This window comes from Vreelandella sp. L-15, assembly GCF_056857635.1.
The window spans coordinates 1-40,623 of the sequence record NZ_JBSXNN010000066.1; the positions used below are offsets into that span (position 1 = coordinate 1).

Annotated in this window: 37 protein-coding genes and 1 rRNA gene; 30 read left to right on the forward strand and 8 right to left on the reverse strand. The window is 55.1% G+C overall.

Going from position 1 to position 40,623, the window contains the following annotated elements; translation table 11 throughout:
• From AC13CY_RS09865 to AC13CY_RS09895, 7 genes are all read left to right on the forward strand, one after another.
• Positions 1-599: DNA polymerase III subunit gamma/tau C-terminal domain-containing protein (locus AC13CY_RS09865; protein WP_483052489.1), on the forward strand; the 599-nt coding region annotated here is incomplete at its 5' end.
• Positions 600-647: 48 nt separating this feature from the next.
• Complete coding sequence (locus AC13CY_RS09870; RefSeq protein ID WP_044630130.1) at positions 648-974, forward strand: YbaB/EbfC family nucleoid-associated protein; 327 nt, start codon at positions 648-650, stop codon at positions 972-974.
• Between the two features lie 3 nt (positions 975-977).
• Complete coding sequence (gene recR, locus AC13CY_RS09875; protein WP_044630129.1) at positions 978-1,583, forward strand: recombination mediator RecR; 606 nt, start codon at positions 978-980, stop codon at positions 1,581-1,583.
• Positions 1,584-1,636: 53 nt separating this feature from the next.
• Positions 1,637-2,770, forward strand: a complete 1,134-nt coding sequence (gene rnd, locus AC13CY_RS09880) for a ribonuclease D (protein ID WP_044630134.1) — start codon at positions 1,637-1,639, stop codon at positions 2,768-2,770.
• Complete coding sequence (locus tag AC13CY_RS09885) at positions 2,767-3,060, forward strand: YcgL domain-containing protein (RefSeq protein WP_044630128.1); 294 nt, start codon at positions 2,767-2,769, stop codon at positions 3,058-3,060. Before rnd ends, AC13CY_RS09885 begins: the two co-directional genes overlap by 4 nt.
• A 31-nt stretch (positions 3,061-3,091) precedes the next feature.
• Positions 3,092-3,664: an acyl carrier protein phosphodiesterase gene (locus tag AC13CY_RS09890; protein ID WP_054641338.1), complete on the forward strand. Its 573-nt coding sequence runs from the start codon at positions 3,092-3,094 to the stop codon at positions 3,662-3,664.
• A gap of 57 nt (positions 3,665-3,721) precedes the next feature.
• Positions 3,722-4,180 (forward strand): YcgN family cysteine cluster protein, encoded by a 459-nt coding sequence (locus AC13CY_RS09895; protein ID WP_044630126.1) that lies wholly within the window; start codon positions 3,722-3,724, stop codon positions 4,178-4,180.
• A 542-nt stretch (positions 4,181-4,722) separates the two neighbouring features.
• Here the strand turns inward: AC13CY_RS09895 and AC13CY_RS09900 are convergent.
• Positions 4,723-6,795, reverse strand: a complete 2,073-nt coding sequence (locus AC13CY_RS09900; RefSeq protein ID WP_172514344.1) for a S9 family peptidase — start codon at positions 6,793-6,795, stop codon at positions 4,723-4,725.
• Positions 6,796-6,857: 62 nt separating this feature from the next.
• Between AC13CY_RS09900 and AC13CY_RS09905 the strand changes: the two genes are divergently transcribed.
• From AC13CY_RS09905 to AC13CY_RS09940, 8 genes are all read left to right on the forward strand, one after another.
• Entirely contained in the window at positions 6,858-7,280 is a 423-nt protein-coding gene (locus AC13CY_RS09905) for a hypothetical protein (protein WP_058576301.1), read from the forward strand.
• 27 nt (positions 7,281-7,307) lie between these two features.
• Positions 7,308-8,087: a class II glutamine amidotransferase gene (locus AC13CY_RS09910; protein WP_074210766.1), complete on the forward strand. Its 780-nt coding sequence runs from the start codon at positions 7,308-7,310 to the stop codon at positions 8,085-8,087.
• A gap of 165 nt (positions 8,088-8,252) precedes the next feature.
• The gene (locus tag AC13CY_RS09915; RefSeq protein WP_058576302.1) at positions 8,253-9,926 is read left to right on the forward strand and encodes an AMP-binding protein; all 1,674 of its coding nucleotides are present in this window, start codon (positions 8,253-8,255) and stop codon (positions 9,924-9,926) included.
• A gap of 203 nt (positions 9,927-10,129) precedes the next feature.
• Positions 10,130-14,041, forward strand: coding sequence for an ATP-dependent RNA helicase HrpA (gene hrpA / locus AC13CY_RS09920; RefSeq protein WP_483052493.1), 3,912 nt, complete (start codon positions 10,130-10,132; stop codon positions 14,039-14,041).
• Positions 14,042-14,154: 113 nt separating this feature from the next.
• Complete coding sequence (locus AC13CY_RS09925) at positions 14,155-15,276, forward strand: beta-ketoacyl-ACP synthase III (protein WP_089675887.1); 1,122 nt, start codon at positions 14,155-14,157, stop codon at positions 15,274-15,276.
• A 65-nt stretch (positions 15,277-15,341) separates the two neighbouring features.
• On the forward strand, positions 15,342-16,163 hold the full coding sequence (locus AC13CY_RS09930; protein WP_483052490.1) for an MlaA family lipoprotein: 822 nt from the start codon (positions 15,342-15,344) through the stop codon (positions 16,161-16,163).
• Positions 16,164-16,171: 8 nt separating this feature from the next.
• Positions 16,172-17,365, forward strand: coding sequence for a PP2C family protein-serine/threonine phosphatase (locus AC13CY_RS09935; protein ID WP_172514348.1), 1,194 nt, complete (start codon positions 16,172-16,174; stop codon positions 17,363-17,365).
• On the forward strand, positions 17,355-17,873 hold the full coding sequence (locus AC13CY_RS09940) for an STAS domain-containing protein (protein ID WP_044630117.1): 519 nt from the start codon (positions 17,355-17,357) through the stop codon (positions 17,871-17,873). The genes AC13CY_RS09935 and AC13CY_RS09940 overlap by 11 nt, the downstream gene beginning before the upstream one ends.
• Positions 17,874-17,938: 65 nt before the next feature.
• Here AC13CY_RS09940 and tal read toward each other — a convergent pair whose 3' ends face one another.
• The gene (gene tal / locus AC13CY_RS09945; RefSeq protein ID WP_483052491.1) at positions 17,939-18,877 is read right to left on the reverse strand and encodes a transaldolase; all 939 of its coding nucleotides are present in this window, start codon (positions 18,875-18,877) and stop codon (positions 17,939-17,941) included.
• 150 nt (positions 18,878-19,027) lie between these two features.
• On the opposite strand from tal, the gene AC13CY_RS09950 reads away from it, so the two are divergent.
• The 8 genes from AC13CY_RS09950 to arsJ all read left to right on the forward strand — a co-directional run bounded on the left by AC13CY_RS09950 (position 19,028) and on the right by arsJ (position 27,921).
• Positions 19,028-20,221 carry a multidrug effflux MFS transporter gene (locus tag AC13CY_RS09950; RefSeq protein WP_172514350.1) on the forward strand — a complete coding sequence of 398 codons (1,194 nt, stop codon included), beginning with the start codon at positions 19,028-19,030 and terminating at the stop codon, positions 20,219-20,221.
• A complete protein-coding gene (locus AC13CY_RS09955; protein WP_083024534.1) occupies positions 20,221-20,952 on the forward strand; it encodes a sulfite exporter TauE/SafE family protein in 732 nt (243 codons plus the stop codon). Before AC13CY_RS09950 ends, AC13CY_RS09955 begins: the two co-directional genes overlap by 1 nt.
• A 118-nt stretch (positions 20,953-21,070) precedes the next feature.
• Positions 21,071-22,084, forward strand: coding sequence for a substrate-binding domain-containing protein (locus tag AC13CY_RS09960; RefSeq protein WP_044630113.1), 1,014 nt, complete (start codon positions 21,071-21,073; stop codon positions 22,082-22,084).
• 163 nt (positions 22,085-22,247) lie between these two features.
• Positions 22,248-23,498 carry a phosphate ABC transporter permease subunit PstC gene (pstC, locus tag AC13CY_RS09965; protein WP_172514351.1) on the forward strand — a complete coding sequence of 417 codons (1,251 nt, stop codon included), beginning with the start codon at positions 22,248-22,250 and terminating at the stop codon, positions 23,496-23,498.
• 18 nt (positions 23,499-23,516) lie between these two features.
• Entirely contained in the window at positions 23,517-24,683 is a 1,167-nt protein-coding gene (pstA, locus tag AC13CY_RS09970) for a phosphate ABC transporter permease PstA (protein ID WP_044630111.1), read from the forward strand.
• Positions 24,684-24,706: 23 nt separating this feature from the next.
• On the forward strand, positions 24,707-25,546 hold the full coding sequence (gene pstB / locus AC13CY_RS09975) for a phosphate ABC transporter ATP-binding protein PstB (protein WP_044630110.1): 840 nt from the start codon (positions 24,707-24,709) through the stop codon (positions 25,544-25,546).
• Positions 25,547-25,673: 127 nt separating this feature from the next.
• Complete coding sequence (locus AC13CY_RS09980; protein WP_044630109.1) at positions 25,674-26,705, forward strand: ArsJ-associated glyceraldehyde-3-phosphate dehydrogenase; 1,032 nt, start codon at positions 25,674-25,676, stop codon at positions 26,703-26,705.
• 49 nt (positions 26,706-26,754) lie between these two features.
• Complete coding sequence (gene arsJ / locus AC13CY_RS09985) at positions 26,755-27,921, forward strand: organoarsenical effux MFS transporter ArsJ (protein ID WP_266100052.1); 1,167 nt, start codon at positions 26,755-26,757, stop codon at positions 27,919-27,921.
• Between the two features lie 38 nt (positions 27,922-27,959).
• Here arsJ and AC13CY_RS09990 read toward each other — a convergent pair whose 3' ends face one another.
• From AC13CY_RS09990 to arsH, 5 genes are read right to left on the reverse strand one after another with little or no spacing between them, the layout of a single operon-like run.
• The gene (locus tag AC13CY_RS09990) at positions 27,960-28,256 is read right to left on the reverse strand and encodes a CC/Se motif family (seleno)protein (protein ID WP_062359113.1); all 297 of its coding nucleotides are present in this window, start codon (positions 28,254-28,256) and stop codon (positions 27,960-27,962) included.
• Between the two features lie 17 nt (positions 28,257-28,273).
• Entirely contained in the window at positions 28,274-28,681 is a 408-nt protein-coding gene (gene arsC / locus AC13CY_RS09995) for an arsenate reductase (glutaredoxin) (protein WP_054645178.1), read from the reverse strand.
• The gene (locus AC13CY_RS10000; RefSeq protein ID WP_062359112.1) at positions 28,672-29,334 is read right to left on the reverse strand and encodes an NADPH-dependent FMN reductase; all 663 of its coding nucleotides are present in this window, start codon (positions 29,332-29,334) and stop codon (positions 28,672-28,674) included. Before AC13CY_RS10000 ends, arsC begins: the two co-directional genes overlap by 10 nt.
• A gap of 12 nt (positions 29,335-29,346) precedes the next feature.
• Positions 29,347-30,414 carry an ACR3 family arsenite efflux transporter gene (arsB, locus tag AC13CY_RS10005; protein ID WP_062359111.1) on the reverse strand — a complete coding sequence of 356 codons (1,068 nt, stop codon included), beginning with the start codon at positions 30,412-30,414 and terminating at the stop codon, positions 29,347-29,349.
• 13 nt (positions 30,415-30,427) lie between these two features.
• On the reverse strand, positions 30,428-31,147 hold the full coding sequence (arsH, locus tag AC13CY_RS10010; RefSeq protein WP_054641343.1) for an arsenical resistance protein ArsH: 720 nt from the start codon (positions 31,145-31,147) through the stop codon (positions 30,428-30,430).
• 147 nt (positions 31,148-31,294) lie between these two features.
• Here arsH and AC13CY_RS10015 point away from each other — a divergent pair, with 147 nt between their 5' ends.
• On the forward strand, positions 31,295-31,705 hold the full coding sequence (locus AC13CY_RS10015; RefSeq protein WP_044630102.1) for an arsenate reductase ArsC: 411 nt from the start codon (positions 31,295-31,297) through the stop codon (positions 31,703-31,705).
• 26 nt (positions 31,706-31,731) lie between these two features.
• Positions 31,732-33,354, forward strand: coding sequence for a methyl-accepting chemotaxis protein (locus AC13CY_RS10020; protein WP_287148252.1), 1,623 nt, complete (start codon positions 31,732-31,734; stop codon positions 33,352-33,354).
• 118 nt (positions 33,355-33,472) lie between these two features.
• On the opposite strand, the gene AC13CY_RS10025 is transcribed toward AC13CY_RS10020, so the two are convergent.
• The gene (locus AC13CY_RS10025) at positions 33,473-34,660 is read right to left on the reverse strand and encodes an acetyl-CoA C-acyltransferase (protein ID WP_287148251.1); all 1,188 of its coding nucleotides are present in this window, start codon (positions 34,658-34,660) and stop codon (positions 33,473-33,475) included.
• Between the two features lie 127 nt (positions 34,661-34,787).
• Between AC13CY_RS10025 and AC13CY_RS10030 the strand changes: the two genes are divergently transcribed.
• The 5 genes from AC13CY_RS10030 to AC13CY_RS10050 all read left to right on the forward strand — a co-directional run.
• Positions 34,788-35,351, forward strand: coding sequence for a TetR/AcrR family transcriptional regulator (locus tag AC13CY_RS10030; RefSeq protein WP_062359109.1), 564 nt, complete (start codon positions 34,788-34,790; stop codon positions 35,349-35,351).
• A 193-nt stretch (positions 35,352-35,544) separates the two neighbouring features.
• Positions 35,545-37,215: an AMP-binding protein gene (locus AC13CY_RS10035; RefSeq protein WP_062359108.1), complete on the forward strand. Its 1,671-nt coding sequence runs from the start codon at positions 35,545-35,547 to the stop codon at positions 37,213-37,215.
• A gap of 17 nt (positions 37,216-37,232) precedes the next feature.
• Positions 37,233-38,000 carry an SDR family NAD(P)-dependent oxidoreductase gene (locus AC13CY_RS10040; RefSeq protein ID WP_054645179.1) on the forward strand — a complete coding sequence of 256 codons (768 nt, stop codon included), beginning with the start codon at positions 37,233-37,235 and terminating at the stop codon, positions 37,998-38,000.
• A gap of 227 nt (positions 38,001-38,227) precedes the next feature.
• A complete protein-coding gene (locus AC13CY_RS10045; protein WP_483052492.1) occupies positions 38,228-40,033 on the forward strand; it encodes an acyl-CoA dehydrogenase C-terminal domain-containing protein in 1,806 nt (601 codons plus the stop codon).
• 524 nt (positions 40,034-40,557) lie between these two features.
• Positions 40,558-40,623: ribosomal RNA gene (locus AC13CY_RS10050) — 16S ribosomal RNA — on the forward strand; the annotation flags it as partial.

A 40,623-nucleotide genomic window follows, 5' to 3' on the forward strand; every position in this document is an offset into this window, starting at 1 on the left:
AGCCAGAGCCAGAGCCAGAGCCAGAGCCAGAGCCAGAGCCAGAGCCAGAGCCAGAGCCAGAGCCAGAGCCAGAGCCAGAGCCAGAGCCAGAGCCAGAGCCAGAGCCAGAGCCAGAGCCAGAGCCAGAGCCAGAGCCCACTCCATCCTTTAATGTGGCGCCTTCCTCTCTTTCGGCTAAATCGCTGGCCTCGGGAGATCTCTTAAACCACGCCGCGTGGCTGGCTTGTTTTGACGCCTTAGGTTTAGGCGGGCTGACGCGTAACTTAGCGGCACATTGCCAGTTAGAAAGCGATGATGGTGGCACTGTGGTGCTGCGGCTTGACCCCAGCCAGTCCGCCATGAAGGCCGAGGTTCATAACGTGCGCATTGAGCGAGCGCTGAAAGAGATCGGCATACCAAGAAGGGTTCAGTTCAGCGTGGCTGAACTTGACTCCACGCTGGAAACACCCCAGCAACAGGAAGAGCGTTTACAGCAAGAACGCCATGCGCAGGCTGTTGATCTGTTGCATCACGACCCCAATATTCAGAAGTTGCAGCAGGCGTTTGGGGCTACGCTAATTGAGTCAACCGTAAAACCAGCGCCAGAGCCACGTTCCTAACGGCCGACGGCTACCAACTCGCTTATTAATGATTTAGGAGAAGACCGCATGTTTAAAGGCGGAATGGGCAACATCATGAAGCAAGCCCAAGAAATGCAGGAAAAAATGCAGCGCGTTCAAGAAGAAGTGGCCAAAGCTGAAGTGCACGGCGAAGCGGGTGCGGGCATGGTAAAAATTACCATGAATGGCCGCCATGATGTCAGCGATGTGACGATCGACCCCAGCGTGCTGGAAGAAGATAAAGAGCTGCTTGAAGATTTGCTGGCGGCAGCGGTTAACGATGCTGTACGCAAAGTAGAAGCGAACTCCAAAGCGAAAATGGAAGAAGCAACAGCCGGTTTAAACCTACCGCCCGGCTTTAAGATGCCGTTCTAAACCATGCGCTTTTCTCCGCTTGTTGAGCAATTGATGGACGCGTTTCGCGTGTTGCCAGGCGTTGGGCCAAAAACGGCTCAGCGCATGGCGATGCATTTACTAGAGCGTGAACGCCCAGGTGGCCAGCGATTAGCCGCAGTGATTCAGCAGGCGATAGAGGAAGTAGGCTACTGCCAGCGCTGCCGTACGCTCACCGAAGCCGATATTTGCGCGCTGTGCGAGAGCTCTCGCCGTGATGATGCACTGTTGTGCGTGGTTGAATCGCCCGCAGACCAGCTAGCGATTGAAGAGGCTGGCGGTTTTCAAGGGCGCTATTTTGTACTGCATGGTCACCTTTCACCGCTAGATGGTATTGGCCCGGAAGCTATCGGGCTGGAGTTGCTCGAAAGCCGTGTAGCTGAAGGCAATATTCGTGAAGTCGTTCTTGCTACTAACCCTACGGTAGAGGGTGAGGCGACAGCGCATTACATTGCCTCTCAGCTTGCGCATTACGGTGTATCCTTTTCTCGTCTCGCCTATGGCGTGCCGATGGGCGGTGAGTTGGAGTATGTGGATGGCGGTACATTAAGCCGCGCTTTTAATGGTCGCCAGCCCTTTGCTAGCGATTAATGCTGATAATAAACGCAAGCGCTGATGCGGTTGTGCCAACCCGGAAGATTGCTTTGTCCTCTTCAACTTCTGCTTTGTATCAATGGATTGATAGCGCCGAGGCGTTAGACGCCGCCTGTGAACAGGTTTCCGGTGCCAGCGTTATTGCCTTAGACACCGAGTTTTTCCGCGAGAATACGTTTTTCCCCATACCGGCGCTGATTCAGTTTGCCAGTCATGAAGTGGCATATTTAGTCGACCCGTTATCAACACCCTGCACCAACGCTTTTAAAGCGCTATTGCAAAATAGCGCGGTGAAGCTGCTGCATGCCTGCAGTGAAGATTTAGAAGTCTTCCAACGCTGGGCGGGCGTGTTGCCTACGCCGCTGGTGGATACCCAGGTGGCGCAAGCCTTCTTAGGCGAAAATCCTGGCATGGGTTACCAAAAACTTGTAGAGCACTGGGTAGGCGAAACGCTTCCCAAAGAGGAGACACGCTCTAATTGGCTGGAGCGTCCGTTAACGTCTTCTCAATGTGAGTACGCCGCGCTAGACGTAATTTACTTGCTTAAAGTGTGGCAGCTTCAAGCGGAAAAACTCGACGCCTTAGGGCGGCGTGAGTGGTTGGACAGCGAGTGCGCCAGCTTGATCGAACAGGCAGGACGCAGCGTTGAAAACGACGGCCAGTGGTATACCCGCCAGCGCCAGCTTTGGCGATTGACGCCTCGCCAGCTTGAGGCCTACCGGCTAATGACGATTTGGCGCGAGGGCGAAACCCGCCGTCGAGATTTACCGCGTAATTGGCTGGTGAGCGATAAGCTGCTGTTCGTTGTGGCAGAAAAAATGCCCAAAAACCGCTATGAGCTAGCCGAGGTTGAGGGCATCAAGCCGCCGCTGGTCAAAAAAGAGGGCGATGCTCTACTGGCGCTAGTGAAGCAGGCCCAGCACTGTCCAGAAAGCGACTTACCTACGCGTTGGCCAGACCCCATGCAGCCTGCATTTAAGCGCCGTTTCAAGGCGATTAAGGGAGTGGTTGCCGAAAAAGCAGCGGCTCTTAATATTGCTCCGGAAATGTTGCTGCGTCGCCGGGATATTGAGGCGCTGGTCATGCAGCGGCTTGCACACCAGCCATTACAAGAACTGAGTGGTTGGCGCGATACCTGCTTAACGCAAGCGATTCATCAGGCGCTTGAGGAGTCATCTTTATGAGCGAAAAACTGCTATGCGAGATTTTTAAAAGCTCGCGCAAAGACGAAATGTACCTCTACGTGGATAAGCGTAAAGGAATGGAGACAGTGCCTGAGGCGCTGATGGAGACCTTTGGTAAGCCGGTTCCTGTGCTAACGATGATGCTGACCGCTGATAAGCCGCTTGCCCGTGTGAAGGCTGCCGATGTGATGGCTGCGATTGAGGAACAGGGATTTTACCTACAAATGCCGCCTGCCAAAGAGCCCTACTTACTGGACATTCATCGCGCTCAGACGACAGATCGCTCGTGAGTTATCGGCGCATTAGCGTGGCGCAAAAGCGATGAACTTTCTTGCCCACGCATGGCTGGCTCAGCCGGGGGACGACGGCTTTCTTTACGGTAATTTGATTGCCGATGGCGTGAAAGGCAGCGACCTTTCTGCTTGGTCGCCAAGCGTTGCCTGTGGCATTCGCCACCATCGGCGAGTTGATGCCTGGGTAGACCAGCACCCTAGCGTTATGATGGCCAAGCAGCGCGCTCCTCAGGCTCAAAGACGCTATGCGGGCATTGCGCTGGATGTTGTGTGGGATCATTTTATTTCTCGCCAGCAGGAGGGGGCTGATCAACATCAGCTGATTGATCGCTGCTATCGATTACTCAGCGCGTGGCCCGCGCCACAACGTCTAGCGACGATGATGCCGGTGCTGGTTGAGCACGACTGGTTGCGCCGTTACGCTGATTTTGATTTTACATGTCGTGCGGTGGCGGGCATCGGGCAGCGCCTTTCCGGCCCCAACCGTCTGGCTGAATTAGTGCCCTGGCTGCGTGAAGACTACACTGCTTTAGAGGCGGATTTCAGCGTGTTATGGAGTGAGTGCCGGGAGGCGCTGACCAGTGATGGTAAGACAAGCTGAGATTAGCTGGCTGCTATAGCCTGCCTAACGTTAATGTTTAACCGGGGTGATTAGACGATGGAAACCGCGTTGCGCGAGCGCTTCTGGGAACGCTATTCGTTGGAAGAGCTAACGCCTCCAGAATGGGAAGCCCTGTGTGACGGCTGCGGTCAGTGCTGTTTGCTAAAGCTGCATGATGATGAGACGCAAGAGCTGGCCATTCTTAACGTAGCGTGCCGCCTGCTGGATACTCATAGCTGTCAGTGCAGCGATTATGAAAACCGCTTTGAGAGCGTGCCTGACTGCACCCAGCTGACCCCAGCGCTGGTAAAAGAGTTTACTTGGTTGCCGCAAACCTGTGGGTACCGACGAGTGGCGGAAGGTCGCAAGCTGGCAGGATGGCATCCATTACTAAGTAACGATGCTGAACGAGTCCATCGAAAAGGCATCAGCGTCAGAGGGTTTGCTGTGTCCCAAGATGAGGTGCCAGAAAGGCAACTCGAAGAGCATATAATTGCCGTTCTTCCTATGTCGTGATTTTCATGTTTGAGCCCCTGCCGTAGCCTTCCTTGGCGTACGCTTAGACCGCTGGCGAATGCACTGTTAGCTAGCGGTTTTCGTTTTGCTGCTATCCCAAATCGTTAAAAAAGCCTCTTTAAAAGCCGAGGGTTGCGGCTTGGCAGCGGTTTTTTTGGTTGCCTGAGTGTTAGCGGGCTTCGTTGGGGTATCCCAAATGGTGGGAAACTGTTCCTGATATTTCATCGTGTTACTCCTAATGATCAGCTATATAGACGTTGGTATATAAAACTTATGGTTAGTATGCCGTAAAAATTATTTTATGGAAAATATTTTCATAAAATAAATGGCGTAAAAAAAGCAGCGCCTTGGCGCTGCGAGTGGTTGTATTGGTGGCTGTGTTAAAGCGCGTTTTGCTGCTGTACTGCTAACCAGTGGGTCAGAGGCTCAAATGCCATGGGTTTGGCAAATAAGAAGCCCTGCCGTACATCGCAATTCAGTGCCAGGAGGTGCTGCAGTGAAAGTGCCATTATGAGCGTTTCAGCCGCTTAAAGACGAATTGATCAGCGGTTCCCTAACCCTAGCGCCCACAGAATAAACGCATCCTGGCGGGCTGTATCGCGCCACGCCTTAAACCTTCCCGATGCGCCGCCGTGGCCGCTGCTCATATCGGTATGCAGCAGGATAGGCGCAGCCTCCTGCTGTGCCTGGCTCACTCGGGCGTAGAATTTGGCGGGTTCCCAGTAGCTAACGCGGGTATCGAACCAACTACCCTCAATCCAAAGCGCTGGGTAGCGCTGTGAGCGGATGTTATCGATAGGTGAATAACCGGCGATACGTTCAGCCACGTCGGGTGCCTCAGGATTACCCCACTCGGTATACTCAGCGGTGGTGAGCGGCAGCTCTGGGTTCTGCATGGTGCGCAGCACATCCAGGAAAGGAACATCCAACACCGCCGCGCAGAAGGCCTCCGGCGCACGGTTGATGCAAGTACCCACCAGCAATCCGCCTGCACTGGCACCGTAGGCGACTATCCCCTCAGGCTGGCTGATATGGGCGGCTACAAGCGCTTCACGGGCGGCTAAAAAGTCGTGAAAGCTGTTCTCTTTATGAGCCATCTTGCCTGCTAAGTACCACGGTTCGCCGCGCTCACCGCCGCCGCGCACATGGGCCACAGCAAAGGCCACGCCGCGCTCCAGTAGCTCTAAGCGAGCAATCGAGAACCAGGGGTCCAGCGCTTCACCGTAAGCACCGTAACCGTATAACAGGGTGGGCAGTGGCTGGCCTGCCAAGTCTGCTCGCATGACCACCGATACCGGGACTTGCTCGCCATCGTGGCTGGTGGCCCATATTCGGCGGCTGACTAGCTGCTCTGGAGCGAGACTGCCATGAACGGGCACCTGTTTTAACAGCGTGCGTACACCGCTATCGAGGTCTAAGGCATACCAGCTCGGAGGGCGGGTAAACGACTCTTCGCGCAGGTGCAGCGTGCGTGCATTAAAGTGTGGCGAGTCTTCCAGCAGCTGTGAACAGGGCGTTTCGGGCAGCTCAATGTAGCTATCAAGCAGCGTTTGATGGTGACTATCCAGCTCCAAGCGCCGCAGCAGTACCTGCGCATCCTGATGGCTTCTCTCAGCCAGTATCAAGCCCCACTCAAACGCATCAACCCCTTCCAGTGTCGCGTCATCGCGATGCGCAATCAGCGGCTGCCAACTGGCGTTATCGCTTTCGGCGCGCATATCCAGCTGAAAGTGGGGGCCCGTCTGGTTGTGTAGGCGATAAAAGACCCCTGGCCGATGATCAATGCTGACTTCCACGCCCGGCTCGCGGGCATGCAGGCAAACGAGGGGTGTTTCGGGCTGGTCGGCAGGTAGGGCGAGAACTTCGGTGGTGTCTTTTGAGCCGCTCTCGATGATCAGCCACGCTTTAGAGCGCGTTTTACCCACGCCTACCCAAAATTCTGGGTCTGCCTCGCGTAACACCAGGGTCGGTGTCTGCATAGGGGCATGTTCTGCGAACGCGACCCATAGCCGCCATAGGCTGTCAGGGCGCTGGGTATCGTCGAAACGGGTAAACAGCAGCGTGGCGCCGTCTGCAGTTTGGTCCTCTGCCCAGCAAACGCTGGGTCCGATATCGCTAAGTAGTTGGCGCGGCGTGCCGTTAGGCAGCGCTTTTAACCAGAGTGTGAAGCGTTCATCGCCCTGGGTATCTTCGGTCCAGGCGAGCCACTGCTCATCCGGGGAGAGCGCCATATCACCCATGTCGTAGAACGGCTGCTCGGCAGCGCGCTCGCGAACGTCAAAAAAACAGCTTTTTTGCTCAGGTTGGCCATTTGGGTAACGCCACCAGCAGGGGTAATCATCCTCAGCGCCGGTCTCGCTCCAGAACGTAAAGTGGTCAAGCGCTGTCTCTAGACTTTTCACCGCCAATTCACGGCGCGCTAGGTGCGAGTGGTAAAGGGTGTCTGCGAGGGGGGAGAGCGGTGCAAACCAATCGGCATGCTGCTGGTTGGCCGCGGTAAGAAAATCGCTGACATCAGCGCTTTCGCGGTTTTCTAACCAGTGCCATTCAGGGTCATCGGCGCGATAATAGCGCGCTACGGGCGAGCCTTCGTGCATACCAGGCTGTGCTTTCATAAATTGATAGGTACCATAACGGGAAATCAACGTCGGGTGCTTCCACCCACATGAGGGGTATTATGCTGTTTGCAGACTCAATGTCACTGCTGTGGTTCAGTTATTACGGTCTTTCACTGCTGGTGCTGCTAGCGGTTTACTTTGGATTGGCATTTTTGCCGCGTTTGCCTCGGCTCATCGTGACATGGGGCGTGGCGGGGGCGATGTGGATGCCTGCCAGTTATCGGCTGCCACTGGTCGAAGAGGGTGAGTTCTATAGCGGTTGGGCACCGTCCGCTATGGTCGCTGCCGTGGGCGTTTTTGAGAACAGTGCCACTGCTCTGCGCAACGGCTTGCTCTGGTTAGTCTTAGGAATAGTCCTAGGCGCGGGGATTGGTGTAGCGCTGTGGTGGTGGCGTCGTCCTGCGCCTGTTGAAGACACGCCTGCCCGCCGCCAAGTGGAGGACCCACAGCCTACTCGCCGCCGCGAACCGGTTATCCGTTAATGCGACTGGCATCAAGGGGGTGGGCCAATGTGTGAGCTATTGGGTATGAGCGCTAATGTGCCTACCGATATCTGCTTTAGCTTTTCAGGCTTTTTACATCGCGGTGGTGGCACAGGCCCTCATCGCGATGGGTGGGGCATCGCCTTTTATGAAGAGGGCGGCTATCGCGAATTTAGAGACCCTCACCCTTCTGTGGATTCACCGATTGCGCGTTTAATTTGCGACTACCCCATCAAATCAAATGTTGTGATCAGCCATATTCGCCAAGCCAACGTAGGCGGCGTGCGATTGGCCAACACGCACCCCTTTGCTCGTGAAATGTGGGGGCGGCCCTGGTGCTATGCCCATAATGGGCAATTAAGTGATTGGCAGGAACTGCCTTTAGGGGTTTACACCCCGGTTGGCAATACCGATAGCGAACACGCGTTTTGCTGGTTAATGGGCGAGTTGCGCCGGGTGTTTCCAACGCCACCGGCTGCCCCAGAAACGCTTTGGGAAAAGCTCCATGACCTCTGCGAGCAGCTAAGAGGGCTGGGCGTTTTTAATCTACTCCTTTCTGACGGCGTCCATCTTTATAGCTACTGCTCTACCAAACTGGCGCACATCACTCGCCGTGCGCCTTTTGGTGAAGCGGAGTTGTCAGATGCAGAGATGACGGTCAATTTTATCGAGCACACCACGCCTAACGACATTGTCTCGGTGATTGCCACCGAGCCACTGACTCAAAATGAAGCATGGCAGCGCATGGTGCCTGGGGAGTTATTGGTGTGGAGAGAGGGAGAAATTAACGCTCGATACTGTCCATAAGATAAGTCCCGGTGATGGACTATAAGCTAAAGTTGAAACGCAAGTTTCAATCGATCGTTTTACAGTGTCATAAACGTCGTATATCGTTGGCGTTTAATCTCTTTATACAACCACACCACAATAACAAGGTCGGTCTCACATCGACACGGATAGCGGAGATAGCCCATGAGCGAACACGCCAATACTCCTATTTTAAGCGGACCAGCGCTTGAAGGATTGGATCAATATCACTCTGTTACGGATGTTTTTCACTCGGCGGTCTCTCGCTTTACCAACAAGCCTGCCTTCACCTGCATGGGGAAGACGCTGTCGTTTTCCGACCTTGACCGTCTCTCAGCCCATTTTGCCGCCTGGCTTCAGCATGAAACCGACTTAGTGCCTGGCGATAGAATTGCTATACAACTGCCCAACGTACTGCAGTTTCCGGTGGCGGTATTTGGTGCTTTGCGGGCGGGGCTTGTAGTGGTCAATACCAACCCGCTATACACCGAGCGGGAGATGGCGCATCAGTTTAAAGACTCCAATGCTAAAGCCATTGTGATTCTGGCCAATATGGCCGACAAGCTTGAGAAAGTGCTCGATAAAACGGAAATCAAGCATGTATTGGTCACGCAGCTGGGCGATTTACACGATGTGCCTAAGCGTTGGTTGATTAATGCGGTTGTGAAACACGTCAAGAAAATGGTGCCTGCATACTCATTGCCAAGTGCAGTGGGCTTTCGTGATGCCCTGAAAAAAGGAGCATCGTTAAAGCACACGCCCGTTGAGCGCAATATGGACGACTTAGCGGCGCTGCAGTATACCGGGGGCACCACCGGTATGCCGAAAGGTGCCATGCTGACCCACCGTAACCTAGTGGCCAATATGCTTCAGGCACGCTCGGCTATTGGCGAGCATCTCACGGACGGCGAAGAGCTGGTGATTGCACCGCTGCCCGTGTACCACATCTACACCTTTACCGTGAACTGCCTGTTCCTGATGGAAACCGGCAACCACTCGCTGCTGATCACTAACCCCCGCGACTTGCCGAATTTCGTTAAAGAGCTGAAGGGGCTGCCGTTCACGGGTTTTATCGGCCTCAATACGCTGTTTAACGCGCTGTGCAATCGGGACGATTTCAAGCAGCTCGACTTCTCTAAGTTGAAGCTGACCATTTCAGGCGGCATGGCGTTAACCAAAGCGGCGGCACAGCGCTGGGAAGAGACCACCGGCTGCCCGATCGCCGAAGGTTATGGTCTAACGGAAACCTCGCCGATTGTCAGCTTCAACCCTAACGATGCGATTCAACTGGGCACGATTGGTAAGCCGGTCGCGGGCACCTCGGTGAAAGTGGTCGATGCTGATGGTAACGATGTGCCGCTTGGCGAGCCGGGCGAACTTTGCGTGCAAGGCCCGCAGGTCATGAAAGGGTACTGGCAGCGTGAAGAAGAGACGCGCAACGCTATTGATGAAAACGGCTGGTTCCATACTGGCGATATCGCCGTGCTGCAGGACGATGGCTACATCAAGATCGTTGATCGTAAAAAAGACATGATCCTGGTGTCGGGCTTTAACGTCTACCCCAATGAGGTTGAAGACGTAGTAGCCGCCCACCCCGATGTGCTGGAAGCGGCGGCTGTTGGCGTTGCCGACGAGAATGCAGGGGAGGCTATCAAGCTGTTTGTGGTGTCCAAAAACAGCCAGCTTGACGCTGAAACGCTGCGCGCTTGGTGTAAGAAAGAACTAACGGCCTATAAAGTGCCCAAGTACATCGAGTTCCGCGACGAGCTGCCGAAAACCAACGTCGGTAAGGTGCTGCGTCGCCAACTGCGCGACCAGGAAACAACCCATGCGCCGTAAGGGTTGAACACTCGGTCAAGCGGGCGTTAGGCGTCTCGTTCGCGAAAGCGTTACAATGGTCGGCCCACTTACGAGTGGGCCGACGTTTATTCTGAGATGGAACCGAGCCTAACGTGACCACCGACACGCACTCATCCCGCATCGATACCCCACAAGACAACGCCCCCTCGCTTACAGCGCTCACTGAGTCGCTGAGTCACGTTATGCTGCGTGATCAGGAGCGGCTCTCGCGTCGTGTGGCGGGCCTGCGGCGTCGGCAGCGAGAAAAGAAGCCGATCGACCGCGGCTTGAACGAGGTGGAGCGGGAAGTCGACAAAGCCAAGCAACTGCTGGCGCAGCGCGAAGCCCTGCGCGTGACGCTGGATTACCCGGCAGAGCTGCCGGTGGTAGAGCGCCGTGAGGATATTCTCACCGCGATTCGCGACCACCAGGTGGTGGTTGTGGCGGGGGAAACCGGTTCGGGTAAAACCACTCAGCTGCCCAAGATGTGTCTGGAGCTTGGCCGTGGCCGGAAAGGCCTGATTGGTCATACGCAGCCACGACGGCTGGCGGCACGAAGCGTCGCGGGGCGGCTGGCGGAAGAGTTGAGCGTGCCGCTAGGCGAGCAGGTGGGCTATCAGGTGCGCTTTAACGACCAAAGCTCGCCGAGCACACTCGTTAAGCTGATGACCGATGGCATCCTGCTGGCTGAGACGCAGCACGACCCGCTGCTGCTGCGCTACGACACGCTGATTATCGACGAAGCCCACGAGCGTAGCCTTAACATCGATTTCTTACTGGGTTACCTCAAGCGTCTGCTGCCTAAGCGCCCTGATTTGAAAGTCATCATTACCTCCGCAACGATCGACGTGGAGCGCTTTGCGGCCCATTTCGGCTCGCCTAAAACGCCTGCGCCGGTGGTCGAGGTGTCTGGACGCACGTTCCCGGTAGATGTCCACTACCGCCCGCTGGTGCGCAGCGAAGAGGACGAGGATGACCGCACGCTGCAGGAGGGGATTTTGCATGCCGTGCGTGAGGTCGAAACAATCGAGCGTGAAAAAGGCTGGCTGCATGGCCCCCGCGATGTGCTGGTGTTTCTACCCGGCGAGCGGGAAATCCGCGAAACCGCCGATACGCTGCGCCGCGCGGATTTAAAGGGCACCGAGATTCTGCCGCTGTATGCACGGCTCTCTAATGAGGAGCAGAACCGGGTGTTTGCTCCCCACCGTGGGCGTCGCATCGTACTGGCAACTAACGTGGCTGAAACGTCGCTCACCGTGCCGGGAATTCGCTATGTTATCGACCCTGGCCTTGTACGCATTAGCCGCTACAGCTACCGGGCGAAAATCCAGCGGCTGCCCATTGAGCCGGTCAGTCAGGCAAGCGCCAATCAGCGTAAGGGCCGCTGTGGGCGGATTGCGGAAGGCGTGTGTATTCGTCTTTACGACGAAGAGGATTTCCTGTCACGTCCCGCGTTTACCGACCCGGAGATTCAGCGCACCAACTTAGCATCGGTCATTCTTTCAATGCTGGCGCTCAAGCTCGGCAATATTGAAGACTTCCCCTTTGTTGATCCGCCCGATGGCCGCTTTGTCAAAGATGGCTTCCGGCTGCTATTTGAACTGGGCGCAGTAAATGATAAGCAACAGCTTAGCGCCCTGGGGCGTAAGCTGGCGAAACTACCCATTGACCCGCGTTTGGCCCGTATGGTGTTGGCCGGTGCAGAGCGAGGCAGTCTGCGGGACGTGCTGGTCGTGGTCTCTGCGCTGGCGATTCAAGACCCTCGTGACCGGCCCGCTGACAAGCGCCAAGCCGCTGACCAAGCTCACCAGCGCTGGCACGACCCAGACTCCGATTTCGTTGCGCTGCTAAATTTATGGCATGGCATCGAGAATGCTCGTGAAGCGTTATCGGGCAACCAACTGCGCCGCTGGTGCCGTGACCACTACATTAACTACCTGCGCATGCGCGAGTGGCACGATACGTTCCGCCAGTTGCGCCAATTGCTGCGGGATATGGACATCGAGGTACCTGCGCCGCTGCCTCGTGATGAGAACGAGAGCGAAGAGCAGGCCAAGCAGGCAAGGCGAAAAACATCGGGCAAGCTGCATCAGGCGCTGCTGTCTGGCCTGCTCTCCAATTTGGGTACGCTGCTTGAGAACCGAGAGTACCTCGGCGCGCGTAACCGCAAGTTCATGATTCACCCTGGCTCTGGGCTGGCGAAAAAAACACCCAAATGGGTCATGGCCTTTGAGCTGATCGAAACCACCAAGCTGTTTGCGCGCACTGTTGCCAAGATCGACCCGCAGTGGATCGAGCCCCAAGCGCAGCATCTGGTGAAAAGTAGCTATAGCGAACCCCATTGGGAAATGAAGCGTGCTCAGGTCGTGGCGTTTGAACAGGTCACTCTGTTTGGCCTGCCGATTGTGGCGCGCCGTCGTGTCCATTACGGGCCTATTGCGCCCCAGGAGTCGCGGGAGCTGTTTATTCGTCGGGCGCTGGTGGAAGGCGAGTTCCAAACCAAAGGAGAATTCTTCACCCATAACCGTGCGCTGATCGAAGAGGTAGAGGCGCTAGAAGATCGTGCCCGCCGACGGGATATCTTGGTGGACGAAGAGACGCTGTTCGCCTTCTACGATGAGCGGATACCCGCCGATATCGTTAACGGCAAGGGCTTTGAACACTGGCGCAAGCAGGCCGAGCGCCAAGACCCCACGCTGCTGAAGTTTGATATCGATGCGCTAAAGGCCCGTGATGCTCACGACGTTACTCAGGCGCAGTACCCTGATCACTTAACGCTGTCTGGCGTAGCGTATCCGGTCAGCTACCACTTTGACCCAGATGCCGAGGACGATGGCGTGACCCTCACCGTCCCTGCGGCCATGTTGCCTCAGCTGCCGGTGCACGCGTTGGAGTGGCTGGTGCCGGGGCTGTTGCGTGAAAAGTGCATTGCGCTACTAAAATCGCTGCCGAAAAGTATTCGTCGCCAAGTGGTACCCATTCCCGACTGGGTCGATGCCGCGCTGGAGACTCTCGTGCCTGATGAGCGGCCGCTCACCGAAGCGCTGGGGGAATTTATCCGTCGCCGCACCGCCACTCGCGTTCACTCAGATGATTGGCGTCTTGATCTGCTGCCGCCGCATCTCATTATGAACGTGCGGGTCGTTGATCATGCGGGTAAAACGTTAGGCCAAGGACGCGATGTGCGTGCGCTGGAGCGACGTTTCGAAGAGGCGGCGAGTGCAGGTGCTCAGGCGCTAGCCGATCAGGCAAGCCAAGCGCCCGCTCTGGATGAGTTGCCGGAGTCGCCGCTGCCAGAGTCGCGGGTAACGACTCAGGCTGGTATCCGAGTAGAAGCCTACCCGGCACTTATGGCCGAGGCCCATAGCTTTAAAGTGGCGCTTTTTGATCATCCCGCGAAGGCTGCGGCGGTTCACCAGGAAGGCGTGGCCCGCTTGGCCATTGCCAAGCGGCCGGAACAGGTGAAAGCCATCAAGCGCTTACCTGGCGTGGAAAAGTGCGCTCTACTCTTTGCTAAAGTGGGTAGTAAACAAGCATTAGTGGATGATTTGCTGCTGGCGGTCTTCACGCAGGTGGTGGCAACACATCCGCTGCCACGCTCTGCCAATGAGCTCACCGAGCGGCTTAAGGCAACCGAAAGTGAGCTGATTCCTTATGCAGCATCGCTGCTGACACGCATTGAAGAGGCGCTTAAAGGGCATCTGGCGGTGACCAAAGTGCTTAAAGGGAAGCTTAACTTTGCCCTCGCGCTCGTTTACAGCGATGTAAGCGCGCAGATGCAGCGCTTGGTTTATCCTGGCTTTATTCGCGACGCAGGGGAGTGGCTTAGCGAATATCCGCGCTATACCGAAGCGGCTCTCATCCGCCTCGATAAAGCGGCCCGTGAACGCGGCCGTGACCAAATGATGATGCAGGATGTCCAAGCCCTAGAGGCACGTTTTGATGCGCGGCGAAAAAGCGAGCGCAGAGGTGCCGCTGAAGACCCTGAATTGGTCTCATTTGGCTGGTGGATACAGGAGTTGCGAGTATCGCTATTCGCCCAGCAGCTGGGCACTCAGATGCCGGTATCCGTGAAGCGCTTGGAAAAGCGTTGGGAAGAGATTACCAGCGTTTAATGCTAAACGAGCAAGCGCTTAGGCTTAGATAGAGCGGGGTGGACAACCTCGCCATACGCTATTTTACTGACGGTTTCGGCTATTTGCCTTGAGGCCGTAATAAGGAGACAGGCATGACCAATGTAGTGATCACCGGTACAGGACTCTATACACCGGAAAACGCCATTGATAACGCGGCGTTGGTCGCTGCTTTTAACGCGTGGGTTGATCTCCATAACGCCCAGCATGCGGATGCCATCGCGCGTGGAGAGCAAGAAGCACTGGCTTATTCCAGCAGTGAATTTATTGAGAAAGCCTCGGGAATTAAAAGTCGCTATGTACTCGATGCCCAAGGAATCCTTGACCCTGAGCGTATGCGGCCTAAACTGCCTCAACGTCATAACGATGAACCGTCTATTCAGTGTGAGATGGCGACTCAGGCCGCGCGCCAGGCGCTAGAAACGGCCCAGGTTGATGCCGCTGATATTGAGCTGGTGATTGTGGCCTGTTCAAACCTAGAGCGTGCCTATCCGGCGGTCGCGGTAGAAGTACAGCAGGCCCTGGGAACAACGGGTTATGGCTTTGATATGAACGTGGCCTGCAGTTCAGCCACCTTTGCCTTGGAAACGGCGGCGAACGCGATTGCATCAGGTAGCGTTAAACGTGCGCTGATTGTGAATCCTGAAATTTGTTCTGCCCATTTGAATTTTAGAGACCGTGACAGCCACTTTATTTTCGGCGATGCTTGTACGGCTATGGTACTAGAAAATAGCGATGTTGCCGTGGCCGATGAGCGCTATGAAATTCTGGGAACGCGACTGGTGACGAAGTTTTCCAATGCGATTCGCAATAACGCGGGCTTTTTAAATCGCGTGACCGATAGCGATCCGCAGGCGTTAGATAAGCTGTTCGTTCAGGAAGGGCGCCGCGTTTTTAAAGAGGTGTGCCCTATGGTCGCTAAGCTTATCACTGACCATCTCGCTTCATTAGAGCTGTCGGGGGCGGATTTAACGCGGATGTGGTTACATCAGGCCAACCGCCATATGAACGATTTGATTGCACGTAAAGTGCTGGGTGAAGAACCCAGCGAAGCACAGGCACCGATTATTTTAGATCGCTATGCGAATACCAGCTCAGCGGGTTCGATTATCGCTTTCCACCTTCACCGTGAGGCACTGTCGGAAGGGGATATCGGCGTTATTTGCTCGTTTGGGGCGGGGTACAGTGCAGGCAGTGTGGTGCTACGTCGCCAGTAATAGGCCGATGATGCCTATCACCGGTTATGTTAGGAATAGCGTTCTATGTTGAAAGAGGAAATCGCATGCTGAGGCTGTTGGCACCGCAAAAAGAGGGTCTAAGCACATGGCAGAAGCTGTTGCCTATCGTGTTGCTAGCCACGTTAAGCATGGGAGGGTGTGCCAGTACGGGGTCTTCTCAAGAGGGGGACGCTGCACAAGAGCGTGTAACGGCAGACCCGCAGGACCCTTGGGAGGGCTTCAACAGGCGTGTGTTCGCGTTTAATGATGTGCTGGACCGCTACGCCCTCAAGCCCGTTGCACGAGGGTATAAGGCAGTCACTCCCGAGCCGGTGCAAACTGGGGTTGGCAACTTTTTCTCCAACTTAGGCGAAGTGCGTACCGCGCTCAATAGCCTGCTGCAGGGCAAACCCGCCAACGCGGGGTTAGCAACATCACGATTCTTGATCAACTCGACGGTGGGTATTGGCGGCTTGCTTGACTATGCCACGCTCATGGAAATTACCGCGGATAAAGAAGATTTTGGTCAAACCATGGCCGTGTGGGGCTGGGAGGACTCGCGCTATTTAGTGTTACCTCTGCTAGGCCCGCGCACGCTCAGGGATGCCTCTGGCTTGCCAGCCGATTCCGCTGCGAATCCCATTACATATATGGACGATCATCAGCTACGTGCAGGCCTGACGGCACTCGATATTATTCACTTTCGCGCGGGCTTGTTAGACCAAGAGTCGTTGATTTCGGGGGATCGCTACCGGTTTGTCCGCGATGCCTATTTGCAGCGCCGCCAGTTTGAGGTGAATGACGGTGTGCTTGGCGAAGACCCGTTTGCCACAGATGATTTTGATTTCGACGATACCGACTTCGGTGACGACGATTTCGCCGATTGAGGCCCAACATGGATCACGCTAAGCAGTTGATCGCGGTAATCGATGAGCCCGGCCCCGAGCGCGATGCGCTGGCTGAGGCGATTACCTGCGACGGCATGTGGGTGTTTGCTGCAGAGAACATTGACCATCTGCCTAGCGGTACGGCGCTGATTGTGGCCCATGCCCGGGCAGTGCCGCGTCAGCAGTGGTCTCAGTTGACTCACCGGTTGCCAACCCTGGTCGTCAGCGACTCTCGTCAGGATGCTGACTTGATTAAGGCCATTGATGTGGGGTTGGTGGACTACATCGTTCATCCGCTGCGACATACCGAACTGCTGCGCCGAATGATTCGTAAGGCGATTGAGCTTCACGCCTTAGCCCAAGAGCGTGATCGTGATCGTGAACGTCTCGCTGAACTCAATGAGAGCCTTGAAACTCACCTAGCGCTACTGCGGATGGACCAGCAAAGCGGGGGGCATATTCAGCGGCGTTTGTTGCCAGCGCATCCTAAAGTGATCAACGGCGTTTATTACGACTACTGGTTTGCGCCGTCGCTTTATTTGTCGGGGGATTTTCTCGACTATCAGCGTTATAACGACCGTTTTAGCGCGTTCTATTTTGCCGATGTCTCTGGGCATGGAGCGTCGTCGGCCTTTGTCACGGTGCTGCTGAAGTATTTGTGCAACCGATGGTTAAGCGAGTGGGATGGCCAAGCGCCAGAGCGGCTGCCGCCTGATTGGTTAGCGGCGATGAATCGTGAGCTTCAGGATACCAACATTGGTAAGCATGCCACGTTATTCGTCGGTGTTATTGACCATGAAGCGCATACTCTTCACTATTCGCTCGGCGCACAGCTACCGATGCCGCTGTTGGCGGCTGACGGTAAGCTGGAGCGCTTAACCGGGGAGGGAATGCCGGTAGGCCTTTTCCCAGATGTGGAGTATCCTGCGCTTAGCTGTGCTTTACCGGCCAACTTTCGTTTGTGGCTGTGTTCAGACGGTGTATTGGAATGCTTGCCGGGTAAAACGCTCGACACGCGGCTCACGGAACTTGAGCAACTCGTTAGCGAAAGTGTCACGCTTGAGCAGTTGCGCGACCGGCTAGCCAAAACCAATTCGCTTTTGATAGAGGGCGATGAGGATGATGAGGCGAACCAGGACCGCGATGCTTTACCCGATGACCTGACAATCATGATGGTGAGCGGATTTGGTCATGCTGATTGAAGAGGGCCGCATTAAAGCGGCGTTCAACTCTGGTGTTTTTGTGTTAAAGCTCTGTGGCGATGTGCGGTTAACGCTATGTGCCACGCTAGATACCCAAGCGCAACGTCTTGCTGAAACCCCTGGCCTTCAGGCGGTGATGATTGACCTGCGCGAAGCGACCAATGTCGACTCAACGGCGCTGGGTTTTCTGGCCAAAGTAGCCATGGCGGTTAAAGGGCGGCTGGAACAGCCTCCGACGATTATTGCTGATAACCCTGATGTACGGCAAATGCTGGACGTGATGGGCTTCGCGCGTTTTTTTACTCTGATGGAAGCGCCTCTGCAGCCTAGTGCAACACTTAACTCTTCTATGCAAGACCTGCCCGCTGAGCCTGCAGATGAAGAAGGCTTGCGTACGCGTATTCTCGAGGCGCATCGCATTTTAATGCATATGAACGAGCATAATCGCGAACAGTTTCAGCCGCTGGTAGAGATGCTTGAAGCGCAATCTACAGTGGCACATAAATAAAACACCCTCTTACCTAGTCGATAAGAGGGTGTGATGGATATGCTACCCAAACTGGCTGGAAGCAATTAGCTCTGCCGTAGTTTGCCAAGTAGCTCTTCAAGCTTGCGCTGGTCGGCCATGAATTTACGAATGCCTTCAGCCAGCTTGTCAGACGCCATTTCATCTTCGTTCATTTGCCAACGAAAATCTGCTTGGGCTAGCGCCTGCTCTGCTGAGCTGCTGGCACCCATGGGCGTTAGCTGGCGGGGAAGGTCGCCCTGTAGTTCATCTAACTCGTTAAGCAGCGCAGGGGATATAGTGAGGCGGTCACAACCTGCCAAGGCTTGTATTTCGCCTACGTTACGGAAGCTGGCTCCCATCACAATCGTTGGATAGCCGTGACCCTTGTAGTAGTCATAAATACGCTTAACCGATTGTACGCCAGGGTCATTGGCGCCGCTGAAGTCAGCTTCCGGCGAGCGCGCTTTGTGCCAGTCGAGAATACGGCCCACAAACGGTGAAATCAGCGTAGCGCCAGCATCGGCACAGGCCTGCGCCTGAGCAAAGCCAAACAGCAGCGTCAGGTTGGTGCGAATGCCATCGCGCTCAAGCTGGCGGGCCGCTTGAATGCCTTCCCAGGTGGACGCCATTTTAATCAAAATACGCTCAGGGCCGACACCATGCTGGGCATAGCGTTCAATTAGCGAGTGCGCTTTGGTAACGGTGGCGTCGCGGTCAAACGAGAGGCGGGCGCTCACTTCTGTCGACACATAGCCCGGCACTAGCTTGCTAATCTCGCTGCCAATATCCACCGCGACACGGTCTACCGCGTCGTCAAGATCGGTGCTCTCTTTGGCGATGCTGGCCAAGCGAGCGCGGCGCTCTTCCTGCTGGGCAGCTTGAAGGATGAGAGAGGGGTTGGTAGTTGCATCCTGGGGCTGGAAGCGACGAATAGCCTCAAGGTCGCCCGTATCAGCCACCACGGTGGTCATCTCTTTTAATTGGCTTAATAGGCTAGTGGCCATGCAATGCTCCTTGGTTGTCCTGTGGGTTACTTTAGCAAGGGCCGCGCGTGACGAACAGACACCGACAAATGAATTGAAATCGATTATGATTAGCGGCCTACCTTTTCGGCGGCACGCGCCGCTTTTTTTATGCCCATTTTAAGGAGGCTTATGGAACTTAATCCTCGTCGGGTGGCTTGGTTGGTGGCCGCCAACACAGCGCTTGCGCCTTTCGCGATTGATGCCTATCTGCCTGCCATCGGCATATTGGCCGAGAGTATTAATGCCAGTATTCACCATACTGAACTCTCGATCAGTATGTTCTTATTTGGGTTTGCGTTGGGTCAGCTTTGCTTTGGGCCGCTCTCGGATCGGTTAGGTCGTAAACCGGTACTGTTGAGCGGACTGGTAGTCTTTATGCTGGCCAGCCTAATGATTACCACCGCCGATAGCTTAACGTCGCTATTGGTTTGGCGCTTTATTCAAGCGTTAGGGGGCGGCGCCTGTGTGGTGAACTCGGCTGCCATCGTGCGTGACTGTTTCAGCGGGCGTGAGGCGGCTAAGGTGATGTCCACCATGGCCATGATCATGATGCTAGCCCCACTGGTGGCACCGGCGGTGGGTAGTTTGTTGCTGCACATTGCTGGCTGGTGGCTGATCTTCGTCTTCCTGGCTGTGTATGCTGGTTTTCTATTCTGGTTGTTAGGTACCCGGCTACCCGAAACCCGTGATATCAACTTGCCCGCGGCCTCGCCTCGGCAAGTGATCCGCAACTATGCAAGCGTGCTGCGCCACAAAGAGGGCATGGGTTATATCTGTGCGGTAGCCGCTTCGTTTGCCGGGCTATTTGCCTTTGTGACCGCATCGCCATTTTTATACTTGGACTATTTTTCGCTTTCGCCAAGCGTCTACCCACTGGTGTTTGGGGTCAACGTGGTGGTGATTGCACTCTCCAATCGCGTCAATATTCACTTGCTGCGCAATCGCACACCACAGCAGAACCTGCGCTTAGGACTGGCTGTTCAGCTGGTGGCCGCCCTGGGTCTTGTGTTGGCCACGGCGCTTAACGTGGCGTCGCTCTATGTGGTGGTGCCGCTGGTGATGATGTTTACGGGCATGATTGGTCTGATTACGCCCAACGCCATCTCTTCATTGTTGGATCATTTTGGCCATATCAGTGCCACCGCGACAGCGCTGTTGGGTGGCATACAGTTTAGCTGTGGGGCGCTGGCAGGTGTCTTAGTAGGGCTGTTCCAGGTTGAGCACTTATGGCCCATGGTGCTGACCATGTTAGGTGCTGCCCTGCTGGGTAATATCGGTGTGAGAATGCTAACCCAAGCCCCAAAGGTGGATGATGCGTTGTAATGGATAGCCTGCTGCAGTGGTTAGAGGTGCCCTTGGATAGCTGGTTAGCCTGCGCAGCTGTACTGCTGTTAGGTGCCTTTGTACAGCGGGCCACGGGCTTTGGCTTGGCGGTGGTGGGTGCGCCACTGCTGTTGATGATAGAGCCACGGCTGGTGCCGGTGATTTTGGTGCTGTTTGGTTTCACTGTCTCTTTGATGATGGTGCGCCGTTACTGGCATGAGGTGAGGTTAAGGGAAATAGGCGTTGCCCTGATTGGACGCTTACCGGGTAACGGATTGGGCATTTGGCTGTTGCTGGCAGCGCCGATGGTTGTGCTGGAAAAGTTAATTGCCGCCATCGTGCTATTTGCTGTGCTGGTCACGGTATGCCGCTTCGAACTGCCGGTGAACCGCTTCACGCTATTTGTGGCGGGCATTCTCTCCGGCGTTTTTGGGACGGTGGCGGCCATCGGCGGGCCGCCCATTGTGCTACTCATGCACGGTTTCTCACCTGACCGCATGCGCGGCAACTTAGCAGCCTTTTTTGTCCTAACCTCTCTATTAACCCTGCTGACGCTGGCGCTGGCAGGGCAGATCAGCGTTTGGCACTTCAAGCTGGCGCTTACCTTTCTTCCTGCTGTCTTACTGGGCAATGCACTGGCCGATACCATCGCCCATCGATTGGATAAACAACTGCTGCAGCGCTTGTCATTGGGGTTATGCACCCTCGCAGCGCTTGGCTTACTGCTATAGGCGAAGCAGCCGAACAAAAAGTTTGGCTGTTTTTTTTCGATGTCATAAAGATGTCATCGAAGCGGTGCAAAGTACGTCATGCGAAGGCCAGAACCCTACATCGACAGGAGTATTTCGCATGAACCGTATTCTAAAAACTACCGTCATTGCGGCGGCTGTAATGAGCGTTGCCGGTGTGGCACAGGCGCGTGACCAGATTCGTATCGTTGGCTCCAGTACTGTTTACCCGTTTGCCAGCTACGTTACTGAAGAGTTTGGAGCGCTGACCAACTACCCGACGCCAGTGATCGAGTCCACGGGTTCTGGTGGTGGTATTCGTCTGTTCTGTAACGGTGTTGGTGAAGGCACTCCGGACATCACCAACGCTTCTCGTCGCATGAAGCCTTCTGAGCTTGAGCGTTGTGAAGAGAACGGTGTGACTGACGTTACCGAAGCCAAAATTGGTTCTGACGGTATCGTTCTAGGCTTGGCGGCTACTAACGAGCCGATCGACCTGACGCTTGAGCAAATTTTCCTGGCGGTGGCCGCCCAGGTGCCGGTCGACGGCGAACTGGTAGATAACCCCTACACCAACTGGAGCGACATCGACGCTTCTCTGCCGGATCGCGCCATCTCTATCTATGGCCCGCCCAGCACTTCCGGTACCCGTGATGCTTTCGAAGAGCTGGTGATGGAAGCCGCCTCTGCCGAAATGGACATCTACGGTGAAGAAGGTTACACCGATATCCGTACTGACGGTGTTTACATCGACGCCGGTGAGAACGACAACCTAATCGTTCAGCGTCTGGCGGAAGACACCGGTGCCTTCGGTATCTTCGGCTACTCCTTCCTGGTTGAGAACCCGGACACCATCATGGGTGCGACCATTGGCGGTGTTGAACCTGAAGTAGAAGCCATCAGCTCTGGTGAGTACCCGGTTGCTCGTTCACTGTGGTTCTACCTGAAGAACCAGCACGCTGACGAAGTCACTCCGATGTATGAATACGCCAACATGTTCATGGAAGACCAGATGATCGGTTCTGACGGTTATCTGGTAGACATCGGCCTGATTCCGCTACCGGAAGCCGAGCGTGAGCAGGCTCGCCAGAAAGTTGCTGACCGCGTTAAGCTGGTTGCTGCTGATCTGGAATAATCGCTAGCACATATAATCGCTAGCACATAGTGACAACATGGCCGGTAGCCTTTGCTACCGGCCATTTGTTTTTGGGTCACGCTGTCTTTGTCATATTGCTGTCATGTTTTTAATCCAAAGTAGCAGCCAACACGATTTCATTAGGTGATGCGAGAGAAATTCGATGCAAACAAACCAGCTACTTTTACTCTTTTGCACAGTGCTCTTGCTGCTTGGGCTAGTGGCCTTTTTTGTGGGCCGAGCGAAGGCTGCGCGGGTCCGTGCTTCTGGCGCGGCGATGTATGCACAGCCTGACCAATATGCGTGGTTTGCTGTTCTCTCAACAGCGGGCCCTGCGGTGCTGGTGGGGGCGCTAGGCTCGCTACTGTTATTACTGTTGGGCGCAGATATTCCGCCGATGTATTTATTAGCAGCCAGTTTAGTGGTCGCTGCGGCTGGTTTGGCGGTTGGTGTGGCTCAAGTGAAGCCCCATTTTCACGCTCGCCAAGCCATTGAACGGGTGATTCGCTGGGTGCTAACCGGCGCCGCGATGATATCGATCTTTACTACCTTCGGTATTCTGTTTTCGATCATTTCGGAAGCCCTGCGTTTTTTCCAAATGCACAGCTTCTGGGAGTTCATTACCGGTACAACCTGGAACCCTGGGGCGAGCTTCCTAGCTGCCGCCGGACGCGGCGATGGTAGTGGCGCGCAGTTTGGCTCGGTACCGCTGTTCGCCGGTACCTTCATGATCACAGCGATTGCCCTGCTGGTGGCGGTGCCCATTGGCCTGCTGTCGGCTATTTACATGTCGGAGTACGCTCCACAGCGGGTGCGCACAGTTGCTAAGCCGGTGCTTGAGGTGTTGGCAGGTATTCCCACGGTGGTTTACGGTTTCTTCGCCGCCATTACCGTCGCGCCGATTATCGTCAATATTGCCGGCTTCTTTGGTCTGGATGCCTCTTACAACAACGCTGTTGCCCCTGGCATCGTGATGGGCATCATGATCATCCCGTTCATCTCGTCGCTCTCTGATGACGTGATCAACTCTGTGCCTGACAGCATGCGTCAAGGCTCGCTGGCACTAGGGATGACGAAAGGTGAAACCATCCGGGACGTGGTCATACCTGCGGCACTGCCCGGTATCATTTCCGCCGCACTGCTAGGCATGTCCCGAGCGCTGGGTGAAACCATGATTGTGGTGATGGCGGCGGGTATGCGCCCGAACCTAACGGCCAACCCGCTAGAGGACATGACCACCGTGACCGTACGCATCGTGGCATCACTGACGGGTGACCAAGAGTTCGAGAGTGCTGAGACGCTGTCAGCATTCGCGCTGGGCCTGGTGCTGTTCGTTGTGACTCTAACGCTCAACCTGGTATCTGTACTAATGATCCGCCGCTTCCGTGAAAAATACCGCGTGAACAACCTGTAACGCCGAGGAACTGATTCGATGAGCCACTCTTTTGACGAGATCAGCCAGCAGCTTAAGCGGCGTCACCGTAAGTCGGCACGCCTGAAATGGATCTCCATGGGCGCGCTGGGCTTAGCAGGCCTGTTCTTAGTGCTGTTCTTTGCTGACATGCTGAGCAAAGGCCTACCTGCTTTTCAGCAGGCCTATATCAATACTGAAGTACGCTACACCGAAGAAGCGAGCCGGGATGGTCGCCTAGCGTTTGAGGAGGAGCTGCTGCCGCTGATTAGCCGCACGGTGGTACGCGTTATTCCGCTACAGCTGCGCAACAACCCAGAAATGATCGGCACCTCTGAGCAGCGCTGGATGCTGGCCACCAGTGAAGTGGATCAGTACCTGAAAGGGCATCGTAATCGCTTGAGCGATGAAGAAAAAGCCGAAATCGATGAGCGTGTTGCTGCAGGTCAGGTTGATTTGCGCTTCAACAAAACGTTCTTCGGTTCAGGGGATTCGAAGATTGCCGAGAACGCCGGTATCTTATCGGCGGTGGTCGGTACCATCATGACCATGATTGTGACGCTGCTGATCTCTTTCCCCATCGGCGTAATGACGGCTATTTATCTGGAAGAGTTTGCCCCGGATAACCGCTTTACACAGCTGATCGAGATCAACATCAACAACCTAGCAGCGATCCCATCGATTCTGTTTGGTTTGTTAGGTCTGGCGATTTTTATCAACTTCTTTGGTGTACCACGCTCATCTCCGCTGGCAGGCGGTATGACGCTGGCGCTGATGACCCTTCCCGTCATCATCATTGCCACCCGTACGGCACTGCGTAGCGTGCCGGACTCCATTCGCCATGCGGCATTTGGTGTAGGTTGCTCGCGCTGGCAAGTGGTTCGTGATCACGTTCTTCCGCTAGCGATGCCCGGTATCATGACTGGTTCGATCATTGGCCTAGCGCAGGCGATGGGTGAAACTGCACCGCTGATCATTGTGGGGATGGTGGCCTTCATTCCGGATGTCAGCGCTTCCTTTACCCAGGCAGCCACGGTCATGCCCGCGCAGATCTTTACCTGGTCAGGCGAGCCGGAGCAGGCCTTCGTTGAAAAAACCGCTGGTGGCATCCTAGTGCTACTGTCTGTGCTGATTTCGCTCAACGCCTTTGCCGTTGTGCTACGCAAGAAATTCGAGCGCCGCTGGTAAGCCGGCGCCCAAGAGGACACCTTATGAATAGCCAAGCACCCGTTATGAATCAGCAGCATGCACCAGACGTTGGCCAGCCCTACACGCGTAACGAGCAAGCATGTCACGACCTTAGTATTCGTGTTCGCGACCTCAACCTGTGGTACGGCAAGAGCCAAGCACTGAAAGGGCTGAATATCGACCTGTTTCAGAAGAATGTGACCGCGCTGATTGGCCCTTCGGGGTGCGGTAAATCGACCTTTTTGCGCTGCTTGAACCGTATGAACGACTTGATTCCCAGCGTGCATATTGAAGGTCTGGTGGAGATGGACGGCCAGGATGTGAATGCTGGCAAGATGGATGAAGTGGCGCTGCGCCGCCGGGTAGGTATGGTGTTCCAGAAGCCGAACCCGTTCCCGAAATCTATCTACGAGAACATCGCCTACGCACCGCGTATGCACGATTTGGTGAGCCGTAAAGCCGATCAAGATGAGCTGGTCGAGAAGGCCCTGCGCGATGCCGGTTTGTGGAACGAAGTGAAAGACAAGCTGCAAGAGCCGGGCACCTCGCTCTCTGGTGGTCAGCAGCAGCGTCTGTGCATCGCACGGGCGATTGCTGTTCAGCCTGACGTCATTTTGATGGATGAACCGACCTCAGCCCTGGACCCGATCTCCACGGCCACCATCGAAGATTTGATGGATAAGCTGAAAGAGCAGTTCACCATCGTGACCGTGACGCACAACATGCAGCAGGCGGCGCGCGTGGCGGACTACACGGCTTTCTTCCATCTGGGGGAAATCATCGAGTACAACGATACGAAAGTAATGTTCTCGACCCCGGCACAGAAGAAAACCGAAGACTATATTTCTGGCCGTTACGGCTAAATAGACCGCTGTTTGTTGGCCCGCTGTCATGGCGGGCTTTCAAGCAGCGTTTTTTTGACTGTTGATATATGTTTTTTCGTATATAAGCGGTAGGCTTGGCCTTTATTGCATACTTGGAGACAACCCTATGTCACTTCGCATCGGTATTAACGGATTTGGCCGTATTGGACGCCTAGCGCTGCGCAGCCTTTGGTCGCAGGTAGCGGCAGGCGAGGTGACGTTGGTGCGTATTAACGACCCCGGTGGTGATGCGGCCACCTTTGCCCATTTATTGGAGTTTGATTCCGTCCACGGCCAATGGGCGCCGGGGCAGGGCATGGCAGCGCGTCAGGATGCCATTGTCATTGATGGACATGAGGTGGCCTTTAGCACTCATAAAACCATTGCGGAAAGCGATTGGTCCAGCTGCGATGTGGTCATCGAGTGCTCCGGCAAAATGAAAAGTACCGACAAGCTGAATGCTTACCTGGATCAAGGCGTTGGGCGCGTGGTGGTGAGTGCGCCGGTGAAAGAGGAGGGCGTGCTCAATGTGGTGGTGGGTGTGAATGACCACCTGTTTGAGCCAGCCAAGCACCGTATTGTCACGGCCGCTAGCTGCACCACTAACTGCCTAGCGCCGGTCGTCAAAGTGATTCTTGAGCATTTTGGTATTCGTCACGGTTCCATGACCACCGTGCATGACATTACCAATACCCAAACCATTTTGGATGCACCTCATAAAGACCTGCGTCGTGCCCGCGCCTGCGGCATGAGTCTCATCCCTACTACCACGGGCTCGGCGAAAGCCATTACGGCAATTTTCCCTGAACTGGAAGGCAAACTTAACGGCCACGCGATCCGCGTACCGCTGGCTAATGCATCGCTCACCGATATGGTGTTCGAGCTTGAACGAGAAGTGACCGTTGATGAGGTGAATCAAGCGCTCAAGGCTGCCGCCGATGGCCCCCTCAAAGGCATTCTGGGCTATGAAGAGCGCCCGCTGGTATCGATTGACTACCGTACGGACCCGCGTAGCTCGATTATTGATGCCCTCTCTACCATGGTGGTGAACGGCACTCAGTTAAAGCTCTACGCGTGGTACGACAATGAGTGGGGTTACGCCAATCGTACCGCCGAGCTGGCACTTATGGTGGGTGGGGAGCCGGTTGGCCGTGGCTGAATCGCTGCTGAATAACATCAAGGCGCTACCGTTCGAGGTGCGCCAGTACATGCTGATTACCGGCAACTACTGGGCGTTCACCATTACCGACGGCGCGCTGCGGATGCTGGTGGTAATGTATTTCCACCAGCTCGGCTACTCGCCGCTGCAAATCGCCATGCTGTTTCTGTTCTATGAAGCGTTTGGCGTGGTAACGAACTTGGTGGGCGGCTGGCTAGGGGCGAGACTGGGCTTGAACCGCACTATGAATGTGGGGCTAGGGCTGCAAATTGTGGCGCTCGCCATGCTAATGGTCCCTGCTGGTATGCTGACCGTTGTGTGGGTAATGGCCGCCCAGGCGCTGTCGGGCATTGCCAAAGACCTCAATAAAATGAGCGCTAAAAGCGCCGTGAAGGTGCTGGTGCCGGCCACGAGTGCCAATGCCAACAGCGCCTTATACCGCTGGGTCGCTATGTTGACCGGCTCTAAAAATGCCCTGAAAGGCCTAGGCTTTTTCGTTGGCGGTGTGCTGCTCACGCTGATTGGCTTTCGTGGGGCGGTCATTGCCATGGCCATCATGCTGGGTGCTGTGCTGCTACTATCGCTCTGGCGCCTCAAAGCAGATTTAGGCAAGCAAAAAGTCAAACCCAAGTTCTATGAGATCTTTTCAAAATCCCGCGCCATCAACGTGCTCTCGGCCGCGCGGTTTTGTCTGTTTGCTTCTCGTGATGTGTGGTTTGTCGTGGCGCTGCCGGTCTTTCTTTATGATCAACACGGCTGGAGCCACTGGACCGTAGGTGGCCTATTGGCGGCCTGGATCATCGGCTATGGTGGCGTACAAACCCAAGCACCAAAACTCACAGCCCTGCTAAAAGGCGATGCGCGAACCATCACCGCTGGCTGGGCCGCCGCCCTGGCCGTTCTGGCCATTCTGCTTGCGCTACTTCCCTTGGCGCAGGTGGGCTGGCTGGTGGTGGGCCTGTTGGCGTTTGGCGTGCTGTTTGCCGTGAACTCCAGTTGGCACAGTTATCTGATCGTTCACTATGCCCGGGCTGACGGCGTCTCGATGGACGTCGGGTTTTACTATATGGCCAATGCCATGGGGCGCTTGGTCGGCACGCTGCTCTCCGGGTGGCTCTACATGGAATACGGCCTGAGTGCCTGCCTTTGGGTGGCGGCTGCCTTGGTGGCGGCAAGCTCTATGATGGCCCTTGCATTGCCTAAGCAGGCAGCGTGAGCGATGTGCACCATGCCGATTCACGGCGCGGGCGTGTCCTAGTGCCCAGCGCGTAGCGGGGCACCATCGACGAATAGCCGCTGCAGCTTCCACCACCCTTCCACCCGGAGTCGTAAGCCCTGATAGGTAAGCTCTGGCGCTATCCAGAGCGTTGTTTCTTCCATCTGGTGGCATTCAAATGTTGAGGTCTCTTTGGGGGTAGATGTCTCAGCGATGGCGATGCGCGACGTGCCGCCGCAGCAGCCGTGACGGGGTGAAAACCGTACCGTGACCACACCCCCTTGTTGCTTGATAAAAGCGGCAGCTTTTTCTTCTATTTCAATGATCGGGTCCATCGCTTCTTGAGTGCCCCTTACGTCGGTGGATAGGCAACATGCTCACCATCCTCTTTCACAAAGTGTGCCACCGGCCGGTCCAGCAGCGTCAACACCTGTTCGGAAGGTCGGCAGAGTTTTGCGCCTTTGGGTGTGATGACGATAGGGCGATTGATGAGAATTGGATGTGCCATCATGGCGTCGATAAGCTGATCATCGCTTAACGTCGGGTCATCCAATGTGAGTTCATCGTAAGGCGTGCCTTTGCGGCGCAGCAGCTCTCGCGGTGGTAGCTTCATCATCGCCAGTAGCTCTACCAATCGCTCTCGGCTAGGCGGTGTTTCAAGGTAGAGGATCACTTCAGGGGACTCCCCTGATGCCTTGATCATGGCCAGGGTATTGCGCGATGTGCCGCAGTTAGGGTTGTGATAAATGATTACTGACATGGAGGAGCGTCACGCTGACTAGGAGTTTGATTGATAGCAGGGGATAAGCGGGTGGGGTCTTGCTCGGCTTTATACGCTTTGGCGGCGTTTGCCCACCACATCAATTGCACTAGCGTCCGACCAAAATAGCCTTCCCAGCGCTCTTGCTCTGCATGAAATTGTCCATCGTTATCGAGGGCTTCATGAGCCTTTGGGATATGTATCATCGCTGAGACAGGCAAGCAGCCCAGCTCAGACAGAAAGGAGCGCATATTCACCGCAGCGCGGGCACCGCCCCACTGGCCCATGGAGTAGGTGACAATGGCACTGGGTTTGAACGCAAATAGCGACGCGCCAAAGTGATTCAGTAAATGACTCAGTGCTGGGCTCATGGCGTGGTTGTACTCAGGGCTGACCATGACGTAGCCATCTGCTTGATCAATTTTTATTGCCAGGGCGTCCAGATCATCCGGAACCGTAGAGGCGGAGTAGGCAAAATGCGGTTTAAACGGGCCGCTCAAATCGAGTGAGAGCGGGTCAATAATCTCCGCCGTCGTATCGCGCTGTGCGCTGAGTAACTGCAAGCACGCTTTGGCTACCCGCTCGCCCAGGCGAGCAGGCGCGGGAGGCGTTGACGTTCTGGTTGAGCCGAGAAAAATCAAATAGTGCGCCATCAAGCAGGCTCCTTAAGCATGAGTAGGGAAGTGCTGACGCGTGTTATTGGCAATGCGCACCAGGGCCAGCATCAGCGGTACCTCTACCAGTACACCCACCACCGTTGCTAGAGCAGCGCCCGATTGCAGACCAAACAGCGCAATGGCGGCGGCCACGGCAAGCTCAAAAAAGTTGCTGGCGCCAATCATCGCCCCGGGTGCGGCAATATTGTGCGGGACGCGCCACGCTTTCGCCCAGCCATAGGCAATGAAGAAGATTAAAAACGTCTGCAGAATTAGCGGAATGGCGATAAGCACAATATGCAGCGGATTGTTCAGAATGACATCGCCCTGAAACGCGAAAAGCAGTACCAGGGTAATGATCAGCCCCATCGGCGTGACCGGGCCAATGCGCTTCATAAAGACGTTGTCGTACCAATCGGCACCGCGCTTAGCGATAAGGGTTTTCCGCGTGAGGTAACCTGCCGCCAGGGGAATGACGATGTAGAGCACTACCGACAGCAGCACCGTATCCCAGGGTACCTGAATATTGGAAATACCCAGCAGAAAGACCACGATCGGCGCAAAGGCAAACAGCATGATCAGGTCGTTGAGGGCGACTTGTACCAGCGTGTAGGCCGCATCGCCACGGGTAAGGTAGCTCCAGACGAAAACCATCGCGGTGCAGGGCGCCGCACCCAGCAAAATGGCCCCCGCAAGGTACTGGCTGGCCAGCGCATCAGGGATCCAAGGTTTAAAAATCACCATAAAAAATAGCCATGCTAGGGCAAACATGGTGAAGGGTTTGATGAGCCAGTTCACCGTGGTGGTGATGGCCAGCCCTTTTGGCTGGCGGCGCACGCCAGCGATTGCGCTAAAGTCAATTTGCGCCATCATGGGGAAAATCATCGCCCATATCAGTACAGCGATCGGAATCGACACCTGCGCGTATTCAAAGCGTGAAAGAGCCTCGGGAATGGCGGGAGCCCACTGGCCTAGCGCAATACCGGCCACAATCGCAGCGGCGACCCAAAGCGACAGATAGCGTTCAAAAAGCCCCATATCAGCACTGCTGGGGGCTGCCTTCTCCTGATGTGACATGCTCGCTCCTTGATTATATGGCCCGCTGGTTAACGCGCTTGGAGAGCTCTTCGGCGCTCTCTTTACGCTCTGAGTATCGGTCGGTGAGCAGGTCGCTGCGCTCTCGTACCAGTAGAGTGAATTTTACGAGTTCTTCCATGACATCCACGATGCGATCATAAAACGGCGAGGGCTTCATGCGGTCGTTGTCATCGAACTCCATAAAGGCTTTTGGCACGGACGATTGGTTAGGGATCGTCACCATGCGCATCCAGCGGCCCAAAATGCGCAGCTGGTTCACCGTGTTAAAAGATTGTGAACCACCGCAGACCTGCATCACGGCCAGGGTTTTGCCTTGGGTAGGGCGTACGCCGCCCAAAGCCAGGGGTATCCAATCAATTTGTGCTTTCATAATGCCTGTCATCGCCCCGTGACGCTCTGGCGAGCACCACACCATCCCATCTGCCCACTGTGCTAGGGAGCGCAGCTCTTCCACCTTAGGGTGGCTGGCATCTTCGGCATCAGGAAGCGGCAGGCCACGCGGGTTAAAAATGTGTGTTTCAGCGCCCATCGCGTTCAGCAGGCGGGCGGCCTCTTCAACCGCCAAGCGACTAAATGAGCGCTCGCGTAGCGATCCGTACAGCAGCAGCACCTTTGGTGCAGGGCGCGAAGAGGGCGGTAACCCCAATGATTCGAGGCTAGGGGCTTGGAAGAGCTCAGGGTCGAGATTGGGTAAATCCGCAAGCAGGGCCATGGGGGCTCCTTGGTGAAAGCAGCAATAGATGGCTTTCATGATATATGTTTTTTCGTATATTTCTAGCCGCCTGCTTGAGCTGCAATATCTCCGTCATCATCTGGGCGTATGGTGGCGATGTAAAATTAAATAAGAGGTTGTTGAATTATGTCGAAGCGTCGCGTGCTCTTTCTCTGCAATGCCAATTCTGCGCGCTCTCTCATGGGAGAAGTGCTACTTCGCCATATGGCCGGTGATCGCTTCGAATCCTTCAGTGCAGGCTCTGAACCCGACGAGCCTCATGCGCTAACCCTTGAAGCCTTAAAAAAGCAGGGTCTTTCGACAGAGGGGCTGCACAGTAAGTCGCTGGATCAGTTCGAGAACGAAGCGTTCGACGTAGTGATCGTGCTGTGTGACAAAGCTCAGCAGGCGTGCCGCGATTGGCAAGGGAAAGCAGGCGAAATTTTATTCTGGGACATCCGTGACCCTCGTCTGATCAGTAAGTTGGACGCTTACGAGCAGGCGCTGTTCGAGATCCGCCGCCGTTTACAGCTGTGGCTACCGCTGCAAAAAAGCTGATCATTTCTATCTCGACAGGGTGCACCATGAAATTTATCAATAATTTAAGCGTCAAGGCGAGTTGGACGCTGGTACTCGTGACTTTTACTTGCCTTGTGCTTGCCATTGGTGGCTTAGGGCTTTTTGCCAACCAGTTTGGCCGCGATGCCTTTACATCGATGCAACAACGCGACATGGCTCAGGTGCGTGAGCTAAATAGCGCTTACACACAGCTGTTGCGTGCCAGGGTACAGATGAATCGGGCAGCTGAGCTGATTCGCACTCCCTCGTTTGATCGTCCAGAGCCGCTTCTGGAAGAGTCGGATCGGTTGCTGGCATCGGCGGCCACGCATTTTGAAGCTTTCCAAGCGAGCTTTCCGGAGGGGGAGCAGCCCGAGCTGGTCGGCCAGTTGGCGAGCAATTTTCAATCCCTGGTAAATAACAACCTTAGCCTGCAGATGATGATGCTAGAAGAGCGCGATGTGCGTGGCTTTCTCTCTGGCGAATCTCGGGTGGATGATAGCAGTCAGCAGTTCGTTAACACCGCGGAAGCGTTTTACGGCTATTCAGTGGCCCGTGGCGCTGGTTTGTCTGAGCGTTTCGAGAACGTTTCATCGCTGCTCTTCATGGGAGTGGTGGGTGTCGTCGTGCTGGCGCTGCTAGTCGTAGGCCTAGTCGTATGGGGCGTACGTCGGAACGTTTTGCGGCCGCTGCGGGTTATTACTCAACACTTTAAACGTATTGCTAAGGGCGATTTATCCTCTCCGGTAGAGGCGCACGCCAATAATGAAATTGGCCAGCTGTTTAGCGAGCTGGCGAATATGCAGCGTTCATTAACCACCACCGTGAATCATCTCAATAACAGCAGCCAGCAGGTGTATAGCGACAGCCAAGCCATGGCGACGCAAAGCCAGCAGTTGGCTGGACAAACCGATTCTCAGGTATCAGCGCTTCAGCAAATGGCTGCTAGCCTTGAGCAGCTCACCGCGACGGTGAATCAAAACGCAGAAAGCGCCGCGCATGTAAATCGCTCTACCACCGACGTGTCTCACAAAGCGCAGCAGGGCGATGAAGTGATCGCTCAGTTTATTGCCACCATGCAGTCTATCAACGAGCACTCCGAAGAAATTCAAAGCATTATCAAGGTGATCGAAAGCATTGCGTTCCAAACCAATATTTTGGCATTGAATGCCTCTGTAGAGGCGGCGCGGGCTGGCGAGCATGGACGCGGATTTGCTGTAGTGGCTAGTGAAGTTAGGGCGCTGGCAACGCGCAGTGCCGATGCTGCTCACGATGTTCGTGCACGTATTGAGGCCTCGAGTAAAAGCGTTGAGCAGGGTAGCGAACTTTCTCAACAGGCAGGCGAGCACACTCGGGCAATCATGCAAGCGGCGACTCAGGTAGAACACTTGATGGCGCAAATGGCCAAAGCCTCTGAAGAGCAGCGTCGCGGTATTGAAGAAGTGAACGTTGCTGTCACGCAAATCGACGCGACGACTCAAGATACGATGCGCTTGGTCAACCAAACGGCACAAAGCGCCGAGGGGTTAACCCAAGAGGCGCTGCAGATGCGTGAGTACGCGGGACAGTTCCGTATTATTGAGGAGGCCCCAGTACCTGACGTACATGATGACGAAGAGGCGGAGCAGCCTCTGGAGCAGTTGGATTGACAGGCAATGGCCAGCGCTGAATTGAGTAATCGCGATCATAAAGACGATATGCGCGCCTTGGCATAGTGGCTGCCAAGACGCGGATGGGCACTGTACTGTGTGATGCTGCGGTGAGTGTTTAATCCATGAGCTCAACGGCAACGGCGGTGGCTTCACCGCCGCCAATGCAAAGGCTGGCAATACCGCGTTTGCCGCCTTTCGTGCGCAGGGCATGAATTAGCGTGGCGATAATACGGGAGCCGGTGGAGCCAATGGGGTGACCTTGAGCGCAAGCACCGCCAAACACGTTCACCTTCTCATGGGGTAAGCCCAGGTCGTCCATGGCCATGAGGGTCACGACGGCGAAGGCTTCATTGATCTCAAACAGATCGACGTCGTTGACTCCCCAGCCAAGCTTTTTCATCAGCTTTTCAATCGCGCCTACAGGGGCAATGGTAAATTCGCTGGGATGACGTGAGTGGGTGGCGTGTCCAAGCATTTTTGCCAGCGGTTTAACACCATGGCGCTGTGCGGCTTCGTGGCTTGCTAAGATGAGCGCTGATGCACCATCGGAGATGGAGCTAGAGTTAGCTGCTGTGATGGTGCCATCTTTAGCAAATGCAGGACGCAGCTGGCGGATTTTATCCAGCTTGGCTTGGAAGGGCTGCTCATCGTGAGAAACAACGGTGTCGCCCTGGCGCGTGGTGACCGTGACAGGGGCCATTTCGGCATCTAAATCGCCATTGTTGGTGGCAGCCATCGCTCGTTCCAGGGAAGCAATGGCGAAGTCATCCAGCCGCTCGCGGGTATAGCCGCGCTCTGTAGCTACATCCTGCGCAAAGGCGCCCATCAGTTTGCCGGTTTCGGCATCTTCAAGGCCATCCAGGAACATATGATCTTTGAGCTCGCCGTGGCCCAGTCGATAGCCGCCGCGTGCGTTAGTGAGTACATGAGGCGCATTCGACATAGACTCCATGCCGCCTGCTAATAAAATCTCTCCGCTACCGGCCTTGATCAAATCATGCGCGAGCATGGTGGCTTTCATGCCTGACCCGCAGAGTTTATTGATGGTGGTGGCACCGTTGGCATCGGGAATGCCTGCTTGGCGCATCGCCTGGCGTGCGGGTCCCTGTTTAACGCCAGCAGGCAAAACGCAGCCCATGATGCCCTCTTCAATAGCGGCAGCGTCGATACCTGCGCGTTCAATAGCGGCACGGATGGCAACTGCGGCAAGTTCGGGGGCGCTCATGCTGGAAAGGCTGCCCATCATACCGCCCATTGGGGTGCGGGCGGCGGATAAAAAGACGACGTCGGTAGCGCTACTCATTGTCTATCTCCTGATAGATTTTTTGTGATTATCTGGCTGAGCGATTAGCGATGCGTTGACCCATTCGCGGGGCTGTGGTCTTCTCCTAAGTAACCAAGCAAGCGCTAGTGTAAATGACATGAATGTAATGAATGCATCTCCTCGCCGCAAGGAATTGACGCGCTTAGCAGCTCAGCTATTCGTCCAAGAGGGCTTTGATCGCACCACGGTGCGCATGTTGGCCCAGGAAATGGGCATCAAGTCCGGCAGCCTGTTTCACCACTTCAAAGATAAGCAGGAAATTCTGGCAGCAGTGATTGAGGAGGGCACTCAGAACGCACTAGGCATCGCAAAAGCCGCGTTGCAATCTTGCCCCGGCAGTGCAGAAGCTCGGCTGCATGCCATGGCAAGGGCGCACCTGGAAACGCTGTTTGCAGATCGTAATGCTCACGTGGTGGCGCTGTTTGAATGGCGACGGTTAGACCCCGCTGCCAGCGCCCACCTTAGCCACCTACGCGATGCTTATGAGGCGATGTGGGTTGAGGTGATTGATGATGCTCTGGCGGAAGGGTTGATTCATGGCGACCGCTTCCTCGTTTCCCGCTTTATTTTAGGCGCGTTGAACTGGACCGTTCGTTGGTATGACCCCAATGGCCCGCGCACCCCAGACGACCTTGCTGATGAGCTGGTGGCAATGATCCTGTCGCGCTAATGCTTGGCGCTGTCTCTTCCCAATCGACCAACGTCTAACCTCATGGCCGCGCTTGTGGCTTGCGCTCTTGGGTAAATGCTTTTAGCGTTGGTCTATCGGTAGGTTTCCGTTAACGTAAACGCACAATAATGCCAGCACTACGTTGAATCCTGCCTGCCCGAGTGCTCACGACCAACAACATAAGAGAGCCGTCATGACAGCAACAGCCACGTCACTTCCCCCGTATTCGACTTTTTTTGAAAGCTTTTCGGTTGATAGCGTTATCGCCAAACTTGACGACCATCAGGATGGATATTTAAACGCCTTTGACGCCTGTTGTGGACGGCATGTGCGCCAAGGGCGTGGTGATGTATTGGCGCTAGTACATGAAGATACCCAGGGCCAAACCTATACGCTGACCTATTCCGAACTTGATCAGCAGAGCGGCCAATTGGCGGGCTGGTTCAAAAGCCAAGGGTTCGGTGAAGGCGACCGGATTGCCTGCATGCTGCCTCGTTCTGTTAATTTGCTGATCACCGTGCTGGCAACGTGGCGCATTGGGGCCGTCTACCAGCCGCTGTTTACTGCCTTTGGGCCGGACGCCGTGGATTACCGTCTTAGCCGTGCCGATACCAAGTTGGTTATTACCGATCATGCCAATCGCTACAAGTTTGATGGGTTGAGCCAGTGTCCGCCCGTTTTAGCCGTGGGCGGTGCAACCAGTGAGCATGCCAACGACCTCGATTGGCAGATCGCATTGACGTATACGTCAACGAGTGAAGCACCGCCCCGGCTTTCGCCGGATAAGCCGTTTCTTCAGATGTTTACTTCCGGCACGGTGGGTAAGCCCAAAGGGGTCGCCGTGCCGTTATCGGGTATGACCGCATTTGCGCTCTATATGGAGCTGGCGGTTGACCTTCGTGAAGATGACCGCTTCTGGAATATGGCGGACCCTGGCTGGGCCTACGGACTTTATTATGCGATTGCAGGGCCGCTGCTGTTGGGCGTTACCACGCATTTTTGTGAGGCCGGTTTTAGTGCAGAGGGGGCGCTGGCATTTATGAAGCGCCATCGCATCACCAATTTTGCAGCGGCACCTACGGCATACCGTTTGATGAAAGCGTCAGGCTTATTTGATGACGCCCATCAAACCTTAACGCTGAGAGCAGCCAGCTCTGCTGGGGAGCCGCTGAATACGGAGGTCGTTACTTGGGTAGAAAAATCGTTGGGTTGCCCGGTGATGGATCATTACGGCCAAACGGAAACCGGGATGACCTGTAATAACCACCACTCTCTTGAGCATCCCAAACATGTAGGTGCCATGGGCGTTCCTATGCCGGGCTACCGACTGGCCATTCTTGATGCGGAATATAACGAGCTGCCACCCGGTGAGCCCGGTGTATTGGCGGTGGATATCAAGAACTCACCCGCTCACTTTTTCCAAGGCTATACCTGGCAGGAGAAAGACCCCTTCGTTAACGGTTACTACCTGACCGGCGATGTGGTGATTCGTAATGAGGATGGCTCGTTCCAGTTCGCAGGCCGCGACGATGACATCATCACTACTGCAGGTTATCGGGTGGGCCCGACAGACGTTGAAAATAGCGTGATGACACATCCAGCGGTGGCGGAATCCGCGGCGGTGGGGCAGCCAGACGAGATTCGTGGCGAAGTGATTAAATCTTACATCGTGTTGCGCGACGGCTTCGAACCCAGCGATGCCCTGGCAGAAGAGATTCGCCAGCAGGTGCGCGAACGGCTCTCTACCCACGCTTTCCCCAGGGTGATTGAGTTTGTCGATGAGCTACCTAAAACCCCCAGCGGCAAGATTCAGCGCTTTAAGCTGCGTGCCCAAGCGGCAGAGCAAGTGCGCGATAACTCATAATTCATAGGAAGAGTGCTATGCAGGTAAAGGACCGTACGTTTTTGATTACTGGCGCTGCCTCAGGTCTTGGTGCGGCCACGGCAGAACGGCTGGTAAACGCTGGTGCCAATGTAGTGCTGTGCGATATGAGTGATCGGGTGTTGAATCTAGCAGAACAGCTGGGTGCTCAGGCTAAAGCCTGTGTCGCTGATATCACCTCTGCCGCTGATATGCAGCAGGCGGTGAATACGGCGGTGGCGTTGGGTGGCGAAAGTGGGCTTTCTGGGGTGGTTCACTGTGCGGGTGTGGTGAGCGTCGCCAAGTTAGTGGATCGAGAAGGTAATCCTGCCGACCTTGATAGCTATGCGCGCACGGTCCATATCAACTTAGTTGGCACTTTTAATGTGATGCGGCTCGCTGCTGCTGCGATGGCTAACAACCCGCCCGGTGATAGCGGTGAGCGTGGTGTGATTATCAACACGGCTTCTATTGCGGCGTTTGATGGGCAAGTGGGGCAGTGTGCCTACAGCGCTTCTAAGGCGGGGGTTGTGGGAATGAGCCTGCCAGCGGCAAGAGAGTTATCTCGTCATGCCATTCGCGTTATGGCGATTGCTCCTGGGGTGTTTGAGACGCCAATGATGAGCGAAATCCCGGATGAGGCTGCTCAGGCATTGGCTGCTGCCGTGCCTTTCCCCAAGCGTTTGGGGAAACCTGAAGAGTTTGCGCTGTTAGCAGAGCAAATCATTACCAACCCCATGCTTAATGGAGAGGTGATTCGTTTGGATGGCGGTATACGCATGCAGTAATCCGTTTTAAGCACACTGCTCCTGGCCAGCCTGCTCATATTTCGAGCAGGCTTTTTTGTATGTAAAACAGGGTATTGTAGTTATAGCGACCAAAGTTGTAGTCGGTTTTTGAGCTTAATTCAAACGACTGCTTGACTGTGCTGTGTGAGCGCGCTAATTTTCAAACATGTGTTTGAAAGCCGTTGGTAAAGCCCAGCCCTTTCAGCCCCCTGTTTAGGAGAAGTGACATGCCCAGCTATCAAGCCCCTCTGCGTGACATACGTTTCGTGATGGACGAAATGTTTGATTACCCAAGCCACTACGCCGCATTACCCAATGGTGAAGATGCCTCGCCAGATGTCGTGAGTGCGATTTTGGAAGAGGGTGGTCGCTTTGCTCGTGAGGTGCTGCTACCTCTTAACCAAAGCGGTGATGAGGAGGGGTGCTTGCTGGAAGGGGGTGAGGTGAAAGCTCCTAAAGGATTTAAAGAAGCCTATCAGCAGTATGTTGAAGGCGGTTGGCCGAGTTTGGCGGCAGATCCTGAGCAGGGTGGTCAGGGCCTTCCGCACTCATTGGCGATGATGCTCTCTGAAATGATCTGCGCTACTAACTTAGCGTGGGGTATGTACCCGGGCTTGTCACATGGTGCGGCGGATGCGCTTCGTCATCACGGTACGGATGAGCAGAAGGCGACATACCTCACCAAGCTGGTAGAAGGTGTTTGGACTGGCACCATGTGCTTGACGGAGCCGCACTGCGGTACTGACCTGGGTTTGATCAAAACCCGTGCAGTGCCCGCTGAAGATGGTGCTTATCACATTACGGGTACCAAAATCTTTATCTCAGCCGGTGAACACAATCTCGCTGAGAACATCGTCCATCTCGTGCTGGCCAAACTGCCGGATGCTCCTGAAGGATCTAAAGGTATTTCGCTATTCGTTGTGCCCAAATTTCTGCCGGACGCTGCGGGCAACCCTGGCGAGCGCAATGGCGTCAGCTGTGGTTCGCTTGAGCACAAAATGGGTATCCATGGTAATGCTACCTGCGTCATGAACTTTGATGGCGCAACAGGCTATCTAGTTGGCGCGCCGAATAAAGGCCTGGCCTGCATGTTCACCATGATGAACGCGGCTCGCTTAGGCGTGGGTATCCAAGGCTTAGGGTTGATGGAGGCTAGCTTCCAAAACTCGCTAAGTTATGCCCGTGACCGCTTACAGATGCGTGGGCTGTCTGGCGTACAAGCGCCGGATAAAGTCGCTGACCCTATTATTGTGCACCCTGATGTACGCCGTATGCTTCTGACGCAAAAAGCCTTTGCCGAAGGCGGCCGCATGCTGGTGCTGTATACCGCCCAAATGCTCGATATTGTTGAGCACGGCACGCCGGGCGATGAGAAAGAGCGAGCGGAGACGCTGCTCGGTCTATTAACACCCATCGTCAAAGCTTTCCTGACGGAAGTGGGCTTCGAGTGTACCAATGAAGGCGTGCAGATTTTTGGTGGTCACGGCTTTATTAAAGAGTGGGGCATGGAGCAACTGGTGCGCGATGCGCGCATCACACGTCTCTATGAAGGTACGACCGGTATTCAAGCGCTTGATCTGCTGGGGCGCAAAGTGCTGATGAGTCAAGGTGAGTCGCTGAAAGTATTCACCAAAGAGATTCACAAGTTCTGCAAAGCAGAAGCGGATAACTCCGCATTGAAAGAGTTTATTGAGCCGCTGGCTAAGCTGAACGCCGAGTGGGGCGAGCTCACCATGGGCATCGGTATGAAAGCGATGCAGGACCGTGAAGAGGTAGGAGCTGCCAGCGTCGATTACTTGATGTACTCAGGCTACGTGACGGTTGCTTACCTGTTCGCACGTGCTGCCAAGCAGGCGGCTGCCTCCCAGGACGGTGATGATGCCGCTTTCTATCAGGCAAAGTTGAATACAGCGCGGTTCTATTACCAGCGCTTGTTACCGCGTACCAAAGCGCACGCGGCAATGATCCAAGCGGGAGCGGGCAGCTTAATGGCCATCTCAAGCGAAGATTTTGGCTTGGGCTTTGAGATTTAAGCCTAGGCGTTTACCAGGCACTCTCTGGTCAGGGTACTGATCGGTGGTTTGCGGCAGACTTGCCTTTGGCATCGTCTGCCGCTTTTTTTTCAAAACCCTCTTGCCAACCCGGCCGCGAATCCGTAAAGTACGCATCCGCTGCCGGGGACGCCCAGCGTTACCAGTGGTGAATGGGGTTGAAAAACCTCTGCTTTGTCAGGAAGTTAGAGTCGTCTCGTTATTGATTGGGTCGCTCGCTTCACTCGCTGAAAACAGCAGTTGACAAACACCAGGAAATGCGTAGAATACGCCTTCCTCGCTGAGGCAACACGGTTCAGGTCATCGAGCCAGCACAGCGAAACAGCTCTTTAACAATTTGATCAGGTAATTCATGTGGGCGCTTGCCGATGAGGGTGATAAATCACCAATTATCAAGGCAAGCGCACAAGAAAGATGTTCACATCTTTCAAATTCGTTTGAACCTTGAGCCAAGTTTGATCCGCTTTTGTTGCCTTCGGGCAGCGAGTAAGGATCGCATTGATCTTAAACTGAAGAGTTTGATCATGGCTCAGATTGAACGCTGGCGGCAGGCCTAACACATGCAAGTCGAG

What these genes read in the sequence shown, in the direction of transcription:
- AC13CY_RS09895 (WP_044630126.1), top strand. Translation starts at nt 3,722, where the DNA reads ATGGAAACCGCGTTGCGCGAGCGCTTCTGGGAACGCTATTCGTTGGAA.
- AC13CY_RS09940 (WP_044630117.1), top strand. Translation starts at nt 17,355, where the DNA reads ATGCTGATTGAAGAGGGCCGCATTAAAGCGGCGTTCAACTCTGGTGTT.
- AC13CY_RS10015 (WP_044630102.1), top strand. Translation starts at nt 31,295, where the DNA reads ATGTCGAAGCGTCGCGTGCTCTTTCTCTGCAATGCCAATTCTGCGCGC.
- pstC (WP_172514351.1), top strand. Translation starts at nt 22,248, where the DNA reads ATGCAAACAAACCAGCTACTTTTACTCTTTTGCACAGTGCTCTTGCTG.
- tal (WP_483052491.1), bottom strand. Translation starts at nt 18,877, where the DNA reads ATGGCCACTAGCCTATTAAGCCAATTAAAAGAGATGACCACCGTGGTG.
- AC13CY_RS09950 (WP_172514350.1), top strand. Translation starts at nt 19,028, where the DNA reads ATGGAACTTAATCCTCGTCGGGTGGCTTGGTTGGTGGCCGCCAACACA.
- AC13CY_RS09870 (WP_044630130.1), top strand. Translation starts at nt 648, where the DNA reads ATGTTTAAAGGCGGAATGGGCAACATCATGAAGCAAGCCCAAGAAATG.
- AC13CY_RS09955 (WP_083024534.1), top strand. Translation starts at nt 20,221, where the DNA reads ATGGATAGCCTGCTGCAGTGGTTAGAGGTGCCCTTGGATAGCTGGTTA.
- AC13CY_RS09930 (WP_483052490.1), top strand. Translation starts at nt 15,342, where the DNA reads ATGCTGAGGCTGTTGGCACCGCAAAAAGAGGGTCTAAGCACATGGCAG.
- AC13CY_RS09990 (WP_062359113.1), bottom strand. Translation starts at nt 28,256, where the DNA reads ATGGACCCGATCATTGAAATAGAAGAAAAAGCTGCCGCTTTTATCAAG.
- AC13CY_RS09935 (WP_172514348.1), top strand. Translation starts at nt 16,172, where the DNA reads ATGGATCACGCTAAGCAGTTGATCGCGGTAATCGATGAGCCCGGCCCC.
- AC13CY_RS09900 (WP_172514344.1), bottom strand. Translation starts at nt 6,795, where the DNA reads ATGAAAGCACAGCCTGGTATGCACGAAGGCTCGCCCGTAGCGCGCTAT.
- AC13CY_RS09915 (WP_058576302.1), top strand. Translation starts at nt 8,253, where the DNA reads ATGAGCGAACACGCCAATACTCCTATTTTAAGCGGACCAGCGCTTGAA.
- arsB (WP_062359111.1), bottom strand. Translation starts at nt 30,414, where the DNA reads ATGTCACATCAGGAGAAGGCAGCCCCCAGCAGTGCTGATATGGGGCTT.
- AC13CY_RS10025 (WP_287148251.1), bottom strand. Translation starts at nt 34,660, where the DNA reads ATGAGTAGCGCTACCGACGTCGTCTTTTTATCCGCCGCCCGCACCCCA.
- pstB (WP_044630110.1), top strand. Translation starts at nt 24,707, where the DNA reads ATGAATAGCCAAGCACCCGTTATGAATCAGCAGCATGCACCAGACGTT.
- AC13CY_RS10035 (WP_062359108.1), top strand. Translation starts at nt 35,545, where the DNA reads ATGACAGCAACAGCCACGTCACTTCCCCCGTATTCGACTTTTTTTGAA.
- AC13CY_RS10020 (WP_287148252.1), top strand. Translation starts at nt 31,732, where the DNA reads ATGAAATTTATCAATAATTTAAGCGTCAAGGCGAGTTGGACGCTGGTA.
- arsJ (WP_266100052.1), top strand. Translation starts at nt 26,755, where the DNA reads ATGCTGATTACCGGCAACTACTGGGCGTTCACCATTACCGACGGCGCG.
- AC13CY_RS10040 (WP_054645179.1), top strand. Translation starts at nt 37,233, where the DNA reads ATGCAGGTAAAGGACCGTACGTTTTTGATTACTGGCGCTGCCTCAGGT.
- arsC (WP_054645178.1), bottom strand. Translation starts at nt 28,681, where the DNA reads ATGTCAGTAATCATTTATCACAACCCTAACTGCGGCACATCGCGCAAT.
- AC13CY_RS09890 (WP_054641338.1), top strand. Translation starts at nt 3,092, where the DNA reads ATGAACTTTCTTGCCCACGCATGGCTGGCTCAGCCGGGGGACGACGGC.
- AC13CY_RS10030 (WP_062359109.1), top strand. Translation starts at nt 34,788, where the DNA reads ATGAATGCATCTCCTCGCCGCAAGGAATTGACGCGCTTAGCAGCTCAG.
- pstA (WP_044630111.1), top strand. Translation starts at nt 23,517, where the DNA reads ATGAGCCACTCTTTTGACGAGATCAGCCAGCAGCTTAAGCGGCGTCAC.
- AC13CY_RS09885 (WP_044630128.1), top strand. Translation starts at nt 2,767, where the DNA reads ATGAGCGAAAAACTGCTATGCGAGATTTTTAAAAGCTCGCGCAAAGAC.
- AC13CY_RS09905 (WP_058576301.1), top strand. Translation starts at nt 6,858, where the DNA reads ATGCTGTTTGCAGACTCAATGTCACTGCTGTGGTTCAGTTATTACGGT.
- AC13CY_RS09980 (WP_044630109.1), top strand. Translation starts at nt 25,674, where the DNA reads ATGTCACTTCGCATCGGTATTAACGGATTTGGCCGTATTGGACGCCTA.
- AC13CY_RS09925 (WP_089675887.1), top strand. Translation starts at nt 14,155, where the DNA reads ATGACCAATGTAGTGATCACCGGTACAGGACTCTATACACCGGAAAAC.
- AC13CY_RS10045 (WP_483052492.1), top strand. Translation starts at nt 38,228, where the DNA reads ATGCCCAGCTATCAAGCCCCTCTGCGTGACATACGTTTCGTGATGGAC.
- AC13CY_RS09960 (WP_044630113.1), top strand. Translation starts at nt 21,071, where the DNA reads ATGAACCGTATTCTAAAAACTACCGTCATTGCGGCGGCTGTAATGAGC.
- AC13CY_RS09910 (WP_074210766.1), top strand. Translation starts at nt 7,308, where the DNA reads ATGTGTGAGCTATTGGGTATGAGCGCTAATGTGCCTACCGATATCTGC.
- hrpA (WP_483052493.1), top strand. Translation starts at nt 10,130, where the DNA reads ATGCTGCGTGATCAGGAGCGGCTCTCGCGTCGTGTGGCGGGCCTGCGG.
- AC13CY_RS10000 (WP_062359112.1), bottom strand. Translation starts at nt 29,334, where the DNA reads ATGGCGCACTATTTGATTTTTCTCGGCTCAACCAGAACGTCAACGCCT.
- arsH (WP_054641343.1), bottom strand. Translation starts at nt 31,147, where the DNA reads ATGGCCCTGCTTGCGGATTTACCCAATCTCGACCCTGAGCTCTTCCAA.
- recR (WP_044630129.1), top strand. Translation starts at nt 978, where the DNA reads ATGCGCTTTTCTCCGCTTGTTGAGCAATTGATGGACGCGTTTCGCGTG.